The following is a 57,671-nucleotide window of genomic DNA, read 5'->3' as shown; positions in this document are numbered from 1 at the left end:
TAGCTGATAGCACTATAGCAATCGCCGGAATGCGGATTGATTCAAATATGGCATATAGAATAATGAGCCAAATCGAAACAATAAACTTACCTTTTTGCTCCCCTACAAATCGAAAAAATTTCTGCAGTATCTGTGTCATGCCAAAACCTCCTTTGCTGCGTCTTTTCCTGCATCATGAGCTGCCCACATCCTTTGATACAGAGAACAGTTCTTCAGTAATTCGTCATGTGTGCCTTCAGCATGAATGTTACCATCCTTTACCACCACGATTTTATCCGCATCAATAATAGTGGACAACCTGTGTGCAATGACAATCAGCGTTTTTCCTGTTATCATCTTGGAAACTGCTGTTTGGATGACTGCTTCGCTTTCCGGATCAGTATAAGCGGTGGCTTCATCTAAAATAACAATAGGCGCATTTTTAAGCATAGCTCGTGCGATAGTGATTCGCTGGCGTTCACCCCCGGAGAGATGCCCCCCTCCTCCGCCACACCGTGTTTCATAGCCTTCCTTCAATCCCATGATGAAGTCATGACAACCACTTTCTTTAGCTACACGCTCTACCTCGTCATCTGAAGCGCTCAGTTTTCCCATACGGATATTGTTGCGAACAGTATCATCAAAAAGATAATTATCCTGCGTTACATACGCAATGTTCTCATTGACCTGGGACAACGGAATCTGTTTAACATCTACGCCACCTATGGAAATAGAACCGTCCGACACGTCCCACTGGGAAGCAATTAGTTTGGCAATAGTGGATTTTCCTCCGCCTGACGGCCCAACAAAAGCGGTTACACCACCAGCTGGTATGTTTAGATTGATGCCGTTAAGTATTTGTTTTTCCTTGTAAGCAAAGAATACATTTTTCAGAGAAATATCATAATCTGTCAGTTCCACTTCCGATTGAGGACGTTCTATATTCGGCAGATTCAAAACTGCTGCAATTTCTTGTACCACTGCATGGATTTTCTCCAAATCATCCACATGGGACATGGTGGAAATCAACGGGGCTCCAATACCAAGTGAAAGAATAATGGTAAGAATAAAGGATTCAGCGGAAAGGGTTCCTTGCATATATAGTAGTGAGCCAATAGGCAGTACACTCACAAGCACAGCCGGTAAAACCGATAAATTCGTAGCAAAGTAGGTTAGAGAACTGCGTATCCAATCAATGTATGATGCTGCAGCTTCCTTTGCCGCAATAGTGAACTTTTCATAGGATGTTGCACTTTGGCTGAATGCCTTAATTACTTCAATACCACCTACATACTCTACAGCAACAGCGTTTAAACGTTTGGTTTTCTCCATACTATTTCGCTGCTTTTCCCCATATCCTGATGTCATTTTTTTTAGACAGTAAAGTGCGATGGGGAGCGTGAAAAGTGAAGCAAGCGCCATACGCCAATCTATCGCAAACAGATAGAGAATCACACTGATTGAAATCAGCAGATTTGCACTCATTTCAGGTATTACATGGGATAACATGGGTTCAATGTTATCAGTTTGTTCTACAAGGATGTTTTTAAGTGTACCCGATGGTGTATCTAACAAATAACCCATTGGTAGCCGGGTAAGTTTATCCGTCAATCGCAATCGCACCTCTGAAATTACAGCAAAGGTGGCTTTATGAGAAAGACTTGTGGATATTCCATGAAAAATATAACGTAGTAGCCAAATACCCGTTATAATTAGGCAGTATATGGCATAAAAAGAGAAATCTTTATCGTCCCGAATTAGGTGGACGATCATCTGCGCCACAAAATAATAAGGCAGAATGCTGAGCGCCACGCCAATTATCGCATAGATCACCGATGCAATATAACCGGATTTGTGCGGTGCGACGAAGTCTCTCAGCCATGAAAACGTAGTTTTTTCTTGTGTTTGCAATACGTGGACCTCCTTATAAATCAAGGCTTTATCAAATCCTCAAATAGCCTCTAAAGATTGTTATTTTTGAGCTTGCTCTATGCAGTCCTCTAAGTTTTTTTATAGCGTCGCTTGAAATAGTGGCTCAAGAGATTGAATCTACTTCAAAACCTTGAGCATCAACGATAATAGTTTGAATTGATTTTCATTTTGTAGTTCCAAGCAATACGGATGATAACCTATCAAGTATTATAGGACACCATCTTCTTGCTTTTTAGTTCCAAACAAATCATAGGATATACAATTAGGACGACCTGTGCGTGGATCATTTACAATCTGGGCTTCAATCCGGAATGTTTCTCTCAAGACATCACTTGTCATAACTTCTTCTGGCTTGCCGTGCTTTATAATATCTCCACAGCGGATAGCAATCATATAGTCTGCAAACCGGGCAGCAAGGTTTAAGTCATGAAGTACCATGACGATTGTGCAGCCTTGTTCTCGGTTCAATCTATATAAAAGCTCCAGAACCTCAAGCTGATAAGCAAGGTCAAGGTATGTAGTCGGTTCATCTAGCAAAATAAGATCAGTCTGCTGGGCAAGCGCCATAGCAATCCATACCCTCTGCCGTTGGCCCCCAGAAAGGCTGTCCACTGCCATTGTTTCATATTCTGTAAGTTTTGTGACATCAAGTGCCCATTGGATTGTTTTTTTGTCCTCTGGTTGTAGCTTTCCAAATCCCCTTTGGTGGGGAAAGCGGCCATAGGCTACAAGTTCTCCTACCGTAAGACCAGACGGGGCTTGAGGCGTTTGGGGCAATATCGCCATTTTCTGAGCAACTTCCTTTGTACTAAGCTGCCTCATGTCATTGCCGTTTAGGTATATAGAACCAGCTTTTGGTTTTAGGATACGTCCCACGGCTTTTAGTACCGTGGACTTTCCGCAACCATTTGCTCCTATGATGGTTGTTATTTTACCTTTTGGAATATCCATATCTAATTTATCAACTATAAGATTATCTTCATAAGCAATTGCCAGTTGTTCCGTTGAAATACTGTTCATGATCTGTTCCTCCTTTTAGTTACTACCTATTTTTTGTAAGCAAATACAGAAAATATGGCGCACCTATGATAGCCACAATAATACCAGTGGGAATTTCTGAAGGCTGTATGACTATCCTTGCGATAGTATCTGAAGCAGATACTAACACAGCACCAGTAAGCGCACAGGTGGGCAAGAGTATACTATGCTTTGGTCCAACCAGTCGCCTTGCCAGATGAGGTGCAATAAGTCCTACAAAACTGATGCTTCCGCCAACAGATACACAAACCGCTGCCAAGACTACCGCTGCGGCCAATAAGCCACGACGTTCCTTTTCAACTGACGTTCCAAGACTGTAAGCTACATCGTCTCCAAGATTCAAAATGTCCAAAACACGGGACTTGTACAACACATAGGGAATCAATAATATAAGCCAAGGCAACAAAGTCAATACGAACTTCCAGTTGCTTCCCCAAATGTTTCCAACTTGCCAAGTAGCCACAAAGTTATATTTTGTCTCATCCAGTTTTACTACAAGAACAGTCGTTAATGCAGATATTCCTGCTTGTATCGCAATTCCAGTAAGGATTAACCTCATAGGGGCTATGCCTTCGTCTTTTTTGTAAGCAATGGAGTATATAAGTATTGCTGTTGTTCCACCTCCTATCAAAGCAAGAAATGGTAAAGTAAAGATTGACAAAAAGCTTTTTGTGCCAAAAAACATGGTATATAATATTACCATTAATCCAGCTCCGGCATTAATGCCAAGTAATCCAGGATCAGCCAGTGCATTTCTGGAAATTCCTTGTATAATACAGCCAGAAAGGGCAAGTCCTGCTCCGATTAAAACCGAAATAACAATTCGTGGAAGGCGCAAATCAAACAAGATTAAGTTTTCCTTATTTGTTCCCCCGCCAAAAAAGGTGCGAAGCGTATCTGCTGGAGAAAGTTTCATATAGCCTGTGTTCATGCTTACAACGAAGGAGATTACAAGCAGAACAGCACAACTAAAAACAATGATAGTATTACGGATAGCAATCTTGCGCTTGTATGCTTCATTTTTCTTTTGTAGCTCTGTCATTACAATGCCCTCCTTTGTTTTCGTGCTAAATAGAGAAAGAACGGTACTCCAACAAGAGCAGTTAATGCCCCAAGGGGAGCTTCAAATGGTGGATTGAGCATTCTTGCTCCTAAATCAGCTAATACCATCAAAAGACCTCCAAGAATTGCAGATGTGGGGATAATCCAACGATAATCCATACCTACAAGGTATCTTGCCAGATGAGGAATTATTAGCCCAACAAAACCCACTGCACCTACTACTGATACAGATGCTCCCGCTAAAATTAATACTATAAGAGAACAAAGCACATTAACCAGTGTTGTATTTAATCCTAGTCCTTTTGCAACATCTTCACCCAGGCTAAGCAGAGAAACAGAGCGTGATAAAGCCAAAGCTCCCAGTAAGGCGCCTATTATCCAAGGTGTCATTATTTTTATCTGATCCCAATTTGAACCTGCTACACCACCAGCTGTCCAAAACATAATATTTTGCTCAACTTCAAAATACAGGGCAATACCTTGTCCAAGTGCAGTCAAAAGTGCAGTAACGGCAGAACCAGCCAGAACAATACGCATGGGGGTCGCACCACCTCTTCGAAGAGATGCCACACCATTGACCAATAGAGTACCTAAAGCTGCACCCAAGAATGAAAACAAAATAATCTGCATATATCCAACTCCCGGGAAAAAAGCAAAGCAGATAGCCAGAGCAAAGCCTGCTCCGGCATTAAGGCCAAGCAACCCGGAATCTGCCATAGGGTTTCTTGTGGTTCCCTGCATGATGGCTCCTGCTACTGCAAAAGCAGCTCCCACCAAGGTGCTGGCAATTATTCGTGGGATTCGTAAATCTACTACGATTAAGTGATTAACGTTCTCGGCATCAAAATGAAATATTGCATCCCAAACGGTAGAAATCGGTATTTTTACAGCGCCTTGTGTAACAGAAAACGCTATAGTCATAAGAAGAATGCCACTGCCGCATATCATAATGAGCCATGTTGTCCATATTCTGCTATTTGTTCTTTGTGCATCATTAAGCGGTAATGACGCTTCGTTCTGCTGCTCCATCAAAATCTTCCTCCCTTAAATTCTAGTATGTAATAACAAAAAGCCGGTGGCTGCCCGCCTTGCAGGTTACACCCGGCTTTTTGCTAATAATCTGTTGCCTACTTACTTAAAGCATCAATAATGGATTTAACTCCATATTTTGTTGCTAGCGGACCTCCTGTAACTGCTGAAATATCCAGAAAATGTACATTTCCTTTTTTCACAGCATTGAGAGAGTTCCAAACACTGTTATTATTTAACCCATCAAGAATAGACTGACTTAAACTAATATCTGCTTCAAGGAAAATATGGTCTGCATTAATATTAGAGAGTCCTTCCATTGAAACATTCTGACCAGCCATTTCTAAAAATGCCGGGTCAGGAGTAAGACCCAAACCTAATTCCTTGTCAAAGGTATATATATATGATGGGTCACTAGGACTTTCAACATGATAACTTTTCCCATCCCAAGTTTTGATTAATGCTACAGTTTCACCTTCTACAGATTTCAAGGTGTCACGCCCATTGGATATTTGTGTCGTAATATCATTGATGATAGTTTCTGCTTCTTTTTCTTTTCCCAAAATTTCACCAAAAGTCCGAATCCCAACACGCCAATCTGCATAAAAGCCTTCTCTATCCAAAACAATTACCGGTGCAATTTTTACCAATGAATCATAAATTGACTCATGATTTACCGTAGCGAAAATAATATCCGGATCCAACTCCACAATCTTTTCAATATTAGGGGATAGCTTGTCCCCTAATTCTGCTACTGATTTCATAGCTTCAATATCTTTCAGATAGGCCAAAGAAGCTAAAAATTTGCCCTCAGTAGAAGCAATTGGTATTTCTTCCAAGGGAACAAGAAATTCCGGATAAGAGTACCACAGCGAAACTATTTTCTCTGGTTTTTTTTCTATTACAACCTTATTGCCTGCAAAATCAACAAAAGTCCTTGGCCACCCTCCCTTATCATTAGCTGATTCACTTTTCCCAGCAGTAGGTGAGCTTTCAGATCCTGCTGTGTTATTATTTGTAACTGCTCCATTGCATCCTGTTAATAAACTTACCAACATTATCAATGAAAGCAAAAATCCAATTGTTCGTTTCATCATTATACCTCCAAATATGTTTTGAAGTTAGCTATATCTAACTTTTCTAATTTAGTATAGCAAAACACCTTACACATTGGAATGCACCCATGTTTAATTAAACTGGATTATTTATGAATTTATTACGATACTCTCTTGGAGATAATCCAAACTGTTTTTTGAATGCCCTGCTGAAATAAAAAGGATCATTAAACCCTACAGCCTGCGAAATTTCTTGAATTGTTGTCATATTTTCAACTAATAGCATCTCTTTTGCTCTATTCAAACGATAGCTGAGCAAGTAATCTCCTGGTCCCATGCCCGAATATTTACTAAACACATAAGCAAGCCGATTCCTGCTAACTCCATTTTGCTCAGATAGCATTGAGATAGCTAGTGATTCACTATAGTGTTCATGGATATATGCTGACACTTGGTCAAATAAAGTTTTAGAATTGCCGTTGTCTTGATTACGTGCACAAGCGAATACCTCTTCCAGTACATTATAGAATAGTACCTTTGTTTGGAATGCTGGAATACTTCCAGATTGAAATGATATTTTCCACAAACGTTCAAGCAAGTCATATAAGCGGAGAGAGTATCCAACTTGTAGCTCAAAATGTGATGAAGAAGGCGACAACTTATCTGAATCAGGACCACATATCTGGTAGTGTACAAGCAGATATTCCCAGCTTGTATTGTTGTTTTTCTTTTCAGCCAACTTCATTTTAGCTCCGCCATGTATTACCTTTCCTGGGGTGAATACATACGGCGTACCATCAAAAGTAAATTCTACTTTTCCATTTAAAGGAAACACAAAACCTGGAAAAGGTTCTGTATAACTAGGCCAAGACTTACCGGGTTTCTGAGTAAATCGATATATTCCCTCCATCTGAAAAGGAACATCCGCAAAATGCTTTGCCAGCTTGTTGATTTCTATTTTCATTTTAATCTACTCCTTAATTACATTTATCTTCTATTTTTACTATTATCTCTTGTCATAGATTATCTATCCTTATTATATCTCTTACGAGAATAATATTAATTACTCTCTACCACAACTATCTTACCAACCAGGTCCTTTAGTTTTCTATTCTGTAAATACTCAAAGGCTTCATTGGTATCTCAATAAATTTCTTCTAATTCACATAAGTTGGTGGTATCAAATTTAAGTTCATAATCCTTATTGGAAATAAGGATTTTAATAACTTTATTTTTTAACTTTGATGCTTTAAAACTTATCCCTTCTTCTATTTTTTAATAAGAAAAAACAGGAGTTAAAACTCCATTTGTAGGTTGTTATATATGAATATAGTTAAAATAATAATTAAATCACTTCATACATAAATAAATAAGGAAAATGTCATCTTTATTTCAATTTACTTATATATCTTCTTCTATCAATAATATCAATTAATATATAGGAAATACAACAAATGCCATCATTCAAATTATAAATTTTCTCATCCTCTTTATCCATAATTTCATCATTATCAAATCTATTATATTTTTCATCCTTCATAGATGGTATTTCTTAGATTAAGAGCTACCAAATATCTTCAATGTATTTGTTATATTAAGTTAATTATCATAAAAATAATTTTTATTTTATTGATACTTTGTCCAAAGAAATATAACTCTTTCACAGCAATCACCCAGCATTCACACGGCAATTATCTTTAAGTGTTTTAACCATACACTATTATCTATCGCTGGCCGTCGCAGTACTCAAACTTATTGGCGGTGACATTCTGCTCGAATAGATTGCCAGAAAATGCTTCTTATCTTCCTTACAGGTTTGTTTTGTGGAAAAGCCTTACTCTCACTAGATTTTCTCTATACGGTTCAAGAAAAAAAAACACTTCTCCTTCCTCCTGATTCCGAAAAATTAATAGACCTGTTGAGTTTACTCAACAGGTCAAAAATAACATTCTGTATTTACAACGTACAACTTGACTTTTGATGAAATTTTATCAGGTACAATTTGAGACCATTCTTGATTGTGCCGCCAGCGCTCCCCGAATAATAGCCTTTTCCAGTACCACAGCAGCAGCTGTGCCTATCACCGTAATAGCAGCGTCACCTTTGTAGTATTCAGTATCTGAACCTGTTGCAAGACAAAAGATCGTGTCCCCATCCCATTGCGAATGAATTGGAGAAATAGCCCGCGCCATTCCGTCCTGGGCAAGTGTTGCCACCCGGCTGGCTTCTGCTTTGGTGAGTTGTGCTGTTGTAGCAACTACAGCGATTGTGGTATTCATTTCGCTAAACAGCGGCGACGGTACTCCCTCCAACATTACTCTTGTCTGATTAACAAATTCTCCATCCGGACGCAGAGCTCCGACAACAATATGACCATGATTCCACACATCTCCAAGTGGGTTGACTATGGCTAGAGCCGCAACCACGGGACCTCCAGGAATGTGAATAGATGCCGTACCCTGTCCACCTTTCATCGGCTCTCCGTAGAATTTTCCTATAGTTGCCCCTGCGCCAGCACCAACGTTGCCTTCTGCTACAGGACCCTTATTTGCAGCCTGACAGGCAGTATAGCCCAGAGCTGCATCAGGTGGGTTTGATCCCTTGGCATAAAGGAGATCGAAGATGACAGCTGCAGGTACAAGAGGCACTTCTTAGATTCGCTGTTCATAAAGCCAGCGCATTACACCACTTGCTGCTGACAGCCCGTACCTGCTACCACCGGTGAGTAGAACAGCCTGTACTAGTTCCTCTCTGGTTCCGGGACGGATACTATCGGTCTCCATAGTGCCGGGGTTTCCACCAACTACTGATACACCAGGAACTGCTCCTTTCGGACATATAATCACTGTGCATCCAGTACGTCCGCTTTCGTCCTCTGCAGTTCCAACCAGAATTCCGGGAACATCCGTGAGCCCACCCATCATTTTTTTACAATTACCATACTCTTCATTTTTCAATTATTTTACCCCCTATCTGATTCATAAACGTAAAAATCAGGTAGTGCGCTAGCGAATATTTTACCTTATATCTTTTTTCTTCCCATAACCATAATATTTTGTTCATGTCAAAGTGTTCATATAGATATGGAATTTTGCATATTGAAGAAACTTTTTGATTGAACAGTTTTGTTGGTATGTACATGATCTTTTTCACTAAGTATTTATTCATCATCTATATAAAATGGGCAATTTCACGTATTTATCTATAATTTCTCTCAAAAGTACACTTTAGCATAGCTAAAAATATTTCATTAGTAGAAATTCACTCCTCATCCATATAAATATGTCAAATCCAGCCCCCCCCCTTGTGCTTAATGCTATTAACATTTGATTTGTTCTATCCAATTAATCATAGTATCTAAAGTAAGCTTTGTGTTTCCCATATTGCAGTGATTACAAGCACTTTCTTTTTCAGTAAAAAGTCTAAAAGTTAAGGATCTTACATTACTTAAACAATCTAACTCATCCTTAAAAATTTTATAATTAATAAAATGATCCTTATTTGCTCCTATAATCAATACATCTTGATCAATTAAATGTCCAACATCTTCTATTTGAAATTCATTTAACTTTACTGCATATTCATAAGGAGATTTTGCATTATAAGCATACATACCATGCTTTATTCCCCAATCTACTGTAGCATTACTTTTAGCCCCTAATTTGAACATTAAATTAATTATAGGTGCTCCATGAAGCTTCATTAATAACTTTACTAATTTTTGCTCAAAAGAAGGCATAGTGCTTAATATAACAGAAAAGAAATTTGGAAAAATAGACCATGCTATAACCCTTTTAATCCTCTTTTCATAAGCTGCTGCTCTAGGTGCTAACATTCCTCCCAGTGATGCACCTATAATAGTAACCTCATTTAGTTTAAAATAATCAATAACTACAGTTACTGGTTTTTCCCACTTATAAGTAAAATGTTTTCCTTGAATTCGCATAACATCACCTTGACCCGGCCCTTCAAAAAGATATACATCAAAGCCATTTTCAGCAAAATAAAGCATTGCAAAAAATAACTCCTCCATATAAGAATCATTTCCACCATGAAGTAAAATGGTATCTTTCCTTTTACCAACAGCTTTTGTACACAATACTGGTAATTTTATATCTTCATAAGGCACTTCATATTTAATTACAGTCCTATCTTCAAAATATTCTTTATAATATTCATAAAACATATCTGCAGCTAATTTATAATATTTTACTTTATCTGGATCATGGTCATACATGAAAAATTCGCTCATTCTATAATAGGCAATAGCTTCTTTTATTCTTCCTTCATTTTTAGCTTTATCACCTATTCCTATTAATTCTTTTTTCCATGTGGCACTGTCTTTTATTCTATGAGAAATTTCTTTTAAATCCTCTAAATTGCCTTCATTCCACATTATTATACGATTTAATTGAAAATTAAAATTAGGTTCTTCATTTAAAGAATATAATCCTTTTTCAAAAGTAATTTTATCCTTCTTCATTTTATCCTCTCCTCTATTATAACCTTTAAAGGCATAGCCCTTATTTATTTGGCTATGCCTTCATTATAATTAGGAATAGAACATAAAACTTCTAAATAATAGCTAAGTTTTAAATACTTTAGTTATTATTAATTGATTCTTAGATTCAAATGGAACTTAATTTGTTTTTTTGACTTTTATATTTGTACAACTTTTACATATTTTCTAAATTCATTTGCTGATATTCCAAACATATTTTTATTAGTAGTAGCAAAATGAGAAGGGCTATGAAAACCTGCCCTTACAGAAGCTTCTGTAATATTTTCTCCTGCTAAGATATATTCATATGTCTTTGCTATCTTCATAATGACTAAAAAACTACTTAAAGATATCTTCGTTTCTTCCTTAAATAAATGAGAAAGTCTGCTCTTAGATAAAAACACCCTCTCAGCCACTTCCTCTATAATACCTTCTGTAATTTCTTCCCTCTCTTGAAGCAAAAGCAATACTTTTTTAATTCTTTCATCTGTAATATAAGGTTTTTTTGTATCCAACTTACAAGCTTTTAATATTCTTTCATAAGTATTACAATACTTATTTTCTATTGAATTACCTTCTGTTTTATTTACCATATTTTCATTCCAAATTTTTTTAATTTCTTGTACGACATTTAAGGTCAGAATATGATAAAACTTCCCCTTTAAATACTTTTCTTCTATCTCCTTAGCTATATCTGTAGTTTCATCAAATAAATATACTAAAACATCATTTCCATTATTTTCAATAGTATGAAATACATTAGAAGAAATAATAATTCCACTGCAATTAATTTCTTCATCTTTAACAAAACACTTCATTTCTCCACCTAAGCTAATTAACAAATGCTTTGCCCAATGCTTGTGTTTCTCCGGTTCATTATAATCAGCTACCAAAAGTACATGATCCATGGAATAAAAAATTTCTGTCATAAATTCACCCCAATTTGACATAGATTTGTGAAATTTTTTCATCAATACTCCATAAGGATTTTCTATTTAATTCTTATTACATAATGTAAAAATAGATTTAAATAATGAATTAAATTCACTAAATGCTATTATAATTATGGCAAGCCACTAAGTGATTTGTTGAAACCTCTATAAGTTCTGGTATTTCTTCCCTACACCTATCCGTTGCATATTTGCATCTAGTGTTAAACTTACAACCTGAAGGGATTTTTCCTGCACTTGGTATACTTCCTGTCAGTAAAATCCTTTTATTCTCTTGAAGTGGATGACTGATGGGCATTGAAGATATTAATGCCTTTGTATAAGGGTGAAGAGGATGATCATAGATTTCCGCAGAAGGGCCCTTCTCTACTATCACTCCTAAATACATTACACATATTTCATCACAAAAATATCTTACAACACTTAAATTATGAGATATAAATAAGTAGGTTAAAGAAAGGTCCTCTTTTAGATCTAACATTAAATTTAAAATCTGTGATTGAATTGACACATCTAAAGCTGCTGTAGGCTCATCACAAACAATAAATTGTGGACTTAAAGATATTGCTCTTGCAATACCAATCCTTTGTCTTTGTCCTCCACTAAATTCATGGGGATATCTATTTAAGCAAGTTTTATCCATTCCACAAAGATTTAAAAGCATTTCGCACCTTCCCTTTATTTCTGCCTTACTCCCCATCTTATATTTTACCATTCCTTCAGAAACAATTGCTTCTATGGTCTTCCTTGGATTTAATGATGAGTATGGATCTTGAAATATTAACTGCATATCTTTTCTTATCTCATTCATTCTTTTATTAGGTATATAACTATTTTTCTCTACATTAAATATAGTTTTATCATTAAACTTAACACTTCCCCCCGTAGGTTCTATCAAGTTTAATATTGTTTTGGCCACCGTTGATTTACCGCAGCCTGATTCCCCAACTAAGCCCATTATTTTAGTTTTATGTATTTTAAAGGACACCCCATCCACTGATTTTACATAAGATTTATTATTAAAAAAAAGTCTACTTTTTAATGGAAAGTATTTTTTTAAATCTTTTACTTCTAATAAAATATCTTTATTATTTTCCTGCATCAGCTATAGTCCCTCCCCTTTACCATCATTAAATAACCAACAACAAACCTTATGGTCATCTTTTAATTCTTTTGTACACGGTTCTTTTTCTCTACATATATCCATAACCTGTGAACATCTGGATGCATAAGGGCAACCTTCGATATTTTCATATAGACTTGGTACGTTTCCACTAATAGTATTAAACCTTCCATTAAAATTATCAGGCATTGAGTTAATTAATCCCTTAGAATATGGATGCATAGGGTTATCGAAAAACTCTAATACAGTACATTCCTCTAATATTTTTCCTCTGTACATTACAACAACTCTTTGAGCAAGTTCTGCTATAATTCCTAAATCATGAGTAATAAACATAATTGAAGTTTCACTTCTCTTATTAATATCCTTTAGTAGTGATAATATTTCCCCTTGGGTTGTAACATCAAGGGCAGTGGTTGGCTCATCAGCAATAATAATCTTAGGATTATTTACAATCGCCATAGCTATCATAATTCTTTGGCGCATGCCCCCACTTAGTTGGAAGGGATATTTATTAATAACCTCTTCAGGGCTTGCAATATTTAGCTGTTCTAAAATCTTAATAATTTCTTTTTTATTGTCCTTTTTTGGATCTTCACTATGTATTTTATAAACTTCATTTATTTGTTTATAAACCGTAAATACAGGATTTAAAGATGTCATTGGTTCTTGAAAGATCATAGAAATTTTACTTCCTCTAATCTTACACATTTCTTTATCCTTAAGCTTAAGAATATCCCTATCTTCATAAATAATCTCCCCTGACTCAATCTTTCCATGAGGACCTTCAATTAGATTCATAACGGATAAAGATGTAACACTCTTTCCACTTCCTGACTCTCCAACAATCCCTAGGACCTCACCCTTTTTAAGAGAAAAACTAATATTATCTACTGCATTAACCTTTCCAAACATAGTTTTAAAACTTACTTTTAAATTTTTTATTTGTAATATGTCCATGGAATCCTCCTTTACTACGCCTTAATCTTTGGGTCTAAGGCATCTCTAAGTCCATCGCCTACAAAGTTAATGGATAATACTATCAATATTACCATAACCCCTGCTGGAATCCACAGCCACCATTCATTCTGTAAAACTGCCATATTCTGTGCTGAAACAAGCATATTTCCCCAACTAGGCTGTGGTAGTTTTACTCCCATTCCCAAAAAACTTAAGGAAGCTTCTGTTAAAATGCCATTTGCAATGGAAAGGGTAGCTGCCACTAGTATGGGAGACATAACATTAGGTAATAAATGCTTAAATATTATTTCTATCCTATTTAAGCCTAGTAACCTAGCAGCCATTATATACTCTTCTTCTTTTAAAGATAATATCTCAGCTCGAACAATTCTTGCAATGTTTGGCCACATTAAAATTCCAATGATAAATATTAAATTATAGACACTTGGACCTACAATTGCAGCTATGGATATTGCAATAACAAAGAATGGAAAGCACATTATAATATCAATAATTCTCATAATTATTTTATCTATAATTCCTCCATAAAACCCTGCAATTGCTCCTAAGGTAACTCCAATTACAAGCTGAACTACCATGGATGTAACTCCAACTAATATTGATATCCTTCCACCATATAATAATCTGGTAAATACATCTCTTCCTACCTCATCTGTTCCTAGTATATGCTCAGTATTAGGTGCAGAACGTATATTATATAAATCCGTTGCACTTATATCATATTTAGTTAAGAAAGGAGCTAAAATAGAAATTAGTATTAGGGTTATAATTATAATAAGACCCATTAGTGCTAACTTATTACTCATAAATTTCTTCATTGATATATTGTTTAAAGAATTTAAGTTTTTTAGCCTATCTTCATCTTTTTTAAGAAACATTTATTTTTTCTCCTTTCAATTATTCTACTACTCTTATTCTTGGATCTACCACAGCATATAAAATGTCTGCAAGTAGGTTAGATAAAACTATAATTACAGCTAATAGCATAGTTATCCCCATAATTAAGGGATAATCTCTATTTAGTATAGCTTCATAATTTAACATCCCAATGCCTGGCCATACAAAAACCGTTTCTGTAATTAATGCTCCAGAAAACATAGTAGGAATTTGCATACATATAACAGTTACAATAGATATTAATGAATTTCTAAGTCCATGGGTCCAGATAGTTTTGTTTCTTCTTAACCCCTTTGCCCTTGCTGTTCTTATATAATCTTTGCTCATAACCTCTAGCATAGATGATCTTGTGTATCTAAGTAAGGAGGCTGCTTGAGTTATTGACAGTACTATAACAGGCATAATCATATGTTTTGCCACATCCATAATTTTTTCAATCCCCATATAGTTTTCTCCCAATGTAATCATTCCAGAGGCTGGAAGAAAATCTAAATCAAAAGCTAGCCATTTTACCAGTAATAATCCTAGAAAAAATGTTGGTACAGAAACTCCAACAAAGGATACAAAGGTGAAGCCATAATCTAGAATAGATTTAGACTTAGATGCAGATAAAACTCCAATGAGTATTGCAATAAAAGTACTTATAACCAAAGAAATAACTGAAATTAAAAGTGTATTTCCAAGACGTGATACAATGATATTAAAAACAGGGGTTTTATAATTAATAGAATATCCAAAGTCTCCAGTAATAGCTCTCCCTGCCCATTTAGCGTATTTAACTGGAATAGGATCATAATATCCTAACTTTTCTAGCTTTTGTTCAATTACTTCTGGAGAAACCGATGGATCAATCATTGTTGAATATGGATTTCCAGGTTGCATATGAACCAATGTAAAAACAATTATAGAAACCCCAAATAGAACAGTTATAGCAGTTCCAATTCTTTTTAGCATAAACTTCAACATAAGTATTTTCTCCTTTTTATCTATAAGCATTTTAAAGGGGCTACATCAAAAATATTAGCCTATGTTTTATCCTAATGTTAAAGTGACCTTAAATACTATTGATTCAATTACAATAATATAATGGCTATTTCAACATGGTTTAAAACACACTCCACTTTGAGGCATCCCCTTAAATCATATTTTATTATAACTTAATTATTCTATAACCCAGTTGTGTACGTTGTTAAAGTTATTAAAAGTAGATGGCTCATAACCTTTTAATTTTCCATTGTACATCATTTCATTTGTTTGTAAGAATAGATATACTTGAGCCACATCTTTATTTAAAATTTTACCAATTTCTTCATAGTAACCTTGACGTTCTTCCTGATTTAAAGTACTAAGACCTTTTTCAATTAATTGGTCAACTTTATCATTTTTATAAGATACTATGTTATATCCTTGAACCCCCTTCTTATCTGTAGCCGCACTTGAATGCCAGAAAGGTTTTGGATCTGGATCTAGAGATAAAGTATTACCCATCATATATAAATCAAATTCATGATTTGAAACAACCTCTTCCATTAATGTAGAAAATTCCATAGTTAATATCTCTATTTCTACACCAATTTGTTTTAAGCTTTCTTGGATAATAACAGCACTTTGCTCTCTTGTTTTAGATCCTACAGGACACTTTAATGTAAGATGCATTTTTTCTCCAGTTTCATTTTCAACAACACCATCATTGTTTCTATCTTCCCAACCTGCTTCTTTTAATAAGTTTTTAGCAGTATCTATATTGAAAGCATAATCATTTATATCAGAAGCTTTAGGATATCCCCAAAGTGTTGGAAGCATTGGAGCATTTACAACTTCTCCTCTACCTTCTAACAATTTATCAACCATTAAACTTCTATTTATAGCATACATAAAGGCTTGTCTTACTCTTACATCTTGGAATATAGGTAGTCTTAAATTTATACCCATATATTGAAACATGAAATCCGAGAACTCTACACTCTTAAGTCCTTCTGTATTTAATGCTTTAATATCACTTTTTCTCATATCCTTCACGCCAGCAATATCAATATTACCACTTTTTAACTCAGCTTGAATTGTATCTGGATTTACAACTTTAAATATTAATTTAGAAGTCTTAGGTTTACCTTCAAAGAAATCCTCTGCTGCTTCAAATTCTACATATTGACCTGATTCAAACTTAGTTACTTTATATGGTCCACATCCTATAGGAGCATTAAGAGCTTTTGTTTCTTTCTCCCAATTTTCAATAGGAATTTGTGACCAAATATGTTTAGGAATGATTCCTAAGGTACTTAGATTTGTTAGTGCTGGTGCATAAGTTTCTTCAAACTCAATGGTAATAGTTGTATCATCCTTAACCTTAATACCTTCTATTGAGTCTGATTTTCCCTCATGATAAGCTTTAGCACCCTTAATTTTTTCAACGTCATCATAGTTCTTACCAGTGTATTTCCCGTTAGCCATTGATTGTAAAGTAAAGGCCATATCTTCTGCTGTAACAGGTTTTCCATCATGCCATTTTGCCTTAGATTTTAATTTGAAAGTTATTATTTTTTGATCTTCAGAAATTGAATACTCCTCTGCTAAATAATTTTTTAGACCACCTTTATCATCAACTTGCATTAAAGATGCATACACCACACTATTAACATTTGCATCATATCTAGTGCTAGATATTAAAGGATTAAATACTCCCGTAGGTGCAGTATCTAATGCATAAACAATTTTATCTTTAGCTGTGCTTTGTTTTTGTGCTCCACTTGAGCTTTCATCTGAATTACCTTTAGCAGCACACCCAACCAGCATGGTTAAACTCAAAACTGATGCTGTAATGACACTAACTATTTTTTTCTTCATAATTTATTCTCCTTTATCTCTATGTATTTTTATATCATACATGTGTTTTTTAAAACATATATGTGGTAATTATAAAAACGTTTTCATTTGTTGAAAAGTGTATTATAATAAGTTTCTATGTAACTTTAAAGGACTAAAAACCTCTCTTAGTCTACCATGAAACAAAATATTCAACAATATTACACAGAACATATTTTATTTTTCTATGAATACTACTGGATTTATTGTTTTTATTAATAGATTCTTTTCTTCCAATAGCTCTTTAGGAATGGTGTCACCTGTAAAAGTCTTACTCAGTAACAAATCACCTTTGTATTTCTCATTAGCTTGTATCAAGATGTACATTACTTGTCTAGAGCGATCACCGCAGGTGCAAACTGCAAAAGTATAATGCTTATTAGCATTAGTAATTATGAAATTTTATATAAACTTCAAAACTATTTTAAGAGGTGCCCACGCATAAATAGGAAATAAATTACAATCACTAACTTCCAGTAAGAATTAAATATGCATTTTCATGTTTTTACAATGCTGTTTAGAAAAAGTAAAAAAGCCGCCTGTTAAGGCGGTGAGTTTTTCATGGTCTACATTCTCTTTTAAAAGGCCAATTTTGCCTAGGACTTCCTGTGTTAGCTTATTTATGGCTAACAGATAGATATTCATTCTTAAAAATACTCATTATGACTATATTATGCCAAGTTCCGGCACCATAGAATACTCTCAATCACCAACCTAAATAACTCTTCCTCAGCAATTAATTAACTAGAATTGAAATTTAGACATATTGTCTTACAGCACCTACAATTTCTCTTTCCTCCAATTCTTCTAGCTTATAATATTTAGCATTCATAGTTTTTGCAATCTCTTTAGCAAGTCCAAGCTTTACAAAATCCTGCTCTGTATCTATAACTATTGATTGTATACCTTCTTTCGAAATTATATTTGCCATATTAATAGCCTCCTGAAAAGCATCCTCGCCCCTTATGGAGGAGTTAGCTTTTCCATCTGATACAAGCACTATTACAGGCACCATATCCCTATCCTTTTCTTTGGCTGCTTTTAAAATTTCATATCCTTTAGAAAGTCCTGCTGCTAGTGGGGTTTTTCCTCCTGTTGGAAGTGTCTTAAGACTCTTTTGTGCAAGTTCTACACTCCTAGTAATCCCAAGTAAAACCTCTGCCTCCTTTTTTCTAAAAGCTATCATACCTACCTTGTCTCTTTTTTCATATGCGTCTGTAAGAAGAGAAACCACCGCTCCCTTAACTGCGGTCATTCTTTTTTTAGCTCCCATAGAACCACTAGCATCCACAATAAATAATATGGTACTTCCTGTTCTTTTTTCTCTCACCTTTTCTCTAAAATCACTTTTATCTATAGCAACAGCAAGGCCATTTTTTTCTCTTAACTTCTGATATGGAGCAGCTGCTCTAAGAGTGGCATCAAAAGCTATATCTCTTATCTTCTCCCTAGGAAATGAATATCTTACATATCTTCCCTGAATTAAATCTGTTTTAGTTCTGCTTCTTTTTCCACTACCCTTACGTTTTTTTCTGTCCATAGGCTGAATATTTAAAGATTTTGCTGTAAATATTCTCCCTATATCATCTATAACCTCTTTTTCTTCATTATTGTTATAATTTTTATTTTCCTCTTCTTTTTTATCCTCTAAATTATTATCTAAACTTTCTTCCTCTTTATTATGTTCTTCCTTATGAGGTTCCTCCTGAGATTCATAAGAAGGCTCCTCATGATCTTCTGTAGAATCATTATTTCCCTCTGAACTCTCTTCCCTATTTTCTTCTTCTGGCTCCTGTTCACTTTCCTCTGGTTCCTCCATTCTAGATGGAAGTTCTCTCATTCTATGAGGAAGTGCTAATTCTGCTGCCTCCTTAATATCACTAATTGTTATGTTTTTTCTGTTTTCAAAAGCTGCTATAGCCTTGGCAGTTTCAATTATTACAAGCTCTGCCCTGTGCCCAGCACAATTTGCTTCCTGAACAATTTCTGCTGTAAGCTTCATTATGCTATCTGAAACTTCAACCTTCAAAAGATATTCCTTAGCCTTTGAAATTTTCTTTAAAAGATTATCTGACTCATCTTTCCATACACTTATGTATCCTATTGGATTTTCTTCATATTTTAATCTTCTTTTTATTATTTCCTTTCTTTCTATTATATCTTTGCTTCCCTTAACCTCTAAATATAATCCAAACCTATCTAAAAACTGTGATCTTAAACTTCCTTCCTCTGGATTCATAGTTCCAACTAAAACAAAACGTGAATCATGCTGAAAGGATATGCCTTCCCTTTCCACATGATTTACTCCAGAGGCAGATACTTCAAGAAGGCAATTAACAATATGTTCACTTAAAAGATTAACTTCATCTACATATAAAATGTTTCCGTTAGCCTCCTTTAATATTCCTGGTTCAAAGCTCCTTTCCCCCTGGGTAAGTGCCTTTTCCATATCAATGCTTCCAATTAATCTATCTTCTGTTACATTTAAAGGTAAGTCAATAACCTCCATATCATTCATCAACTTAGCCAATCCTCTTACAAGGGTAGATTTTGCTGTGCCTTTTTCTCCGCTTATTAGAACTCCCCCTATAGATGGATTAATTACATTAAGTATAAGAGCTTTTTTAACTTTTTCCTGTGATATAACCGCTACAAAAGGATATACACAATTTCTTTTCACCTAAAAAACACTCCTTCCTTATGCCTTTACTATTTCATTAATTATTTCCTCAACCTTTGAAAAGTCCATAACTCCCTCTTCAAATGGTTTTTTTCTCATTCTATGTGGAAGTGTAAGTTCTGCTGCTTCTATCATGTCTTTACTATCTACTTCATATCTGCCATTAAAAGCGGCTATAGTCATTGCAGTTTTAATCATACTTATATCTGCTCTATGACCATCTACATCCATTTCTATACTTATTGTTGCAGCCATTTGTAGTACTTTATCATCAAAAGTTACTTCTTTAAGAATCTCCTTAGCCTTTGAAATTTTATCTCTTAGTTTTTCCTGCTCTTCCTCATAGCTTGACATAAAGACTTCATTATCCTTTTCATATTGAAGTCTTCTTTTTATTACCTGAACTCTTTTTTCTGTATCTCTCTCTCCTATTACATCAACTACCATACCAAATCTATCTAAAAGCTGTGGTCTTAAATCCCCTTCCTCTGGATTCATGGTACCTACAAGAATAAATTTAGATGGATGTGAAAAGGATACCCCTTCTCTTTCTATGGTATTTATACCCATGGCAGCAGAGTCTAATAGCACGTCCACTACATGGTCATCAAGAAGATTTACCTCGTCTACATAAAGGATATTTCTATTTGCCTCCGCTAAGATTCCTGGTTCAAATTTCTTTTCTCCATTTTTAATTGCATGTTCAATATCTAAAGTACCTACCACTCTATCCTCTGTAGCACTCACTGGCAAATCTATTACTTTCATTTTTCCCTTTATCCTATTTAATTCATCATTCTTTACTAATTTTTCACTACATTTTGTGCATAAACTGCTTTTGTCCTCAGGATCACAGGCAAAAGTACATCCTTCAACCTGAGGTCTTTCTGGTAAAAGCTGAGCTAATGCACGAACTGCTGTTGATTTAGCTGTGCCTTTTTCACCTCTAATTAAAACTCCTCCAAGAGATGGATTTATAACATTAAGTATTAATGCCCTTTTCATATTTTCCTGTCCAACAATGGCTGTAAATGGATAAACCTTTTTTGTATTTTTCATTTTATAAAACTCCCTTCAAATATAGGTATTTTTACTCAGTTATAGATCTTTTTACTCAGTTCTTTTGCATTTGGTAACACCTATAAAAAATATAACTATAAAATAAATAAGCAAAATCATAGGATGAATAATCATGTTCATTAAACTTTCTCCACTACTTCTAAGTCCCAAACTAGTGTGAGTAAGGGGTAAAATCCATATGAATCTTTTTATAACTACTGGCATTTTATCTAAAGAAAAAAATGTACCACATAAAAATGACATAGGAGTAATAACAAAACTTGAGAATTTTGACATATCACTATGAGAATTTATAAATACACCTACCGTAAAACCTATTGCTGAAAAGGTTAAACAATTAAGAACTATAATTAAAATAAAATAAGGTGTTATGGTTATTCCTGTTCCAAAAATTAAAGATAAAACTATTATTAATAAAGCTGAATATATTCCAAGCAATGCTCCTGCTACTATTTTCCCTAGTGAGTAGGAAGCCATAGTAATTGGAGCCATCATAAATGACTCAAAGGTTTTATAAAATATCCTAGATATATTTACTGAATTAGCTGTATTATTATAGCTTGAGGTCATTGTTGTTAATGCAATAATTCCAGGGATTACAAAGTTAATATACGCCTTTCCTTCTACGGTTATACCTCCACCTAGCCCCCAACCAAAAGCTATTAAATATAAAATCGGGGAAACCATTCCTGCTAAGGTTATAGTCCAAAATTTACGTTTAAACAATTTAAATTCCTGCCATAAGATACTTGTAAAAGTAGACATTAAGCTTCCACCCTTCTGTTAGTTAATTTAATAAATACATCTTCTAAATTTGCTGGTCTAATATTTACACTTTCCTCTAACTTAGAAGCAAAGGCTGATGCTTCTTCTCTTGTTTCAAAAAATTCTTCCTTTGTTTCTCCATTTTCAAAATATTCCACAGTATACTTTCCAACTTTGGCGATTAATTTTTTTGGAGAGTCTAGTTCTATCAATGTTCCTCCATATATAAGGCCTACTCTATCACATAAGACTTCAGCCTCTTCAATATAATGAGTAGTTAATAGTACCGTTAAACCCTTATCCTTTAACCTTTTAAGTAAATCCCACATTTTTCTTCTTGCAGTAGCATCAAGGCCTACGGTAGGCTCGTCTAAAAGAAGTAAATCAGGATTATGCATAAGGGCCCTTGCAATCATAAGCTTTCTTTTCATTCCCCCTGAATACCCTTTAACAATTTCATCTTTTCTATCCGTAAGCTCTGTAAACTCTAAAAGCTCCTGAATTCTTTTACTTCTTATGTCTTTAGGCATTTTATAAAGCCTTCCATGAAGTTCCAGGTTTTCCCAAGCTGTCATTTCTACTTCTAAATTATTACCTTGAGGTACTACACCTATTTTCATTTTAACTTCTTGCAAATTTCTATCCATGCTTTTATTATTAATAACAATCTCTCCACTGGTTTTCGGAGTTAAAGTACTTATCATTCTAATAGTTGTACTTTTACCCGCTCCATTTGGTCCTAAAAGCCCGAAAAATTCACCTTTACTAATTTCCAAATTCAACTCATTAACTGCGGTTAAATCACCATATTTCTTCGTAAGATTTTTTATATTTAACACTCTTTCACTCCTCCTACTTCTTCTATAATTTCAAAAGTAGTCTTTCTTAAAGCACATTCTTCTAAAGTTATCCTATTATTTTTTCCATTTATAATACTTCTTGCGGGACATGCTCCTACACAAATGTCTCCATATTTACATAAAGAGCAGATTTCTGGTCTTTTACTTTTAATTATCACTTCTTTAAATGAGTTTATGTTATTAATGTTACCCATATAATACTCTTCCTTGGATACAAGAGAACCACAGGGATATAAGTGTCCCTGTGGAGTTACCACCATAGATCCTCCATACACTGCATGACAATATTCTGTACATCTTATATTTTGTAACATCCTCCTTCTTGCATCTTCTACTTCTCTTATAACTATTCTTCTCCCTGTAATTTCAGACAACTGTAAACTTCTCTGATATGCTTTCCTTACATACTTTCTAATTTGGGTTTCTGAAGCTGTTTTTACATTATTGTTGCAAGTTCTTCCTGTTTCTCTTAAAAGATCAAGACCTATACCACCTACATTTCCCAAATAAAAAGCTAAGTCCATAAGCTTATCTAAATGTTCAATGCTTTCGCTTGTTATAACACTATTTAAATTAACCATTACCCCTTCTTGTGCTAAATTTTTTATTCCATTTATTGCAGCTACTGTTTTTCCTCTGAATTCTTCATTTATTTCTACAGGTCCATCTAAGCTTACTCCCACAGATATATTCATTTTTTTTATTTCCCTGGCAATTTCCCTTGTAATTAAGGTTCCATTAGTCTGCATTTGCATTTTTATATCTGGTCTATGGATTTTTAAATAATTATATATATCCTTAATAAGACTAAAATTTAAAAGCGGTTCTCCACCTGCTAGTTGAAGTTTGAACCTAGACTTAGGTAAATCCATAGCTTTTTTTGCAGTTTCAAAACTCATATAATCTTTTTTATCTCCTGCATTTGCATAACAATACTTACATCGTAAATTACAATCATTAGTAAGCCATAGTACTAAAAAGTTCAAATTGTTAAACATGCTCTTCTATGTCCCCTTCTATGTCCAGATATAGTTGTCTTAATTTATCTACACTTTCCTTTTTTGCATTCCACATTCCCCTTTGGTGAGCCTCAAGAAGTCTCTCTACCATACTATGTACCGCCCAAGGGTTTACACTTTTAATCCACTCTCTTTTTTCATCATGAAAAAGATAGGTTTCACTTATTTTTTCATACATCCAATCCTCTATAACCTGTGATGTGGCATCCCATCCAAAAGCTATATCAACCATTTTAGAAATCTCTTGTGCTCCTTTATATCCATGCTTTTTAAGTCCTTCAAACCATTTAGGATTTAAAATTCTTGAACGCATTATTCTAGCAGTTTCTTCATTAATATCCTTTATCTTTGTTCTCTCTGGATCGCTGCTGTTTCCTGAATAGGATCTAGGTGCTTTTCCTGAATTTGCCCTTATAGCTGCAATTAAACCTCCATGATAATTATAAAAATCATCACTATCTAACATATCTATCTCCATGGAAGATTCATTTTTAACCGTAACCTGTGCTTCTTTTAATCTTCTTTGAAAGACTTCTTTAACCTTTTTACCATGCAATTTACTTCCATAAGCATGTCCTCCCCATAAAGCATACACATCCCCTAAGTCATTAATATCTTTCCAGTTTTTACTGTTAATTAAGTTGCTTACTCCTGCACCATAAGTTCCTGGAGGGCATCCAAAAATTCTCATGGATGCTTGTTCTTCGGCTTCTTCAAAGGACATCCCATTACCTACTAGTTCTTTAACTTCCTTGAAAATATTCTTTCTTATATAATTGTCTTCTGCACTCTCACCTTCCAGTGCAGAAGCTATATTAACTCCCTCTTCTATAAGCTCTATAATATTAGGAAAGGTATCTCTAAATAGGCCTGTAATTCTTAAAGTTACATCTATTCTTGGTCTTTTTAATTCTTCTAAAGGTATTACTTCAAGCCCTATAACTTTGTCCGTACTTTCTAACCACTTAGGTTTTATTCCCATTAAATACAGTGCTTCTGCTATATCATCCCCACAGGTTTTCATGGTTTCTCCTGCATAAACCACCAGTACAACAGTTTCAGGATATTTACCTTCCTCTTTTAAGTATCTTTGAAGGAGTTTTTCTCCAAGTTGCTTTCCAACTTGCCAAGATGCTTTAGTAGGTACTGCTGTAGGATCTATAGAATAAAAATTTCTTCCCGTAGGTAAAATGCTTACCTTTCCTCTTGTAGGACTCCCACCACCTCCAGGTGGTACAAAATTTCCCTTTACTCCTTCTATAAAATATTTAATTTCATCTGTAGTATTATTAAGCTTATTTGTCACAACCTTTGAAGCAAAGCTTAAAGTATTCATTAGTTCTTCAGTATTATCTTCATGTTCAAAGTATTCGTTTATTATATCTTTAATAGCTTCTTCTTTGTAATTTGCTTTGTGAAACTTTCTAATTAGCTCTCTACTCTTTTCTTCTATACTATCTAATATCATTAAGTTAGTTTTTCCATCCTCACCTTTTTCATATCCATTATTTTGTATGTAATTATAATCTAATCCTTGGGCTATACAAGTACCTTCAATTAAAGACAAAACCTTACCATTTTGTAATCTTAACAAAGCACAAACTAAATTTTCATATCTCTCTCCCTGTGGAATATTTCCAAATACATGAAGACCATCCTTAACTAAAGAATTTTTAATTTCTTCAATCCAACCGTGAAGTTCTTCCATAAACTCTTCAAAATTCTCTTCTATATCCTTAAGATTTGTTTTTAAATCCTCTTGGTAATTATTTTTTATAACCAACTCAATTATTTCCTTTTGTATATGAATAAGCTTTCCTGTATCTCCTTGCTTTGCGTGATAATATTGTTTTATAAGTTCATCAATATCTTCCATATCATCGTAGGTTCCACTCTGCATAAGAGAAGGGATAAGGTGATCCAATATAACCGCATAAGATCTTCTTTTAGCTTGAATACCTTCTCCAATTATATTTATAATATAAGGGTATAAGTGGGGCATATCATCAATGTTAATATCTGGATAACAATTTTCTGATAATCCTATTTCTTTTCCTGGAAGCCATTCTAAAGTTCCATGAGTTCCAACATGTACAACTACATCAGCTTTAAATACCTTCTTAATCCATTTATAAAAAGCTATATATTGATGTGGGGGAGCTATATCTGTACTGTGATAAACCTCTTCCGCCTTATCTTCATAACCTCTAGAGGGTTGAAGGCCTATAAATACATTTCCATTTATAATTCCCGGTACTGGAAACTTATCATCAAAGACCATAAATTCTCCAGGAGACTCTCCCCAATCCTTTATCATTTTATTTTGAACCATATCACTTAATTCAGAAAACCATTGTCTATAGAGCTTTCCTTCTATTATATCTACACTTTTTTCTAGAGCTCTTTCTGCCGTAAGCCATCTACTATCATTGCTCACTGCATCTATAATTCTATTTATTATTTCATCTCCATGTTTAAAGTCGTATTCCGTATATACCCCTTCTTTTTTAAGTGCATTTACCATATTAAATACACTTTGTGGAGTATCCAAACCAAAGGCACAGCCTATCATATCATTTCTTGGAGGCATATTATGAAAAAGTATTGCTACCTTTTTATCCTTATTCTCTATATGCCTAAGCTTTGCCCAATTTAATGCCAATCTACAGACTTTATTAACTCTTTCAGGTATGGGTTTAAATATGTATTTTTCCCCTATTTCATCTACCAGCATTTCACTATAAGCTGTAGTCACAGTTATAATTTGTCCATCGAATTCTGTAGCATATACACTGCTTGTAAGAGACATCATGTCAATTCCTCTTAAAGATTTCTGCCAACTTTCAAGGCTTTGATAGGTATTCATAGCTTGAAATACTGGTACTCCAATTTTCTCAAATATACTATTTGAAATGACTTTGGTTCCATCCCCCGGATTGCTTAATATACTTTGGGTATGAGCCATAGTGTTAATAATGGCATCCACTTGTGAAACTCCATTTTTCATTAACATATTATCTATTACCCAGTTAAGTCCTTTTCTTCCTATAGATAAATCCGGTGCAGAGGCAGTATATATAGCTAATGGACTTCCTCCTAAGCTTTCTATTTCTTCTATAAACTTATCTATATGTCTTGTATTATTTTCTCTAAAATACTGAGTATAAAATAATATTGCCACTATAGGCTTATTTTCTTTTTTTATTTTCTCTATATAACCTTCATAGTCATGAATATTTTTCCCTAGATAATATATTCCTTCCCAGGTTGGAATCTTTTGTTCATTTAAAGCTAGATTTTTACCTCCAAAATTATTAGCTAAGTAAAAAATCATATTTTTTAGATTTTCATATCCGTTCATTAAATAATAAGATAGTATTTCATTATATTGAAATTTTGAAATGCCACTTTTTTTTAAAAGAACCTCATCTTCACCATCAACTTTAGAATGTATAAAAAATTTCTTTTTATCATTAAACTCTTCCATTAATTTTTCTAAACTTTTAAAGTGAGTCACTCCACCATGAAGAGAAATAAAAACAAAATCACTTTCTCCTATTTTTCTCCTACACTCATTAAGCCCCTCTTCACCTTTATCCACTTCTGAACATTTCATAAAATCTAAATAAATGTCTTCTTTATAATGTTCTTTTATATTCTTATTTACTTTTTTTAAACCATAAGATGAATCAAAACCAGACATTATAAAAGTTATTTTAAACACGCCTCTTCCCTCCACATACATTCACCTTTCTCTTTTAATATTTCAATTATCTGTTTAATTATTTTAAAGAAATATAACTGTAAGCATTATGTGAAAATTAAAGCGTAATGAGATATAAAACTTCAAATCTCCTTACGCTTATTTTTTTATAGGTACAATAATCTATTCCTTGTATTTAACATAATGCTTTATATCATATCCACTGTTAACCTCTGGCTGAAAAATCCCTACTAAATCAAGTATTAATTCATCTGTTTTATCTAAGGATTGGTAATAATCTGCATGGAAACACCATACATTTTTATTCTGCACTGAATTTAAATTCTCTAAAATAGGAGCTTGCTCTAGTACCCCCTTTAAAGTTGGTGCGTAATTAGTAGTTGATGCATAAACAAATACATCTGCCTCCTTTGCTTTGGCATAAAATTCTTCAATGCTTATCTTTGCATTTCCTACTCCTTCACTTTTAAATATATAATCTCCACCACCCAATTCAATCATCTTTGCAGCATAGGAATCAGATTTAGGTACATAAACTTCACCTTTCGAAATCATTCCCCAAGCTACTTTAGGCTTTTTGCCACTGCTAACCTTTTTAGCAATATCTTGTACCTTACTAACAGCCTCATTAAAATATTTTTCTGCTTCTTCTTCTTTGTCATAAAAAGCAGCAACAAACTTAAGCCACTCCATTCTTCCAAAAGGATCTTCTTCAAGATAATCATTATCTACTGCATAGCTAATTTTTAATTCATTAAATTTATCCATCATTTCCTTTTGTCCACTAGGTCCTGAATAAACAAATGCAATGCTTGGCTTTAATGTTGAAATCTTCTCATAATCTGGTGCCTTTCCAGTGCCTACAAAAGTAGTTGCACCACTTTCTAAACCATTAATAATTTCTGGTATTGTCCAATTCTTTTTTTCTGTTGTAACAGCCTTTACAGTTTCCAATTCCTTTATTGGTCTTAGCAAACATGCCTGGGTAGTAGACCCTAACATTACATCCTTTATAGGCATATTTACAACAATCTCATTTTTGTACTCTTCTGGAACAATTTTGCCTTGTGGTACAAGTATCAAAGTTCTTTTATCTCCATCCACTACTTTTTTTAGTCCACCTTTTAAATAAGTAACGCTAAAGCCCTTTGTATATGATAAAGGCATTTCCGTATTAATGTTTAACACTTTATTCTCTTCATCAAAGCTTACTCTTGCATCCATCACTTCCTTTAAAAAGCTCATTGACACATATAAATCATTATTTATATTTTTTACTTCATCAGTCATGGTGATTTTAGTGGAATTAAGCTCTGCCTCTTTACTATCTGAAACAACTTTAATAGTATCCTTATCCTTTGTGGCTGTAGCACTTTTTCCTTCTATTTTACATTCTCCACCAACATACTCAAAGGCCTCTTTTAAAGATGCATATACCTTTCCATCTTCAACCTTTGTACTAACTGATTTTCTATTATTGTTATTCTTTACTTTTGAATTTGTAGTTTCGCTGCTTTTATCGGAGCATCCTGTCATTGTAAAAACAAATATAAATAATAATGCAGTTACAATGAAACTCCTGCTTTTTTTTCTTTTAAACCCCTTGCACATAATTATCCCTCCAAATTAATATTTTTCATTTAAAGTATAGTTTTGTAAATCATTATCAAAAAAATAAAACTATACTTTTAAAAGCATAGTTTTCCAGTAGAAGCTAAATCTAAATTAAACCTTTTGAAAAAATATATATTTTCCCACCGAAAACTATATTAAATTTTGGCTACGGAAAATAAAAAAACCTCCGTATTACGGAGGTTTAAGCATAACTGACTATTATTTATAAAAATATAATTATTGCTTTAAACTTTTATAAAAGCATAACAATTAAACTTCATATAAAATCATAATAGGTTTACTTCCCTCCGAAGTGCCATATACTAGCTCTAGGCAGGTCTCCTGGCTTACGGGTCACTCTCCACCATCCTTCCCAGATTGCTCCAGTGGATTTGGTTTCGTCTCCGTCTACAGTAGCGGGGGCTGCAGTGGATTTTCACCACTTTCCCTATTAAATCATGATATGATACCTAAAACAAATATTAAATTTTTATTAACATAATTGTAATTATAGCAACGAATTCTACAAAATGCAACACTTATGTCAAAAATTATATAATTATGATATTTTTATTATAATCAAAATACTTAACTATAGTTACATAGTGTACAAATATCATATAAATCCTTTTCATCTAATGTTGGATATCCACAACAAGGACAATTAAATCTTTTATCAAATAAACTCTTCATAAAATTTCTCCTTTTCTATGCGTATCATACTGTGCCATAAGTCATACAATGATTCATATATTGAACCTATTTCATTAGGCTCTCCATTTGAATCAAATTCACTAATCATCCTATCATATAAATAATCATCAATATGATAACACTCATCTTCTGTTAATGTTAATAGTACAGGTATTTCCTCATTAGCACAGAATTTATATATGCATAAATTTTTATCAATTATCGCAGTTTTAGAAATCTTACTCCAAGAATCTAAATTATTTAAGTTCTTGCATAAAAAATTATACAAAAAAAGATTAGTTGCAATCTCCATCACTCATCCCCCAAAATTCATAGTTTTAGGTAATTATAAGTCTTATCTTTGAATATTACAATTAAACTTTATTCCTTATTTTTAAATAGTAATTAATTCATAGTTATCAAATTGCTTTCTATTTTTGGAAAAGAAAAAACAGGGTTAAATCCCTGTTAATGATTCAATTTATAATAAATTCATCCAATCACGTCTTCCATACTTATATTATTAACTTATTGTAATTATTTATGAAAGTCTCAATATTTGAAAAAATATTTTTTACTCCATCTTTAATATCACTTTCAATATTTAAAGCAAGTAAAGGTTCATGAAGAGATACTCTAAGTAAAAACCAGCCTTTTTCTTTATTGCAGTTTATCTTTATCCCGTCATAGTTTTTAGGTTCTACACTCCATCCTTCAATTTTAGAAACATATTCCTTTAAGTCTTCTATGACAGACTGTCCGTAAGTTCTAAAATCTTCACACTTAATCTCTATTCTTTTTTCTTCGCTTTCTAAAGGATGCTGTAAATCTTTTATTAGGTAGGCTATATCCTTATCTTCTTTTTTTAGTCTTGACATCTCTATAAGGATTTTTACTATAAGATAAGCTCCATCATCTAAAAAATAATTTTCCTTTAAAGCTGCATGTCCTGAAGTTTCTATAGCAAGTGGACACACAATGCCTTCTCCATTCAACCTTTTAGCTTCATTTATAACATTTTTATATCCTCTTTTAAATCTATAGTGAACTCCACCTAAGTTAATTATAAATTTTGTTAGTCCTGTGGAGGTTATTGAGTCAGTAACTATGGTAGCTCCTTTATTTTCCTTTATAATTATATAAGATATTAGTGCTATAAGAGCGTTTTTATTTATCTCTTCTCCAGTTTTAGAAACTATTGCAGCTCTATCTACATCAGTGTCAAAAATTATTCCAAGGTCTGCCTTAGAATTTAATACTGCATTTTTTATAGATTCCATAGCCTCCTTATTTTCTGGATTAGGTATATGATTTGGAAAGGTTCCATCTGGCTCTAAGAATTGACTTCCTTCTATGTTAGCACCAAGATTCTTTAATACCTTAGTTGCAAAAAATCCTCCTGCGCCATTTCCTGCGTCTACTATTATCTTTGTTCCTTTTAGTGGTTTTTCAGACCCTACTGCTTCTCTTACCTTATTGACTAAAAGTTTTGAATAATCTTCTACTAAATCAGCTTTTCTTAACATTCCCTCTGCATTTTTTATATAAGTTAAATTCTCTTCTAGTGCTAAATTAATTATTTCTTCTATGTCTTCTTTTTCACATCCACCAACCACTGTAAAGAATTTAAGTCCGTTATAATAGTAAGGAAGATGGCTTGCTGTAATCATTATTGCACCATCACATTTATAATCTTCTAAAATTGTGGTCATAAACATAGATGGGGTAGTTGTAAGTCCACAATCATACACATTTATTCCTTCACTAGTTAAAGCTTCCACTAATGAATCTTTTAATTTAGGGCCTGATAATCTTGAATCCATACCTAAAGCCACTTTTAAAAATTCCTTATTATTGGTTCTATTCTTAAGCCATTTTGAAAAACCGACTCCAAGTAATTTTACAATTTCAGGGCTTAGGGTTTCTCTATGCTCTTTAGTTTCTATTGCTATTCCTCTTATATCTGTACCATTTTTCAACTTTTTTAATGTAAGTTTCGTATCATTTTCTACATTAGATAAACTTGTGCTCATGGATATTCCTCCTTAGTAATTACTTCTAAAGTGATTTAGCTTCTTCCCATATTTGATCTTCTTGAGGTTCTCCATTTATTATTATGTATACCCTATAGTCTTTTTTATCTAGCTTTCCAACTAGAGCCATTCAATTTGCAGCAGATAAACCTTGTCCGAGTGAACCTATTGACATATCTACTCCCACTTCTCAATGTCTTGATGTGCTGACTTTGCTTCTGCTAACATTTTCATAATGCCTACTCTTATAGCTTTTACTGTATACTTATAGTTTTCTGTATTCCCTCCTATATTTATTAAGAGCCACTTTTAAGTGGCTCTTAACTTTAAACTTCTCAAATATTTTATTATAGCTTATCGTATTAATTACTCCAACTCTCTGATCTTCTCTAAAGTATTCCATATAAAACATGGTGAAAAATCATCATTTATCAATTCATGTGCATTCCAACGTGAACGCTCATCAATTTTTAATGCTCCTTGTTCATGAAAAGAACATTCAATTTATGAAATTCAAATTAGTTAGAAGTACAATTTCTGAATTTGTCTATGGTTTCACGAATCTTTCTCGCGTTTTCAGCGATATCTTCAGAACTGCCTTTAGTTAATAAACCACCAAAGCCACAAACATCAACACCGTTTTCTAGCCATACATGCAAGTTATCAAGAGTAATTCCACCACTTGCTAAAATCGGCATATCAGGAATTGGTGTCTTGAATACTTTTACTAGTTTTGGTCCATAGAAGTCTGAGATTGGGAATGCCTTTATAAAAGTAGCACCTAAGCTTAATGCATCAACTGCTTCAGTCAATGATGTGCATCCTGGTGCATAAGGAATCTGATATCTATTGCAAATTTTTGCTACATCTTCATTGTAGGTTGGTGCAATAATGAACTGTGCTCCATGTAAAATAGCATGACGAGCTGTTTCACTATCTAAAACTGTTCCCGCTCCTACACAAAGTTCTTTACCATACTTCTTGCTAAGTCCTTTAATGATTTCTCCAGCATTATTCAATGTATAGCTCATTTCCATAACAGGGATTCCACCTTTAATACAGCCTTCAGCAATTTCAGATGCACGATCAAGTGTTTCTACTCTTACGATTGCAAGTGCTCCGATTTCTGCCATTGTTTTTGTTATATTCATCTTTTTCATATCATTCACCTCTGTATTAGTATAAACCTTTATCAAATGTAGCTTTGTAAGCTTCAACTACACTTTTGATTTCTTCAAGCTTTTCACCACTTGGCTGAGTTACAGGGAGACGGGCAGAACCAACATTAATACCGTTCAACACAACGGTTTGCTTAATTACTGATGGAATGGTTCCAAACTTTAGGATACGGCGAAGCTCTTCAATACTGCTTTGTGCCTTTTGAGCTGCTTCAAGGTCACCTTTAATGAAGTTATTATAAATTGCAACATCAATTTCTGCAAGGAAGTTTGCTGTTGCTGCAACTGCACCGTGTCCTCCAACCTTAAGGATATCAAGAATAAGTGAATCTGAGCCTGAGAACACACCAAAGTCTTCCCCTTTAGTTACTTCAAGATAAGCTTTCATGTTGTCCAATTTACCACTGCTGTCTTTAATTCCCACAATGTTCTTAACCTTGGCCAATTCACGTACTGATTCAGGTTCAATATTAATTCCAGTTTTACCTGGCATATTATACATCATGATTGGTAAAGTAACTTCAGCAGCAACAGCTTTGTAGTGTTCAATTAATTCTTGTTGTGTTGGCGGCACAAAGTATGGGGTTATAATGGATAATGCACTTGCGCCTATTGCTTCCATTCTTTTAGATAAATTAATTACTTCACGTGTTGAATTACCACCTGTTCCAACAAAAACTGGTACACGATTATTGGTGTGTTCTATAACAATTTTTGCAAATTCAACTTTTTCATCGTCTGTAAGTACATGGCATTCACCATTTGTACCTAAAATAAATAATCCATAAACGCCTCTATCAATCAAATAATCAATTAATTCACACGTTGCCTGTGGATTAATATTCTGATTCTCATCAAGCGGTGTAATCATTGCACATATAATACCTTTATATTCCATATAATTACTTCCCTTCTCTAATCGATTGTCCAAGACTTCCACCTGGATGCCACTTTAAATATTGTTTTGCATCTAGGCCTTTAGCATATTGTAACGCAACACTTAATGACTGTAATGCAATAGTTTCTGCAAGAATTGAGGCACGTGGAGCCTTATTAAGGTCATCGCCTTCCTTGTTAACTCCTGCAAATAAGAATGTATCAGAAGCGTTCTTTAACCAAGATTCAGAATTACCACTGACACCAATGATTTTTGCTCCATTTGCTTTTAAAGTTTCAACAGTTGATTTTAGTTCTTGCGTTTCACCACTATTTGATATTGCAATAACCACATCTCCAGCAACTACTTGTCCACTTGAGCCATGCACTGCTTCTGTCCCATGTAATATGTATGCTGGTGTTCCAGTTGATGAAAGCAATGAAGAAATATATCCTGATACATGACCTGGTTTACCAATACCAGTTACGTGCACACGGCCATGATTCTTTTCTGATTCAAGAATTAAATCACGCGCTTGATTAATAGCAGATTCATCTATTGAAGAAATAAATGTTGATACTTCATTAGACAGAATGTCTAAAAATGAAGGTAATGTCTTTTCAACCATAGTTTGTCCTCCTTAAAGTTATAAGAGCCATATCTATGGCTCTTATATAATATTAATGTAGCTTAGATAGGTTTTATAAATTGTAAAATCTTATGTAATGTAGTTCCCACTACGTTATAGTCGATATTAGGGAATGTTGCACCTTCTATACCAAGTGTTCCATAAACTGGGTATAGTATTGTTGGTAAGAATGCAAGCAATAACCCAACAACAAATGATCCTAAAATAGCACCTCTCCATCCACCAGATGAATTACCAAATACCGCAGCTGTACCACCTGAGAAGAAACAAATATGAGCAGCTGGGATAATAACTACAGGAAATACACTAGGTAATGATGCCATAACAACGATTGCTAATAGACCAGCAGCATATGATGTAATAAATCCAAGAATTACTGCATTTGGTGCATATGGGAATACTGTTGGAACATCTAATGCAGGACGTGATCCTGGAATATATTTTTCTGAAATAACAACGAATGCAGCAGTTATTTCAGCTAAGAACATACGAACACCTGTCATTAATACTGACATACCAGCTGTGAAAGTGAACGCCTGTACAAGAGGGAAAACTAACCAGTGTTGTGAGCCAGCAAGCTTTTGAGTAAATTCTTGACCAGCCTTTAATGTAGCAACATAGAATAAGATTAACATAACTATTGATAGACCCATTAAGAAATCTCTGAAAACTGATAACCATTTAGGGAATTTAATAGATTCTGTTGTTTCTTCTTTATGCTTTGAGAATAAACGTCCTAGATAACCTGCTAATCCATACCCAATCATATTGAAGTGACCAATTGCTTGTTCATCTCCACCTGTCATTTCCCTCATAAATGGTTGACAGAATTGAGGTAATGCAGCAGACATAAATCCTAAAATAATACCACTTACTAAAATTGTAGTCATATTACCAAATCCATGTGCTTGCATAATTAATACTAGTACACAAGAAAAGAATAAACTATGACCTGTTGTAAAGAATATGTTCTTGAACCTTGTAATACGTGCAAAGACTAAATTCAATATAAATCCGAGAATTAACGTACATGAAACTGCGAAACCATATGTATTTTGTGCAAGTGCTGTAGCAGCTTCAGGCGAAGCTATAACACCTGTAATACCAAAACCATATTGAAATAGTTTGTTAAAGTTTTGTAATGCCCCAGTCATAGCAGAGGCACCAATACCAAATACTAAGAAACCTATAAGTGTTTTTGAAGCACCCGTGAATACTTCAGTAGCTGATTTCTTTTGAAGAATCAAACCTATACATGCAACTACGCCAAGCAAAACAGCAGGTGTACTTAATAAACTTATGATAAAATTCATATATATCCCCCTTATCCTATTAAGTTTTATTACTTTAATAAATTTTATTTTTGTTTTGAAGCCAGAAATTGTTCTAATGCTGTTTTAATTTCATTACGATCAACAATATTATGAATTCCAATAACATCAAATTTTAAATTCTTCTTTTTTAGTTCTTCTGCAACATCGATCAATGTTTCTACTGCATCTCCATTAAATCCATTTAATGAATCTAAAGAACCATGCTCCACTTCAATTGGAAAATTATTTTCTTTGATAACTTGTTGGGTTTTTATTTTTAACATTAAACTTGATCCAACCCCTGCTCTACATGCGATTAAAATTTTATACATAATTAAATCCTCCTTTTATGATTCGTGTAATTTTATAAAATCAATAATTTCCTTAGGATCCTTAGCTCTATCCAAAGCTAGAAAGAACTCATCCATTTCAAATAATTCAACCAGCTCAGACATAGCACGTAAATGACTATTATTGTCTACAGCACTTAGGCAAAATACATATTTTACAGGATCATTATCTTCATTTCCGAACTCAATAGGATTTTCTAAAGTGGCAATCCCTATTGCAATGTCTTTTGCTCCTGCTTCTGGTCTAGCATGTGGAAGTGCCACATGTTTTGTAATTACAATGTAAGGGCCAGATTCTTTTGCTGTATTAACCATAGCATCTACATAAGCTTCAGTTGCTTTATTATTTTCAACTAAAACAGAAGCTGACTGTCTAATAGCATCCTCCCAATCTTTAGCTGGCACTTTTAGTTTTATGAGTGTTTCATTTGTAATATCACTTAACATAAGTCCTTCCTCTCCTTTAGACGTAAAATTTTCTATTTGTGTAAAATAGGATAATAGTTCACTTGAAAGCATACTTTCAGAAGTTACTTTCGCATATTTTTTTATTATATCCATAACTTCATCTATTTTTGGTTGTCTTAAAAAAATATCACCCAATTGAATGTACACCTCACGTGTAATCCTATATTTTTCCTTTTGGGTCATAACAGGACTCACTTTAATTACTGGTACATCTATTTCTAAACCTTCTGCTTTATAATTAGTAGTAAACACAATATCTACAGATTCAACAAAATCTTTTAGTTTAGAGGATTCTAATGGCGGTAAAAAGTGTAGTTCTGGAAATAAGTTTGTAAGCTCTGCATGTAAGATAGCTGAGCTACCAACACCGTTTGAACAAATTATAAGTGCTGTCTTTTTTCTAAGAATATCAAGTTCTTTTTTGTTTGAGAAAATAGCTGCAAAATGCATTGTCAAATATGCTAATTCCTCTTCTTGAATTTCTTCTCCAAATAGACCGCAGAACTCTTTCATTGCATTACTTACAATTCTATATACTAATCGGTACTCTTCTTTTACCTTTTCACAAAGTGGATTGTAAACAGGTAATTTAAATAAAAGTCTGTAATAAGCTGGTCTAAAATGAGAGTATAATTGTTTAAATATTTTTTCTTGGCTTATATAATAAACCCCACTTAAATATCCAAACTTTGTCATCATTTTATTTACAATTTCTGAAATTACAGTCCTGTCCTTTGTATCATCTTCATCATTTCCTACTGATATGCCCAAAATCCAAGCACTAATATACATTACGTCGTGAGATTTTATCTTATCTTTGCTATCATATACTTCTAATAATTCTTCAGCAAATTTATATTCCTTCATTGAGTTCATAACTGCAATATTAGGGATATCTATATTTTCTGAAGTAATGATTTTCTTTGCAAACATTCTTGCTTTTAGAAAAATGAATATATAGATAAATTCTACTAATCTGTTTTCAACAAAAGTAATTTCATGTTTTCTTACAAGCTTTGATATAATTTTTTTAGTTTTTTCAAAACTATCTAGTTTATACTCCTCAATAAAAATGTCAAAAACTCTTGAACCTTCTTCATTTGATAGGGTCTCTATAATATTTTTAATAAGTACTCTTCTAATTTCCATTTCAGACCCAACTAAATAATAGCCATTTTTACGATTGTTTTTAATTTTAATGCCCTTTTTCTCGATATCCGGTATCAAATCTTTAAAATCAAGATTTACAGTGGATCTACTTACCTTTAGAGAATATATAAAATGATTAATTGAAATATCCTCCATGTTAATAAAAAGCATTAAATACATATATAGAAGTCGTTCATTTTTACTAAAGTAGTAAGTTTTTTTAGAATAGTTTTTTTCTAAGATTTCTTTTATTGCATCCTTTGTCTCTTTTTGAACAATAATATCATTATTAGTTCCTAGAGATATAAGTGGTACTTTTTTTACTTTAAACATATCGTTAATTTTCTTTAGCCTGTAAGTAACTTGTCTCCTTGAAGAATTAGTTTCTTCTTGCAATCCTTTTGTAGTAATTAATGTACTATTTAATAAAATCTGAAGAATTAATACAATTTCTTTATCCATTTATAATAATCCTACTTTCTTATTAAGATTAGTTATAATCTCGTTCTTGGATTTTATCTTTCCCCCCTTCTTAATGTTTATTCTATTTGAAAAGTTTATCGTTTTCAATTTCATTTGAGTTCAACTTTTGTTTTAGATTAAAACAAAAGTTGAACTTATCTGAAACAAAGAAGTGATATTTAAAAATAAAATATGTTTATAAAAGAAAAAATAGAGTGTGGCAAAACTACTCTAAAAAGTAGTTTTGCCACACTCCCTATAGTATGAATAATAGATCTATGTCAATGTTTTAGACATAAAAAGCTGAACTTTTTATGTAGCTTTCTTAGCTAACTCTTAACATTTCTGTAGATATATATCCTATACTACCATGGATTCTTTTACTATTACACCAAGATTCCATATATTGAAATATCGCAAGCCTTACAGCATCATAATCAAAGTAACTAACAAGATGAACTTCTTCTTTCTTCAAAGAATCATGGAAAGATTCCATACAAGCATTATCATAAGGTTACATTTACTGCTTAATTGTGCTAAGATCTTCCGAGCATTATAGAGCTTCATTATTATATTCTTGAATTCCTCTGTATACTGTTTTTCCTCTTTTGTTTTGCTTGCTAAGAATATTGTAAATTAAGATTAATACAATTTATTTACTATCCATCTCTGTGTATGAAGATAATCTTTTTTCCAATGTTTCTGTATGAAGTTCAAATAAGTTATTGTCATAGTCATAAAAGTATATAGAATATCCTTCTCCTTCTACTCTTTCTCTTGGAGGCTTTAGTTCTAAATTTAAAGCTTTAATTTTGCTTAAATAACTATCTACATCAGAATCTGATATTTTAAATGCTACATGATGGTAGGTTCTGTTAAGTATATTTGTATCTTCCATAATGGCAATCCATTGATTGCCGATACTAAAAAAACGTTCCTTAAATAATGAATGTTTTTTTTCACCACTATAATAAACTTCTTTTGCATTAAATAGTTCTTTAAATAATTGAGTAGTTTTATCTAAATTATTAACAATAAAAGTAATATGACTTACACCTTCAATCATAATATGAACTCTCCTTTCCATTCCTTCAGGTTGGCTTATATTAAATATCAGATAAGCCCTATTTTCTATAATCAATACCTATCATTACAATTTCAATTTAATACATAGCTTTTCCTGCCCGTAGTAAAGAGATTTTATAATGCTTCCAGATTCATTAGCTATTATTTTTCCATTATCAACTAAGGAATATGAAATATATTTATCTGTCCAATATCTGCTCTGATAAAATTACTCAATTACAGGTGGGATCCTCCACCTGTAATGCTTAATACAGGAAAGTTGCGAATCAAAAAAATTTTATTTATTACAATTGCATTAACATATCACTATCTATTTCAACCTGATAATCAGAAAATGCATTGCTAAATGTTTTGTAATTTATTATCAGTTTTTCAAAAGCAGTTGCATACCAATCCCTTGTCAATATAGCATATATCTTTAATTGCTTCGTTTAGGCCTATTTGGCAAGAAAAATCGTTCTATCAGACTTTTTGAATCCATTTTTAATATAAAATTTTTCTGATGGGAACCCTTTAGCAGTTGTTAATATTATAGTATTTATGTTCTGCTTTTTAATGTCTAATTCGATAAGTTGTAGAAACTTACTACCTACCCCTTGTCCTTGGAATTTTTCACTTATACAAAATTGATCAATGAAATATTCCATCCCTCTTAAACACGGAGTTTTCGCGCCTATGCTTAATCCAGCAAGTTCATCGCCTATCTTTATAATGTAGCCAATAAAATAATTGTTATTTATGTAATTCTCAAAAAACTCTACAACTTGTTCTCTTGACTCATATACGTCATTCCAGGGTTCTTTTGAGAAGGTGTTAATAAATAAATCAACACACTTGTCCACCATGTTGTATTCCAATGGATATAGCTTAACCTCTAACTCCATATATATTAACCTCCATTAAATGTAATTTTTCTATAATTCAGTATTTTATAGCATTTTTACTTATTATTCTTTCTATACGCTTATGGTTTACTTTAGGGTTCTTTCCCTCATTCAACTTCTTTCTAATTTTTATAGAACCATAGACTTTATTACTTCTGTTGTGAATATCTTTAATTATTTCCTTTACATATTCGGTTGGTGTCTTATCCTCAATCACAAAATAGACTTCTTGAAGAAAACTTTTAATTTTCTCGTCAGTAATACCTTCTGCATGGATGTACTCTTTGTCAGCACACTCTTCTTTTAATCCTTCCAGCATCTTCAAGCACTCTTCATCTTTGACATTATTTATTAGACCTACTTTGCTATATATTTCGTCAATCTGCCATTTCCAACCTTACTAATCAAATCTTTATCAATCATTTCTTTGAGCATATTAATTGCATGAGTCGTACCAATCCCCAAAGCTTCTTCAACGTCACTGCCAGTGATTTCTTTTTGCTTTTCGAATAATCTGAGTATCGGTAAATACTTCTCATCTTCTGGATAATCCCTCTCATCTGTGCGTAGTAAATCATGGAAGGTTGCTTTTGTACCGTTATAAAAGTCAATGGTTTTATAGGCATCTGCAAGCTGAGCAAATAGTGAACCAGTAAGTTCTTTTCTATCCCTAAACACTAACTTATCTGTGCCTTGAAAAATTGCAAATTTGATAGAGTGTTTACATTGGTCTGAAACAAGTAACCCCATATTTGTGTAAATATCATCACAAGAAAGGATGCCTAAATTTTTCATTTGAACTTCTGTAAATTCTAAACCTCTTTTTTGTAATTCCTCATCTAGTCTATTAAAGGTCAACTCTTGAACTAGAGAACGATTTGCCTCAAATGAATCACCATCTGTCATTTTTATCATCATACGGATAGCATCTTCAGATGCTGGGGCAGATGTTATCCCACTTCTAACATATACGCCTGTTGTAATATTTTGTTTTGAAATACTCTTCAATATTTACTTTAATATTTCCATACTTATTAGATGGTGATACTTCCAAAAATTCCAATCTCAACGAAACAAGCAGATTTAAATCTTTTATTTCAGCAAATCTATATGTAATCATATAATGCACCTCTCTATATTATATTTAATGTTCGCATTATAAAACAAGCTTACGGTTGTAAAGTTATATCCATAGGTTCAATCTTTATATCCAATTAGAAAACTTGGAAAACCATAATAGCGTTTTTCAGAATATATTTGTTTTTTTCATATGTACCTCCTGTCGCTAAATCTAATATAAATACTCATATCCTTGTAAAAATTTACAAATGAAAATTAAAAATTATTGTCAAAATAATTGTCTTTCTCTACCTTACAAATTCGTATCATATATTTTGAATACCACATCTTTTTTCCCATTTCCTTTGCTTTCATATGTGGATTATTATCTTTCCATTCATTAATACTCTCTAAAGAATCCCAGTATGATATTGTCACTCCAAAGCTCTCTATATTTCTGACACTTTCTACTCCTAAGAATCCCTTTTGTTTAGAAACAATATCAACTAAGTTATCAGAAACTTTTTCATATCCATTATCAGTTGAAGTTCTTATGGATGTAAAAATAACTGCATAATAAGGTGGTTTAGGTGTTTCTATTATTTTGCTCACGTAAATTCCTCCATTCAAGATTTAATAGTACTTATAATTAAATTGGAATATTTAATACATAATATTTCAGTGCTTTTATAATAATTAATACACTTTATTTAGATTTTATATAATTAACATGAAAATATTTTATTAACTATTTCGTAAGAAAATCCAGCGCTTGTTGTTCCAATTGCTGGAAAGCTGGATTTTTCATATATAACTCACTGCCAATATCCTATGCATTTGGAAGTATAAACATTTTATTGCGATAGTGAAGCTCTTTAAATTGATCTGCTAAGTATAATTGCTTTGTGTTATTCATATTTTACCTCATTTCATAAATATATTTTTGAATGAAACCATAATAATCGGCGCATACATACAAAACAAACTTAATCTTTGCCATATTCCCTCATTAGAAATTATAGTATTTTCAAACCTTGCCTTATCAGCCATTACAAACAAAGTAAAAAACAGTATAGCCAAAGCAAAAAATATAAACGACATAATGCTTAAAACTACCTCCTTTGAGCGTATAGACACAATCCCAATAATCAAAGGAACAAAGGTTAAAACAGAAAATCCTAAAACAGAGCCATACCCATGTATTTTTTCGGGTAGAGTTGTAAGTGCCTTTGTTTCTCCAACTGAAAATATACCGGATAATATGCAAGCTCAAATAGCATAAAGCCCTACACAAAATAGCAATACTTTTGAAAGTATATTTGAAGCAGGTAAATACATTGTATGCAATTTTAAGCTACCAAGAATAAGCATCATTCCCGCAGCAATAAGCCACAAGTTATATATTAAATGTACTGGGGAATTGCGATTACCTAACAAACTCATTACCATTGTCAAATGATTATACTTTTTGCAAAATGGCGCAAGAAAAAAAGGTATAACCAAATCGCCAATCGTTGCAATGAGTAAGAGAATAAAGCCTATATCTGACACGCCAAAGGATTTTACCATATTATTTATCATCTGGCTTAAACCCTCCTAACCCTTTAAGGATTTTTACTGCAACTTCTTGCATAACATCTGCTTTTGTAATAGCAATCCCTTGTTCCTCATCTCCTAAAACCAATAAAGTGTCTCCCGATTTTATATCAAACAAATCTCTTGCTTCTTTAGGAATTACAATTTGTCCTCGTTCTCCTACCTTGACTGTTCCAAAAATATGTTTACCTTTTGGTAATGACATTTTCAACCCCTCCATATTCATACTTTTCATACTCACATAAAAAGTATATCATCAATAAAATGGTAAATCAAGGAAATGGCCCTCCCAAATTATATTTCAGTCAATACTATGATATGTATGCTCATATCCCAAAGGAAAGGTGAACGTCAAAAGGTAATAGGGTGAAATATTATGAAGCCAGCAACAGAAAAATTTGATTTCAAGACTTTCGGTCAAACCATTAAAGCCCCAAGAAAAGCAAATTTTCTACTTAACCGTCCTATCGGTATTTCTCAGTGACTATTTATTGTTTTCAAGCTGAGAAAACTAAGGCATTGGAAGTATCTTCCCTCTCCATCACTATACTTAGGCTTACAAAGAAGATGTCTGTTGAACCTGGTCCCCCCTTGGCGTCAGGGTATATTTCAGAAAAAACGCTTATGAGTGAAATATCTCCATTAGCAGACAAAGGCCACGCAGATATCTAAGTTCGATCTGATATTGAAGATGGATGGGCCTAACTGGAAGATTATTGAGTCATAATATTGACAAACCGATTATATTACCTTATACTAAATAGACACCACTGTCTATTTTGCAAGGAGGTTTATTTGATGCCACAGGTAACTGAGAGATACTTAGAAGATCGAAAAAATAAAATAGCTAAGGTAGCCCTTAAGGTTTTTTCAAAAAAAGGTTACTCCAATGCCGCAATGAAAGATATTATGGATGAGGCAAAAGTATCAAGGGGTGGATTATACGCGCACTTTCAAAATATTGACTCCGTTTTTATAGCTGCATTAAAATATGATGATTCTTTGCCACATAACCGATTTTTAACTCCTAATCCTGATGATCCGTTATTGCCTCAAATAAAAAACTGGGTTCAAAAAATAGGAATGTCAACACAAAATAGAGAAACCTGCTTAGTACGTGCAAAATCAGAATTCTTTCTTTCACACGATGTTTCAAAAGTTCCATACTTACGAGAAAGACATGAAAAACTTGCACAAGATATTCAACTAGTCATTAAGATGGGAATTAAAACAGGCGAATTTAAAAACCAAATTGATGTAAATTCCTTTGCTGAATTATTTATTGCATTAATTGATGGCGTTATGTTGCATCATTGCTATCAGTATTCTTCTAGTTTTAATCTCTTAGAAATAGTAGACTTAATAGAAAAAATGATAGAGAACTTTCTATCTTAAGGAGGCGCATGCAATGTTTGAAAATAAAGTGATAAGACTACGAAAAATTTCTTCAAATGATTATTCTATCTATCATAATTGGCGTAACGACATAGAGGTTATGCAAAGTACTAGTCCACAACTGGATATGTATACTTTGGAAGAAACTGAAAAATACATTTCAGCAATAGCCACTCAATCTAGTGCTAAGGGCTATATTATCGAGTACAAAGAAACTAATCAAGCAGTGGGTATCATTTCTTTGATAAATATAGATTATAAGAATCGCTCTGCTGAGTGTATTATTGATATCGGAGTAAAAGAGGTGTGGGGAAAAGGAGTCGGTACAGCTGCTATTTCTTTAATACTAGAGTTTGCATTTAATGAGTTAAATTTGCATCGAATATATTTGCAAGTATTTTCCTTCAATAAAAGAGGCATAAAGCTTTATGAAAAAATGGGTTTTATACATGAAGGAAATTTACGTCAGGCACTCTATCGCAATGGAAGCTGGCATGATATTGTCATTATGAGCATTTTGAAAAATGAATATAAAACATCTCTTGCCTAATAATTTAGATGATATCATCTAGTTTTTTATGAAAACAACTAAAGCACATGAACAGCTACAACAGTCTGTTTGTGTGCCTTTTGTTGCCTGAAATTTTTTGTTTTTAATCTGTCTCCCTTAAGGGGAGCATATTATTCCGAGTTTAATGGTGATTTCTTTTATGACAGCAACCACCGAATGAGATTTGAAAAAAATTGATACAAATAGATACACTATATATTAAACCACAAAGACAATATCTACATGCAAAGAATTTATTAAAGTGAAAGACTTATGAATTTATTTAAACTTTCTTAGGAGCAAATTTATTTTAACTTGACACTAAAATTATATAAAGAAACTATTTGACAAAACAATATGATTAAAGCTATTATAGATATATTAAGTCTTTTATTGGAAGTGATTCAAACATTATGAAATTTTCAAAAGCTACAAATTATGCTCTTCACACCATGCTTTTTCTTGCAATGAGCTTGTTGGTATACAGGAGTTAGCAAAAAAACAAAAAGTTTCTCCGACGTACCTGTCCCAAACATTAACTAAGTTGACTAAGGAAGGAATGTTTAATTTACAAAAGAGGAAAATTGATAGTAGAAGATTTACCGCTCTAGCATTCACGATTATTGGAATAATGTTTGTTAAGTTCTTGTAATTTTATATGTTAGCTAAGCAGTATTCAATATGTTTCAAAAAAACTACCAAAGCATAATTCCTATCATGGATAATGCAGATAATTTCGCTTTATTGAAGTGATATTATGCCAAATCGAATCCATACTCTGCGCTTTCAATGGAGGAAGGAGAAACTTATATAAACTAGAACATTTATGAATAATGAAATATTGTTTGTAAAATATATGAATTCGAAAAAATCAGAGAGTTTGAGAAATCGATAAAATTGACTCTTTAGGATTGGCAAAAGTTCGTTGAACAACACGAGTGGTTAATGATATGAAAGTAACAGAAAATTATATTAAGGTGCTAAGAAGGTTCTATTTGAGCCTTAGTTTTTATTTTTATATTGAAAGGGTGATTAAGTGAGAATTGAAGAAATTGAAGCAAAATGGCATTTGAAGGAAAACAATAAACAAGCAAGTGTAAATAAGTGGAATTCTATGGCAAATGGTTTTGGAGAACATACACTACCTACGTTTGAAGAAAACCGTTTTCTGCAGCTCCTTGAACAAAACCAAATGTTTGATGGTAATTCTCTTGTTCTGGATGTGGGCTGTGGTACAGGAAGTTATGCGCTCGCGCTGTCCGACAGATGCAAAAAGGTCATTGGTGTCGATCTTTCGCCGCGAATGATTGAGATTGCTAAAGAAAAGGCTCAGAAAGAAAATGTAACAAATATTGAATTTTACTGTGCCGACTGGCACAATATGGATTTAATACAGGAAGGATTTGAAAAAAAGTATAACCTTGTTTTTGCGCATATGACGCCTGCAGTACAAAGCGCCAGCACATTTCTTAAGCTTTCTCAGGCCAGTCGAGATTGGTGCGTTTTGTCCCAACCTACTCGTCGCATTGACCCTGTACTTGATGCTGTTAAAAAGCTTGTTGGTATATCGGGAGAAATGGAAAACAGCGATGTAAATATTTTGTACGCGTTTGGGTTGCTATGGCAGCAGGGGCTTTCTCCACGTTTTGAATATGAGCAGCAGCGTTGGAACATGAAAAGAAACCTGGAAGAAGCATATGGATTGTACGTAAATGCGTTGAAAACCTATCGTGACATATCCTTAGAAGAAGAACAAAAAATAATAAGGTATTTACAGTCTGTTATAAAAGACGGTATGATTTGTGAGGATGTTGATACTATGATTACTACCCTGTACTGGCAGGTTTAAAAAAGGAGGAAATAAAAGATGGATAGAGAGTTATGGAATAAGGTAGTTGCATTTCATGGACATGAGTGCGCAGGGCTTGCAATAGGGTTTAAGGCGTGCGAAGCGGCCATCGAAAAAATGGGAATCACAACTTTTGAGGATGAGGAAATCGTTTGCGTAACGGAAAACGATGCTTGTGGAGTTGATGCTGTTCAGGTGCTTTTGAGTTGTACAATTGGAAAAGGAAATCTTATTTATCACGGGACTGGTAAGCAGGCGTTTTCATTTTTTTGCCGTGCAGATGGGAAAAAACTACGAGTGTGCTTAAAGCCGAGGAAAAATGAAGGCATTGATTTGGAGCAATGGCTGGAAGAATTTTTGAATGCTCCGGTAGATGAAATTTTTTCTTTTTCCCAACCTAAATTTGAGTTGCCTGAAAAGGCTCAGATTTTTAAAACCATTCTCTGTGAGCTTTGCGGAGAAGGTGCTCCCGAATATAAAATGCATTTGCAGGACGGTAAAACAGTCTGTACCGACTGCTTTAAGAGCTACAACCGAGGCTGGTAAAAAAGAAAGGGGGTAGATCAATGAATAAACAAAAATTAATTGGAATAACCCTTGTATTTGCGATTTTGAGTATTTACGCATTTACATCAAACCTTGTTTCAATGAAGTCGACTACTGATACTTCCACACAGACCTCTAGTTCTCGCATCATCACTGATGCTTATAATCGTCAGGTCGAGCTACCAGATAATATAAAAACAATAGCTGCAATTGGCGGATCAGCTCGCATTCTCACCTATGGCGGGTGCGCTAATAAACTGATTGGTGTGACAGATATGGATAAGAAAAACGTTCCGGCTATGCCATATTCAGTTGTTAATGCAGAGCATTTTAAGTCGCTGACTTCTGTGGGAAGCGGCGGCAGTAACGGCACCTATTATGTGGAAGCACTAGTTGCCCTAAAGCCGGATGTGATTTTCGGCATGATAGACGAAGATACCATTAAAAATATTGCAGAAAAAACTGGTATTCCAACCATTGCCATCTATCCCACTGATATATTTGATCAGAGCTTCTATTCTGCTTTGAAGCTGATTGGTCAAGTAATGGGAACAGAGGATCATTGTACCAAAGTTATTGAATATGTAAAGAGTTGTAAGAAGGATTTGGATGATCGCACAAAGGACATTCCAGATGCTGATAAACCCACTGTTTATACTGGTGCTGTCAGCTTTCGGGGAGCGCATGGTTTTGAAGGTACTTATGCTGGCTATCCGCCATTTGATGTTATCCATGCAAAAAACGTGGTGGATGAGACAAGTAAATCGGGAGCTATGCTGATTGACCCTGAAAAAGTGATGATCTGGAATCCTGATATTATTTTCCTGAATCCTACTAATATGAACCTAGTTAATCAGAGTTATGCGAAAAATAAAGCGTTTTACAATGGGTTAAAAGCCGTACAAAATGGACAGATATATACACAGATTTCCTATAATTATAATTGGACCAATATGGAAATCGCCATTGCTGATGCTTATTATGCCGGAAAAATTATCTACCCAAAACAGTTTGAAGATATTAATCCGATTAAAAAAGCAGATGAAATCTTTAACGTAATGTTGGGACAGTCTTTTTATGAAAAATTGGCGGCTGATGGGTCAAAATTCGATAAAATCACAATAGGAGAATAGTGTTAAATGAATGAACAAGGAACCTACAAAAAATACATACGTTTTAAGCTATTGATAATTCTGCTTTTAGTTGCCGCAACTGCTTTAACTGCCTTGTTTGCGATCAGCGCTGGTTCGACGGACCTTACCTTAAAGGAAGTTGTCATGACACTTTTAGGGCATGGAGACAAACAGGCATCAATTGTGATATTTAATATACGAATGCCAAGAGTTGTGACAGCGATTATTGCGGGGATTGGTCTTTCTACAATAGGCTGTGTTATGCAGAGTCTACTACGTAATCCCTTAGCTTCTGACTCTACCTTGGGCATCGCTCAGGGTGCTGCTTTCGGTGCTTCTTTCGCAATGGTTGTTCTAGGCTCTGGAATGCAGAATCATGCATTGGACGGAGTTATGATTTCAAACCCATACATAGTATCTATTTGTGCATTTGTTAGTGCCATGATGTCTACTATGATTGTGCTGGGTCTATCTCATTTTAATAAAGTTCCTCCAGAATCGATGGTGTTAGCGGGTGTAGCACTCAGTACCTTGTTTTCTGGTGCAACAACGATTCTGCAATATTTTGCTCCTGACGTAAAAGTTGCGGCTGTAGTATTTTGGACTTTCGGCGATCTGGGGCGTACCAGTTGGAATGAAATTATGATTATGTCTATCACGGTGGGAATTGCACTTATCTATTTTATCTTCAATCTATGGAACTTTAATGCGTTGCAAAATGGGGAAGAAACCGCTAAAGGGCTTGGTGTTAATGTAGATGGCCTGCGTATGTTCGGTATGCTTATCTGCTCCTTGACTGCTTCGATGATTGTTTCATTCGTGGGTATTATCAATTTCGTTGGCCTTATTGCACCACATCTGGTACGACGTTTTATTGGCAGTGACTATCGGTATCTGCTTCCGTCTTCTGCATTGATGGGGGCGCTCTTGCTCCTGCTCAGTGACACGGCAGCTCGCTTGGTGGTGTCCCCGGTTATTCTGCCTATTGGTGCTATAACATCCTTTCTGGGTGCACCACTGTTTCTTTACTTACTGTTTAAGGGGGGTGGTAAAAGATGATTGAAGTTAAAGATTTAGACTTTTCTTATAATAGTAACCGTACTATTTTAAGCCAGATTGCATTTGACGCCATGGAAGGGCAGTGCATTGCTATACTAGGCAATAACGGTGCTGGCAAAAGCACCCTGATTAAATGTCTTAACCATATTTTGATACCTCAAAAGGGTGTAATTCATGTCAATGGGGAAGATGTGCACAAATTTGAGCGTAATGAGATTGCAAAATGTATGGCCTATGTGGCCCAGCGTAACACAAGTGATAGGTTTACTGTATTTGATTCCGTACTGCTGGGACGTATGCCTTATATAAAATTGAAACCGAAGAAGGAGGATATTTATATAACCGAATCCATTATCAAGCGTATGGGTTTAGAAAATTTTGCATTACGTTATATGAACGAGCTTTCCGGTGGCGAAATACAAAAGGTAATGCTTGCCCGAGCATTGGCTCAACAACCGAAAGTACTTCTGCTTGATGAACCGACAAGCAATTTGGACCTCCGTAATCAGTATGAGGTGCTCGCTACTGTTCAAGAGATTGCAAGACAGGAGAATATCAGCGTCATTATAGTAATCCATGATTTGAATCTGGCTCTTCGGTATTGTGATAGATTTTTGTTTGTCAAAGAAAGCAGGGTTTACATTTATGGAGGTAAGGAAGTCATGACACCTGAAAATATTAGATGTGTTTATGGAATACCTGTTGCTGTTGAAACTATTCAGGGGGTATCAATAGTAGTCCCTATGCCACAGGTATAAAAGTCAGCTTTAACCACTATTATTACTATTCAAATGGGATTCTGATTATCCAGCTTATCACAGGATGTTAGCAGGATGTTAGATAGAAGAACTCCATTATGGAGAAGAAGTAATGGAGTACAATATTATGGTGAAAGAAGCTGGATGTAAAGACCCGAATTTAAATTTTTATATTGGAAACGAAGTACTTTATATGGTGATGAAAATTAACCAATCAGTCAGGAAATAAAAGTTTTAAGACATAAGAATTGAACCAAACTTTCATTCAACTAGAAGATGATGACATCTTGATTAGAAAAATGGATTTATATAGACCTAAGAATCTGTTCTTGATATAAGATCAATAGGTCTTCTAATTTCTATTTTTAAGAACTATACTTACTTTCTTATTATAGAAAGGGGAATTTAAATGACGGAAAAAATAATAAGTATACTACAAACAGAATACGGAATAAACTGTCTGTCCCTCATCTCTCAAAAGGGCGGATGGTCAGCTTCGGCATATAAAGTGTCTGATGGTGTGAAAAACTATTTTTTGAAGGCGTATGAACTAAATAGAGCTTCTACTCCTAAGTTAACATCCATGATTGACATATATATTCCAATTACCATTTGGTTGAATCAAAATACAAAGTTGTCCGGCAAAATTCCTGTTCCTGTAGCAACAAAGGATGGGAATTATAGATGTCAAGATAACCATGCAATTTATCTTTTGTATGAATATATTGACGGTGAAACTATTGGTGATGATGAATTGTCAGATGAGCAAGTAGTGCAACTTAGTGATATGATTGCGGAACTTCATTCTTTCAGCAGTACGCAAATACCTTGTGATAGCTTGAAGATAAGAGAGGATTTTGCTCTTCCTTTTTTACAGCCATTAAAGGAACATATTATTCAAAACTTTGAGAACCTTGCAAGCGACCTAAAAGAATTGCTAAAAGGACGAATTGAGTCTGTGGAAAAGCTGATGCAACGAGCAGAAAAACTTTCACATTATCTTATTAAGAATAAGCCCAAAATGGTTTTTTGTCATACTGACCTTCATAATTGGAATTTGATGCAAAGCAAGAATATATTGATTTTAATCGACTGGGAAGGCCTAAAGGTTGCTCCGCCCGAAGCTGATCTTATGTTTTTGAAAAAAAAGCCTTACTATAAGTGTTTTTTAGATATATATCAGGAAAAACATCCAGACTTTCAAGTGAATTCGGATGCAATGGAGTTTTACTTGGCTCGACGTATGTTAGAGGATACTTGGGAGCTTGCTGAGCAATTATTGTTTGATTCTCAGAACGAAGAAAGTCGTTCTCAAACACTTAAATATCTTAAAGAAATATTAGATGATATCGAATCATAATTGAAAGCTGACAAAATTTACGTTCATAGGGTGTCATCTTTAAAAACCTTTAAAAAAACAGGGTCAAAAATGCACTTTTGACCCTGTTTTTTGTCCTTTTTTTCTTTCAAAACCACTATATATAGTGGTTGACCTGTCTTATTTGCCGTTTAAACTACTATTTCCATGAGAACCATACTCTCAACGTGCCTTGAGGATACAAAAGATGTTCATTGAACCTGATCCCCCTTAGGTTCTAGGCTTATAGGTGTCAATTTTCCGTACAAAGCATATCTTGCGTTATTAAATTCATAAGAGCAAGTACATAAGGTTACAATTCGATCATCGGATTTTACAATTGTATTGCTTTCAAAAGTAGACTTTTCTTTTAGTTCGTTAATGTAGTCCTGAAAATCCATATCATTGGTAAATTTGAAACGAAGGAATTCATAATTTCCATCAACTATAATTCCCGCAAAAAATTCAATGATAAAATCTCCATTCGGAGTATATAACACCATTGTTGGAAAGCTGTCATAATAACTTTGATCTTTGTACTTCGTTAAGGATGAGAACATAGAACCATTCTTCATATTATGTCCGTAAATGATTGTATTTTTATCTGAGAAGTTGCCGTTATTACGGTAATCCATAAAAATCGATCCCAGCTTGTTTTCTTCATGGTTGAATAAATGTGACAGATAGTATTCATTATCCTCTCCCAACACTATGGGATAATCAATCACACTTCCTTCAGCCAGTATCCATCCAACAACACCGTCATTGATCTTTTTTAGTGGGGCAAAATCCATTTTCGCTGACATCTTAGATGCTGTAACATCAGCAGATTCAGCACTTTTATTTATCTCAGTACTCTCGTGGCGTAAGGCTGATTTAACCTGCTCGTAAACAACGTCACCTTGCAAATATTCTGTATTACTATGGACCAGAAGAATCCCAAATAATACAATTCCAGCCATACATAGACCCATCATGGCACGAAGAAGGATTTGATATTTATTTAAAGAAGTTTTTCTATCTCTATTGCATACACTCATAGCAGAGTCCTTTCTAAAAAAAGTGTTCGTGATACAGATATACTACACATCTATATCACGAACCCACTGTACTAAGAATTAACGGTTTCTTATACCTTTCTTATTTCTAAAAACAAAATCCAAATTGATTAAAACTAGGAGCATAAGAGCTGAGATTGCTAGTCCAATTCCCCAAATTGTACTCAAGCTATTGTCTCCGGTTTTCGGAACAGAAAGTGTTGTCATACCACCATCGGAGCTTTCTTTAACCAAGCCTTCTCTTGCATTGGTCAGTGCAACCAGGGCCCCATCAACTTCTGATTGGGTCGCCTTCGAATCATTCAAAACCGTATTAGCTTTGATCAGCTTCTCTTTTAGCTCTGCCCAACTTGTAGCGGTATAGCCTGTTTCTTTCAGATTGCTGGCACTTATCTCGCCAGTTATCTCAGTCACTTTAGCCTGAAGTTCTATTTTATCCACTGTCGGTGTTGGTGTCACAGGAACCAAGCCTTCTCTTGCATTGGTCAGTGCAGCCAGGGCCCCATCAACTTCTGATTGGGTCGCCTTCGAATCATTCAAAACCGTATTAGCTTTGATCAGCTTCTCTTTTACCTCTGCCCAACTTGTAGCAGTATAATCTGTTTCTTTCAGATTGCTGGCACTTATCTCGCTAGTTATCTCAGTCACTTTAGCCTGAAGTTCTATTTTATCCACTGTAAGTGTTGGTGTCACAGGAACCAAGCCTTCTCTTGCATTGGTCAGTGCAACCAGGGCCTCATCAACTTCTGATTGGGTCGCCTTCGAATCATTCAAAACCATATTAGCTTTGATCAAATTCTCTTTTAGCTCTGCCCAACTTGCACCCGTATAATCTGTTTCTTTCAAATTATCACCAGTTATTTCACTAGTTATCTCACTCTCTTTCACCTGAAGCTTCATTTTATCCACTTTCGGCGTTTCTGTACCGCTGCCACCGTGGCTTGAGATATATCTGGCATTGACAAAGTGTACCTGGACTATCTCACCTTCACGAATGGTACCAGTATGCATCCGATTAACCGGGTTAGTGGTGTAGCCGTCGCCCGTGTAATCCTTCTGGACAATGGTGTAGGTGGTATCCTTGGGAATGTCCAAACTGGTGACAGTTTCTCCATGCTTTAAGGAGATGGTTCCACCGGATTGGATTGTTCCGTTGGTGCCGTCCGACTTGGTATAGGAATAAATCCCATCCTTACCTTCCCCATCAAAGGTGACGGTGAACACAAACTCCTTATTCTTGTCCCCGCCATTCCCCTCTACCATCTGACTAATCAGAAAACCTCCAGGGAGGTATTTGTTATTGATAAAGCGCGCTTCAGCAATTTTCTTCTCCTGGATGGTTCCAGTTTGCTTACAGCCTGCCGGATCAGTGCTATAGCCATCGCCCGTGTAATCTTCCTGGGTAACATTGTAGGTGGTATCCTTAGGGATATCATAAATAGTGATGGTTTCTCCATGCTTTAAGGAGATAGTTTCACCGGATTTAATGTTTCCACTACTACCATCCCACTTGGTATAGGAATAGATCCCATCCTTGCCTTCGCCATCAAAGGTGACGGTGTACACAAACTCCTTATTCTTATCCGCACCCTTGCCCTCTACATTCTGCTCAATCAGCAGGCCGCCAGCAAGCATCCGTGCATTAACAAATTCTGCAATATGGTTGCCATCTTCCTCGATGATGCCAGTATACATCCCATTCGTAGGGTTGGTGATGTAGCCGTCGCCCGTGTAATCACCCTCGATAACGTTGTAGGTGGTATCCTTGGGGATATCAGAAATTGTGACGGTTTCTCCATGCTTGAGGGATATAGTTTCGTGGGATTTTATGTTTCCGGTGGTGCCGTCCGACTTGGTATAGGAATAAGCCCCATCCTTACCTGCGCCGCCAAAGTTTACGGTGAACACAAACTCCTTATTCTTGTCCCCACCGTTACCCGCTACCGTCTGACCTATGGTCAGCTTACCGGGGAGATACTTGGAGTTGACGAATTTTGTTTCAGCAGTTTCTTTCCCCACTATGTTGCCAGTGTGCGTGAGCCCCACCGGGTTGGTGGCGTAGCCATCGCCTGTGTAATCTTTCTGGACGATGGTGTAGATAATACCATCGGGGATTCCCTTGATAGTGATTGTTTGGTCTCCTCTCAGCGTAACAGTTCCACCGCTGACCAAGGTGCCATTTTTTGAACCGTAGTATGCATAAGACTTGCCATTGCTGAAAGTAGCGATGTATTCAAAGTCCTTTGTTGGATCTGCTCCCTTTCCCTCTATGGCCGTTTCTAGCTTCAAATCGCCGGGCTCCCACACAGGAGTTGGCACAACCAGCGGTTTAGTTGGGGTCACCTCTACTCCATCCACCCAGATGGGATTCCATGGAGTAGAAGCCACTCGCACCTGATAAACCGTAATGGTGGGCAGATAGGTGGTCTCGTCTATATAGGTTTGCTTCAGCACATAAATCCCCGCTTTAGCAAACAGGCTAAGCTTTCCATCCTCACCCGTAGTTCCGCTGGCAACCTCGGTTACTCCATCCATAAGATATAACGTAAACTTTACACCGACCAGCGGCTTTCCAGTGGGATCAACCTTTTTCAGATCCAGCTTACCTTGGGTGTTTGCACTGCCACCTACGTCTGAATTGTCCACTGCACTTTCGCTTTTAGCGCTTATATCCTTCATGGTGTCGTCACCCATAAGCTTAATCTCGTTTCCAACCTTTCCACCGCTAGGTACTTCAGTGACTTCGGTCTGATACACAATTTGGTATAGCTTATTAGGGTCTTTCATACGGAAAATCAATCTGGTTACACTGTCTTCTGTGACAGCTTCAACCTTGACCTCGCAATCGGGATCGTACAGGTTCAGTGCATCGCCGTCTCTAGACAGGTCACCGCTAGGAGTCAACTTAGCACGGTATACGGCCATGTCAGGGCGTCTAAGCGAAAGGTTTTCGTTTTCGTCATTGCGTAGCGCCAGCCCTCCACCAAGAGTGTCTTGCAAATAGACAGTTTCCTTCATCTCGAAAGGCGGGCTATAGTTCACTGTCCACTCCAGTACACCATGATTGGGTTTAGTCACCGATTTCCCTAAGGATTTCATGGGCACGATAACCTTACGCTTTTCAGTTCGCACAGTAGGGATTTCACCCCATTTGATGTGCAGCTGAGCGGTGTTATACATCTCATGCTTTGTGCTGCCGGTTGCGAAGTATTGGCGTAGGGTTTCCTCTGTGGGTCTTGCCTTGATTAGAATAACATAGGGACTTTCTAGCTTACTAAAGGAGAAAGTGCCTACGTTCCCAACAGAAGAAAATTCCACCACGTGGCGCGAATCAGTCGGCGCAATAATCTCCTTGGCATCATTTCGGGTTCCCCAATTATGGCTACTGTTATTGCTTGAATAGCCTCGCCAAAGCTCAAAGTCCTTCCCTTCAGAAAATGGGACGAACTCCCAACCCTCAGGCAGGATGTCAACCAGTTTGATGTCCTTGGCCACCCGATTGCCGCCGTCATTTGCCATCTCATCTGTTTTCAGCCCAGGCATATTGACTGCCAGTCGGAATGTAACTGTATTAGTCACCTGGTCATAGGCCACCAGTGTGTCTGTCTCGTTGTTGTCGTTTGTGATGTAGTGGCTGATATAATTAGGTGCAACGTTTGTGTTTAAAGGCTTCGATGCATATAGCATCTCCTTATTGAGCATCCGTGCGTGATGATTGACATATTTATCTGCCCGTTTTATGTATTCGTTGCCGTCAATCAGGTGTGCACGGTTTTTACGGGGTCTATTGTCCACAGTACCGTACTGCCCTGCAAATTGATCTGGGTTGGTCAGCACAGAACGGAAGGTGAAGGAGGCTAGCTTATCGGTGTTGTAGCCGGTGACACGCAGCAGGTCGGCCACTCGCTTTCCACCCTGAGTCAAAGGGATAACCTCCAGATTCAAGTCGTGATTCGTAGTAAAGGAACCGTCCTTATACTGCTGCCAATACGCCTCAGTCGTACCACCTTTTGTTTTAAGCAAGCTTAAAATTGCTGGGCTGACTTTATCGTTGGCATCCACCTGATTGAGATCAATTGAGTCGCCATACACCAGTAGTTCGTACACCTCGGCGTTGGGAAGTGATTCCTGAGGCGTCAGGTTGACTGTCCATGTAACTGCACCGATATTGTAATCGTCCTGGGTGATTGTGCCACCCTTTGTAAATGTATGAGCACCAATGGCGATCGTAGCGTTGTCCTTTACAGTGCCCCCATCGTTGTTCTGTACGGTATTGACATCCAAATCCCACCTTGCGGTAGCCGTGTTGGTGAAACTGGTTTGACTGCCCGTAACTTCGGACACAATGATTAGCCTAATGGGTCCCTTTACATCTCCAAAGGAATATACATTGCCTACGGGGTCAATGGACGTTTTTGTATCAGCCCACTCCTTCTTGCCGTCGTCCCATAACTGATATTCTGCTGACTTGAATGCAAGCCCCGTCGGCAGATCATCGGTGATGGTAAAGTTTTTCAAACCTGTTTTGGAGTAATTCTTATTAAGGTCAATGGTCCATGTAATGGTGCGCGAGTCTTCGGGATTCAACCGCTTGTCCAGTGTACCGCGCTTCTGAATCCAGTCGGGCTTTAAGCAAACTCTCCACTGTCCCGAGGAAACCAGCTTGCTATCCGACGTATCCCTCAGTTCTGCAGTATTCTCCACGGTCTGCCACCCATTATCACCGTTATACTCACGGTAATATTTAGCCTTTGGAATCCATGTCTTGAAAGTGATGGTTGCCTTGTCACCAAAACCCGCTGGGAAGGTGTAGGCCAGTGCGTTATTAGCACCACTGTCCGGTGTCACAGAATTGCCGTTGATCTTGAGAGATCCCTCCACATAGGTCCCCACCTGAAGCGGATCCAGGGCGTCGTAAAACTTCAGCCCGTCCAGCGGCAACGAGATTGTACTGTCAAACATATCCATAGAAGCTACGTCCACCTGCCACTGGATTGTCCCCTCTACAAAATCCGGTA

At 34.9% G+C, this 57,671-nt stretch carries 50 protein-coding genes, 4 pseudogenes and 1 riboswitch (2 of these 55 cut by a window edge); of the genes and pseudogenes, 9 read left to right on the top strand and 45 right to left on the bottom strand.

Going from position 1 to position 57,671, the window contains the following annotated elements:
• The 43 genes and pseudogenes from KQI89_RS13075 to KQI89_RS12865 form a co-directional block, all read right to left on the bottom strand.
• A protein-coding gene (locus tag KQI89_RS13075) for an ABC transporter ATP-binding protein (protein ID WP_216457440.1) crosses the window boundary here: on the bottom strand, positions 1–139 show its 5' portion. Its footprint begins 1,607 nt before the window's first position; the window shows 139 of its 1,746 coding nt (coding positions 1–139); its start codon is at positions 137–139; the stop codon falls past the left edge of the window.
• Positions 136–1,890: an ABC transporter ATP-binding protein gene (locus KQI89_RS13070; protein ID WP_216457439.1), complete on the bottom strand. Its 1,755-nt coding sequence runs from the start codon at positions 1,888–1,890 to the stop codon at positions 136–138. The genes KQI89_RS13075 and KQI89_RS13070 overlap by 4 nt, the downstream gene beginning before the upstream one ends.
• Positions 1,891–2,118: 228 nt before the next feature.
• Positions 2,119–2,931: an ABC transporter ATP-binding protein gene (locus tag KQI89_RS13065; RefSeq protein ID WP_216457438.1), complete on the bottom strand. Its 813-nt coding sequence runs from the start codon at positions 2,929–2,931 to the stop codon at positions 2,119–2,121.
• Positions 2,932–2,953: 22 nt separating this feature from the next.
• Positions 2,954–3,991: a FecCD family ABC transporter permease gene (locus KQI89_RS13060; protein ID WP_216457437.1), complete on the bottom strand. Its 1,038-nt coding sequence runs from the start codon at positions 3,989–3,991 to the stop codon at positions 2,954–2,956.
• A complete protein-coding gene (locus KQI89_RS13055; RefSeq protein ID WP_216457436.1) occupies positions 3,991–5,040 on the bottom strand; it encodes a FecCD family ABC transporter permease in 1,050 nt (349 codons plus the stop codon). The genes KQI89_RS13060 and KQI89_RS13055 overlap by 1 nt, the downstream gene beginning before the upstream one ends.
• Positions 5,041–5,138: 98 nt before the next feature.
• Positions 5,139–6,134 carry an ABC transporter substrate-binding protein gene (locus KQI89_RS13050; protein WP_216457435.1) on the bottom strand — a complete coding sequence of 332 codons (996 nt, stop codon included), beginning with the start codon at positions 6,132–6,134 and terminating at the stop codon, positions 5,139–5,141.
• 97 nt (positions 6,135–6,231) lie between these two features.
• A complete protein-coding gene (locus KQI89_RS13045; RefSeq protein ID WP_216457434.1) occupies positions 6,232–7,059 on the bottom strand; it encodes a helix-turn-helix domain-containing protein in 828 nt (275 codons plus the stop codon).
• A 423-nt stretch (positions 7,060–7,482) separates the two neighbouring features.
• Entirely contained in the window at positions 7,483–7,635 is a 153-nt protein-coding gene (locus tag KQI89_RS13040) for a hypothetical protein (RefSeq protein WP_216457433.1), read from the bottom strand.
• 451 nt (positions 7,636–8,086) lie between these two features.
• A pseudogene (locus KQI89_RS13035) lies at positions 8,087–9,016 on the bottom strand (P1 family peptidase).
• 398 nt (positions 9,017–9,414) lie between these two features.
• Positions 9,415–10,578 (bottom strand): alpha/beta fold hydrolase, encoded by a 1,164-nt coding sequence (locus KQI89_RS13030; protein WP_216457432.1) that lies wholly within the window; start codon positions 10,576–10,578, stop codon positions 9,415–9,417.
• A gap of 176 nt (positions 10,579–10,754) precedes the next feature.
• Complete coding sequence (locus KQI89_RS13025) at positions 10,755–11,525, bottom strand: helix-turn-helix domain-containing protein (protein WP_216457431.1); 771 nt, start codon at positions 11,523–11,525, stop codon at positions 10,755–10,757.
• 118 nt (positions 11,526–11,643) lie between these two features.
• Positions 11,644–12,648 carry an ABC transporter ATP-binding protein gene (locus KQI89_RS13020; protein WP_216457430.1) on the bottom strand — a complete coding sequence of 335 codons (1,005 nt, stop codon included), beginning with the start codon at positions 12,646–12,648 and terminating at the stop codon, positions 11,644–11,646.
• Between the two features lie 3 nt (positions 12,649–12,651).
• Positions 12,652–13,629 (bottom strand): ABC transporter ATP-binding protein, encoded by a 978-nt coding sequence (locus tag KQI89_RS13015; protein WP_216457429.1) that lies wholly within the window; start codon positions 13,627–13,629, stop codon positions 12,652–12,654.
• A gap of 14 nt (positions 13,630–13,643) precedes the next feature.
• Positions 13,644–14,528, bottom strand: a complete 885-nt coding sequence (opp4C, locus tag KQI89_RS13010) for an oligopeptide ABC transporter permease (protein ID WP_042439508.1) — start codon at positions 14,526–14,528, stop codon at positions 13,644–13,646.
• 19 nt (positions 14,529–14,547) lie between these two features.
• Positions 14,548–15,513: an ABC transporter permease gene (locus tag KQI89_RS13005; RefSeq protein ID WP_216457428.1), complete on the bottom strand. Its 966-nt coding sequence runs from the start codon at positions 15,511–15,513 to the stop codon at positions 14,548–14,550.
• 195 nt (positions 15,514–15,708) lie between these two features.
• The gene (locus tag KQI89_RS13000; protein WP_216457427.1) at positions 15,709–17,391 is read right to left on the bottom strand and encodes a peptide-binding protein; all 1,683 of its coding nucleotides are present in this window, start codon (positions 17,389–17,391) and stop codon (positions 15,709–15,711) included.
• A gap of 775 nt (positions 17,392–18,166) precedes the next feature.
• Positions 18,167–20,089, bottom strand: a complete 1,923-nt coding sequence (locus KQI89_RS18060) for a magnesium chelatase subunit D family protein (protein WP_216457426.1) — start codon at positions 20,087–20,089, stop codon at positions 18,167–18,169.
• A gap of 18 nt (positions 20,090–20,107) precedes the next feature.
• Positions 20,108–21,148, bottom strand: a complete 1,041-nt coding sequence (locus KQI89_RS12990; protein WP_216457425.1) for a magnesium chelatase ATPase subunit I — start codon at positions 21,146–21,148, stop codon at positions 20,108–20,110.
• A gap of 51 nt (positions 21,149–21,199) precedes the next feature.
• On the bottom strand, positions 21,200–21,934 hold the full coding sequence (locus KQI89_RS12985) for an ABC transporter permease (RefSeq protein ID WP_216457424.1): 735 nt from the start codon (positions 21,932–21,934) through the stop codon (positions 21,200–21,202).
• Complete coding sequence (locus tag KQI89_RS12980; protein WP_216457423.1) at positions 21,934–22,773, bottom strand: ABC transporter ATP-binding protein; 840 nt, start codon at positions 22,771–22,773, stop codon at positions 21,934–21,936. Before KQI89_RS12980 ends, KQI89_RS12985 begins: the two co-directional genes overlap by 1 nt.
• Positions 22,767–23,792 (bottom strand): radical SAM/SPASM domain-containing protein, encoded by a 1,026-nt coding sequence (locus KQI89_RS12975; RefSeq protein WP_032122512.1) that lies wholly within the window; start codon positions 23,790–23,792, stop codon positions 22,767–22,769. Before KQI89_RS12975 ends, KQI89_RS12980 begins: the two co-directional genes overlap by 7 nt.
• The gene (cobN, locus tag KQI89_RS12970) at positions 23,785–27,537 is read right to left on the bottom strand and encodes a cobaltochelatase subunit CobN (RefSeq protein WP_216457422.1); all 3,753 of its coding nucleotides are present in this window, start codon (positions 27,535–27,537) and stop codon (positions 23,785–23,787) included. The genes KQI89_RS12975 and cobN overlap by 8 nt, the downstream gene beginning before the upstream one ends.
• 162 nt (positions 27,538–27,699) lie before the next feature.
• Complete coding sequence (locus KQI89_RS12965) at positions 27,700–29,148, bottom strand: ABC transporter substrate-binding protein (RefSeq protein WP_216457421.1); 1,449 nt, start codon at positions 29,146–29,148, stop codon at positions 27,700–27,702.
• A 318-nt stretch (positions 29,149–29,466) separates the two neighbouring features.
• Positions 29,467–29,640, bottom strand: a riboswitch (cobalamin riboswitch).
• A gap of 99 nt (positions 29,641–29,739) precedes the next feature.
• Positions 29,740–29,844, bottom strand: coding sequence for a CPCC family cysteine-rich protein (locus tag KQI89_RS12960; protein WP_216457420.1), 105 nt, complete (start codon positions 29,842–29,844; stop codon positions 29,740–29,742).
• Positions 29,828–30,157, bottom strand: coding sequence for a hypothetical protein (locus KQI89_RS12955; RefSeq protein WP_216457419.1), 330 nt, complete (start codon positions 30,155–30,157; stop codon positions 29,828–29,830). Before KQI89_RS12955 ends, KQI89_RS12960 begins: the two co-directional genes overlap by 17 nt.
• Positions 30,158–30,359: 202 nt before the next feature.
• Entirely contained in the window at positions 30,360–31,877 is a 1,518-nt protein-coding gene (locus KQI89_RS12950; protein ID WP_216457418.1) for a phosphohexomutase domain-containing protein, read from the bottom strand.
• 31 nt (positions 31,878–31,908) lie between these two features.
• A pseudogene (locus tag KQI89_RS12945) lies at positions 31,909–32,061 on the bottom strand (transketolase); the annotation flags it as partial.
• Positions 32,062–32,395: 334 nt separating this feature from the next.
• Positions 32,396–33,037 carry a beta/alpha barrel domain-containing protein gene (locus KQI89_RS12940; RefSeq protein ID WP_216457417.1) on the bottom strand — a complete coding sequence of 214 codons (642 nt, stop codon included), beginning with the start codon at positions 33,035–33,037 and terminating at the stop codon, positions 32,396–32,398.
• A gap of 16 nt (positions 33,038–33,053) precedes the next feature.
• A complete protein-coding gene (gene dapA, locus KQI89_RS12935) occupies positions 33,054–33,953 on the bottom strand; it encodes a 4-hydroxy-tetrahydrodipicolinate synthase (RefSeq protein ID WP_216457416.1) in 900 nt (299 codons plus the stop codon).
• Between the two features lie 4 nt (positions 33,954–33,957).
• Entirely contained in the window at positions 33,958–34,560 is a 603-nt protein-coding gene (locus KQI89_RS12930; RefSeq protein WP_216457415.1) for an SIS domain-containing protein, read from the bottom strand.
• Positions 34,561–34,622: 62 nt separating this feature from the next.
• The gene (gene ulaA / locus KQI89_RS12925) at positions 34,623–35,894 is read right to left on the bottom strand and encodes a PTS ascorbate transporter subunit IIC (RefSeq protein WP_032122517.1); all 1,272 of its coding nucleotides are present in this window, start codon (positions 35,892–35,894) and stop codon (positions 34,623–34,625) included.
• A 44-nt stretch (positions 35,895–35,938) separates the two neighbouring features.
• Positions 35,939–36,226, bottom strand: a complete 288-nt coding sequence (locus tag KQI89_RS12920) for a PTS sugar transporter subunit IIB (RefSeq protein WP_032122518.1) — start codon at positions 36,224–36,226, stop codon at positions 35,939–35,941.
• Between the two features lie 15 nt (positions 36,227–36,241).
• A complete protein-coding gene (locus KQI89_RS12915; protein WP_216457414.1) occupies positions 36,242–38,323 on the bottom strand; it encodes a BglG family transcription antiterminator in 2,082 nt (693 codons plus the stop codon).
• A 325-nt stretch (positions 38,324–38,648) separates the two neighbouring features.
• Positions 38,649–38,837, bottom strand: a pseudogene (locus KQI89_RS12910) (IS3 family transposase); the annotation flags it as partial.
• 138 nt (positions 38,838–38,975) lie between these two features.
• The gene (gene fosX, locus KQI89_RS12905) at positions 38,976–39,389 is read right to left on the bottom strand and encodes a FosX/FosE/FosI family fosfomycin resistance hydrolase (RefSeq protein WP_216457412.1); all 414 of its coding nucleotides are present in this window, start codon (positions 39,387–39,389) and stop codon (positions 38,976–38,978) included.
• A 457-nt stretch (positions 39,390–39,846) separates the two neighbouring features.
• Positions 39,847–40,293 (bottom strand): GNAT family N-acetyltransferase, encoded by a 447-nt coding sequence (locus KQI89_RS12900; protein ID WP_216457411.1) that lies wholly within the window; start codon positions 40,291–40,293, stop codon positions 39,847–39,849.
• 37 nt (positions 40,294–40,330) lie between these two features.
• Positions 40,331–40,612, bottom strand: coding sequence for a helix-turn-helix domain-containing protein (locus KQI89_RS12895; protein WP_216457410.1), 282 nt, complete (start codon positions 40,610–40,612; stop codon positions 40,331–40,333).
• Positions 40,613–40,650: 38 nt separating this feature from the next.
• Complete coding sequence (locus KQI89_RS12890; protein ID WP_216457409.1) at positions 40,651–41,211, bottom strand: hypothetical protein; 561 nt, start codon at positions 41,209–41,211, stop codon at positions 40,651–40,653.
• Between the two features lie 43 nt (positions 41,212–41,254).
• Complete coding sequence (locus KQI89_RS12885; protein WP_216457408.1) at positions 41,255–41,413, bottom strand: hypothetical protein; 159 nt, start codon at positions 41,411–41,413, stop codon at positions 41,255–41,257.
• Positions 41,414–41,628: 215 nt separating this feature from the next.
• Complete coding sequence (locus tag KQI89_RS12880) at positions 41,629–41,964, bottom strand: antibiotic biosynthesis monooxygenase family protein (protein ID WP_216457407.1); 336 nt, start codon at positions 41,962–41,964, stop codon at positions 41,629–41,631.
• 312 nt (positions 41,965–42,276) lie between these two features.
• The gene (locus KQI89_RS18170; protein WP_425514089.1) at positions 42,277–42,603 is read right to left on the bottom strand and encodes a DUF998 domain-containing protein; all 327 of its coding nucleotides are present in this window, start codon (positions 42,601–42,603) and stop codon (positions 42,277–42,279) included.
• Positions 42,604–42,621: 18 nt separating this feature from the next.
• Positions 42,622–42,933 carry a hypothetical protein gene (locus KQI89_RS12870; protein WP_216457406.1) on the bottom strand — a complete coding sequence of 104 codons (312 nt, stop codon included), beginning with the start codon at positions 42,931–42,933 and terminating at the stop codon, positions 42,622–42,624.
• The gene (locus tag KQI89_RS12865; RefSeq protein ID WP_216457405.1) at positions 42,923–43,153 is read right to left on the bottom strand and encodes an AbrB/MazE/SpoVT family DNA-binding domain-containing protein; all 231 of its coding nucleotides are present in this window, start codon (positions 43,151–43,153) and stop codon (positions 42,923–42,925) included. The genes KQI89_RS12870 and KQI89_RS12865 overlap by 11 nt, the downstream gene beginning before the upstream one ends.
• A gap of 593 nt (positions 43,154–43,746) precedes the next feature.
• On the opposite strand from KQI89_RS12865, the gene KQI89_RS12860 reads away from it, so the two are divergent.
• From KQI89_RS12860 to KQI89_RS12820, 9 genes and pseudogenes are all read left to right on the top strand, one after another.
• A complete protein-coding gene (locus tag KQI89_RS12860) occupies positions 43,747–44,343 on the top strand; it encodes a TetR/AcrR family transcriptional regulator (RefSeq protein ID WP_216457404.1) in 597 nt (198 codons plus the stop codon).
• A gap of 13 nt (positions 44,344–44,356) precedes the next feature.
• A complete protein-coding gene (locus KQI89_RS12855) occupies positions 44,357–44,893 on the top strand; it encodes a GNAT family N-acetyltransferase (protein WP_216457403.1) in 537 nt (178 codons plus the stop codon).
• 413 nt (positions 44,894–45,306) lie between these two features.
• Positions 45,307–45,461 (top strand): annotated as a pseudogene (locus KQI89_RS18055) (Rrf2 family transcriptional regulator); the annotation flags it as partial.
• Positions 45,462–45,929: 468 nt separating this feature from the next.
• Positions 45,930–46,742: a class I SAM-dependent methyltransferase gene (locus KQI89_RS12845; protein ID WP_216457402.1), complete on the top strand. Its 813-nt coding sequence runs from the start codon at positions 45,930–45,932 to the stop codon at positions 46,740–46,742.
• 18 nt (positions 46,743–46,760) lie between these two features.
• On the top strand, positions 46,761–47,288 hold the full coding sequence (locus KQI89_RS12840) for an FmdE family protein (protein WP_216457401.1): 528 nt from the start codon (positions 46,761–46,763) through the stop codon (positions 47,286–47,288).
• Positions 47,289–47,308: 20 nt separating this feature from the next.
• The gene (locus KQI89_RS12835) at positions 47,309–48,421 is read left to right on the top strand and encodes an iron ABC transporter substrate-binding protein (RefSeq protein WP_216457400.1); all 1,113 of its coding nucleotides are present in this window, start codon (positions 47,309–47,311) and stop codon (positions 48,419–48,421) included.
• A 6-nt stretch (positions 48,422–48,427) separates the two neighbouring features.
• Entirely contained in the window at positions 48,428–49,480 is a 1,053-nt protein-coding gene (locus KQI89_RS12830; protein WP_216457399.1) for a FecCD family ABC transporter permease, read from the top strand.
• Positions 49,477–50,238, top strand: coding sequence for an ABC transporter ATP-binding protein (locus KQI89_RS12825; RefSeq protein ID WP_216457398.1), 762 nt, complete (start codon positions 49,477–49,479; stop codon positions 50,236–50,238). Before KQI89_RS12830 ends, KQI89_RS12825 begins: the two co-directional genes overlap by 4 nt.
• Positions 50,239–50,647: 409 nt before the next feature.
• Entirely contained in the window at positions 50,648–51,598 is a 951-nt protein-coding gene (locus tag KQI89_RS12820; RefSeq protein ID WP_216457397.1) for an aminoglycoside phosphotransferase family protein, read from the top strand.
• A 209-nt stretch (positions 51,599–51,807) separates the two neighbouring features.
• Here the strand turns inward: KQI89_RS12820 and srtB are convergent, their stop codons facing one another.
• The gene (srtB, locus tag KQI89_RS12815; RefSeq protein WP_216457396.1) at positions 51,808–52,557 is read right to left on the bottom strand and encodes a class B sortase; all 750 of its coding nucleotides are present in this window, start codon (positions 52,555–52,557) and stop codon (positions 51,808–51,810) included.
• A gap of 156 nt (positions 52,558–52,713) precedes the next feature.
• On the bottom strand, positions 52,714–57,671 hold the 3' portion of the coding sequence (locus KQI89_RS12810) for a DUF7601 domain-containing protein (protein ID WP_216457395.1). The gene runs 703 nt beyond the window's last position; the window shows 4,958 of its 5,661 coding nt (coding positions 704–5,661); the start codon falls outside the window, past its right edge; the stop codon is at positions 52,714–52,716.

The organism is Clostridium simiarum, assembly GCF_018919175.1.
Lineage (GTDB): Bacteria > Bacillota > Clostridia > Clostridiales > Clostridiaceae > Clostridium_L > Clostridium_L simiarum.
This window is presented reverse-complemented; position numbering and strand designations above follow the sequence as displayed.

What these genes read in the sequence shown, in the direction of transcription:
- KQI89_RS12860 (WP_216457404.1), top strand. Translation starts at nt 43,747, where the DNA reads ATGCCACAGGTAACTGAGAGATACTTAGAAGATCGAAAAAATAAAATA.
- KQI89_RS13065 (WP_216457438.1), bottom strand. Translation starts at nt 2,931, where the DNA reads ATGAACAGTATTTCAACGGAACAACTGGCAATTGCTTATGAAGATAAT.
- KQI89_RS12835 (WP_216457400.1), top strand. Translation starts at nt 47,309, where the DNA reads ATGAATAAACAAAAATTAATTGGAATAACCCTTGTATTTGCGATTTTG.
- KQI89_RS12890 (WP_216457409.1), bottom strand. Translation starts at nt 41,211, where the DNA reads ATGATGATAAAAATGACAGATGGTGATTCATTTGAGGCAAATCGTTCT.
- fosX (WP_216457412.1), bottom strand. Translation starts at nt 39,389, where the DNA reads ATGATTGAAGGTGTAAGTCATATTACTTTTATTGTTAATAATTTAGAT.
- KQI89_RS13000 (WP_216457427.1), bottom strand. Translation starts at nt 17,391, where the DNA reads ATGAAGAAAAAAATAGTTAGTGTCATTACAGCATCAGTTTTGAGTTTA.
- KQI89_RS12965 (WP_216457421.1), bottom strand. Translation starts at nt 29,148, where the DNA reads ATGTGCAAGGGGTTTAAAAGAAAAAAAAGCAGGAGTTTCATTGTAACT.
- KQI89_RS12960 (WP_216457420.1), bottom strand. Translation starts at nt 29,844, where the DNA reads ATGAAGAGTTTATTTGATAAAAGATTTAATTGTCCTTGTTGTGGATAT.
- KQI89_RS13025 (WP_216457431.1), bottom strand. Translation starts at nt 11,525, where the DNA reads ATGACAGAAATTTTTTATTCCATGGATCATGTACTTTTGGTAGCTGAT.
- KQI89_RS12855 (WP_216457403.1), top strand. Translation starts at nt 44,357, where the DNA reads ATGTTTGAAAATAAAGTGATAAGACTACGAAAAATTTCTTCAAATGAT.
- KQI89_RS12930 (WP_216457415.1), bottom strand. Translation starts at nt 34,560, where the DNA reads ATGGTTGAAAAGACATTACCTTCATTTTTAGACATTCTGTCTAATGAA.
- KQI89_RS12870 (WP_216457406.1), bottom strand. Translation starts at nt 42,933, where the DNA reads ATGATAAATAATATGGTAAAATCCTTTGGCGTGTCAGATATAGGCTTT.
- KQI89_RS13050 (WP_216457435.1), bottom strand. Translation starts at nt 6,134, where the DNA reads ATGAAACGAACAATTGGATTTTTGCTTTCATTGATAATGTTGGTAAGT.
- opp4C (WP_042439508.1), bottom strand. Translation starts at nt 14,528, where the DNA reads ATGTTTCTTAAAAAAGATGAAGATAGGCTAAAAAACTTAAATTCTTTA.
- KQI89_RS12895 (WP_216457410.1), bottom strand. Translation starts at nt 40,612, where the DNA reads ATGCTGGAAGGATTAAAAGAAGAGTGTGCTGACAAAGAGTACATCCAT.
- KQI89_RS12985 (WP_216457424.1), bottom strand. Translation starts at nt 21,934, where the DNA reads ATGTCTACTTTTACAAGTATCTTATGGCAGGAATTTAAATTGTTTAAA.
- KQI89_RS13040 (WP_216457433.1), bottom strand. Translation starts at nt 7,635, where the DNA reads ATGAAGGATGAAAAATATAATAGATTTGATAATGATGAAATTATGGAT.
- KQI89_RS13030 (WP_216457432.1), bottom strand. Translation starts at nt 10,578, where the DNA reads ATGAAGAAGGATAAAATTACTTTTGAAAAAGGATTATATTCTTTAAAT.
- KQI89_RS12975 (WP_032122512.1), bottom strand. Translation starts at nt 23,792, where the DNA reads ATGTTTAACAATTTGAACTTTTTAGTACTATGGCTTACTAATGATTGT.
- KQI89_RS13055 (WP_216457436.1), bottom strand. Translation starts at nt 5,040, where the DNA reads ATGGAGCAGCAGAACGAAGCGTCATTACCGCTTAATGATGCACAAAGA.
- KQI89_RS12990 (WP_216457425.1), bottom strand. Translation starts at nt 21,148, where the DNA reads ATGAAAAATACAAAAAAGGTTTATCCATTTACAGCCATTGTTGGACAG.
- KQI89_RS12920 (WP_032122518.1), bottom strand. Translation starts at nt 36,226, where the DNA reads ATGTATAAAATTTTAATCGCATGTAGAGCAGGGGTTGGATCAAGTTTA.
- ulaA (WP_032122517.1), bottom strand. Translation starts at nt 35,894, where the DNA reads ATGAATTTTATCATAAGTTTATTAAGTACACCTGCTGTTTTGCTTGGC.
- srtB (WP_216457396.1), bottom strand. Translation starts at nt 52,557, where the DNA reads ATGGCTGGAATTGTATTATTTGGGATTCTTCTGGTCCATAGTAATACA.
- KQI89_RS12940 (WP_216457417.1), bottom strand. Translation starts at nt 33,037, where the DNA reads ATGAAAAAGATGAATATAACAAAAACAATGGCAGAAATCGGAGCACTT.
- KQI89_RS12900 (WP_216457411.1), bottom strand. Translation starts at nt 40,293, where the DNA reads ATGGAGTTAGAGGTTAAGCTATATCCATTGGAATACAACATGGTGGAC.
- KQI89_RS13005 (WP_216457428.1), bottom strand. Translation starts at nt 15,513, where the DNA reads ATGTTGAAGTTTATGCTAAAAAGAATTGGAACTGCTATAACTGTTCTA.
- KQI89_RS13060 (WP_216457437.1), bottom strand. Translation starts at nt 3,991, where the DNA reads ATGACAGAGCTACAAAAGAAAAATGAAGCATACAAGCGCAAGATTGCT.
- KQI89_RS12915 (WP_216457414.1), bottom strand. Translation starts at nt 38,323, where the DNA reads ATGGATAAAGAAATTGTATTAATTCTTCAGATTTTATTAAATAGTACA.
- KQI89_RS12955 (WP_216457419.1), bottom strand. Translation starts at nt 30,157, where the DNA reads ATGGAGATTGCAACTAATCTTTTTTTGTATAATTTTTTATGCAAGAAC.
- KQI89_RS12885 (WP_216457408.1), bottom strand. Translation starts at nt 41,413, where the DNA reads ATGATTACATATAGATTTGCTGAAATAAAAGATTTAAATCTGCTTGTT.
- KQI89_RS12830 (WP_216457399.1), top strand. Translation starts at nt 48,428, where the DNA reads ATGAATGAACAAGGAACCTACAAAAAATACATACGTTTTAAGCTATTG.
- dapA (WP_216457416.1), bottom strand. Translation starts at nt 33,953, where the DNA reads ATGGAATATAAAGGTATTATATGTGCAATGATTACACCGCTTGATGAG.
- KQI89_RS12820 (WP_216457397.1), top strand. Translation starts at nt 50,648, where the DNA reads ATGACGGAAAAAATAATAAGTATACTACAAACAGAATACGGAATAAAC.
- KQI89_RS12865 (WP_216457405.1), bottom strand. Translation starts at nt 43,153, where the DNA reads ATGTCATTACCAAAAGGTAAACATATTTTTGGAACAGTCAAGGTAGGA.
- KQI89_RS13020 (WP_216457430.1), bottom strand. Translation starts at nt 12,648, where the DNA reads ATGCAGGAAAATAATAAAGATATTTTATTAGAAGTAAAAGATTTAAAA.
- KQI89_RS12840 (WP_216457401.1), top strand. Translation starts at nt 46,761, where the DNA reads ATGGATAGAGAGTTATGGAATAAGGTAGTTGCATTTCATGGACATGAG.
- KQI89_RS12825 (WP_216457398.1), top strand. Translation starts at nt 49,477, where the DNA reads ATGATTGAAGTTAAAGATTTAGACTTTTCTTATAATAGTAACCGTACT.
- KQI89_RS13045 (WP_216457434.1), bottom strand. Translation starts at nt 7,059, where the DNA reads ATGAAAATAGAAATCAACAAGCTGGCAAAGCATTTTGCGGATGTTCCT.
- KQI89_RS13015 (WP_216457429.1), bottom strand. Translation starts at nt 13,629, where the DNA reads ATGGACATATTACAAATAAAAAATTTAAAAGTAAGTTTTAAAACTATG.
- KQI89_RS12950 (WP_216457418.1), bottom strand. Translation starts at nt 31,877, where the DNA reads ATGAGCACAAGTTTATCTAATGTAGAAAATGATACGAAACTTACATTA.